The sequence below is a fragment of the Veillonella sp. genome (assembly GCF_018364065.1).
GTDB lineage: Bacteria > Bacillota > Negativicutes > Veillonellales > Veillonellaceae > Veillonella_A.
Map to the genome: position 1 here is coordinate 1 of NZ_JAGZMO010000009.1, position 57,671 is coordinate 57,671.

A 57,671-nucleotide genomic window follows, 5' to 3' on the forward strand; every position below is an offset into this window, starting at 1 on the left:
GGTCAATAAATTTCGCTGCACCTTGTGAAACAGGCATCAAACGGGAGCGTACTAATGCCACTTTGCGAGGCGGTACAGTAATGTCCGTTTTGATTTCTACGAGACGGCCTTCTTTGATCTTCTGTTTTACCAATACATCAGGTACCAGGGAAATACCCATATTGATTTCAATCAGATCCAGCAACACATCAAGGCTGCCTAATTCAAAGGACGGTTTCTTGCATGCATTGTGAGTAAGCTCGTCGAAAAAGCTGCGGCTCGCCGCTCCGTGCGTAAGGAGCAACAACGGTTCCTGCATGAGGCGGTTCAGGTCGATAACGCCCATGCCTTTATAGAAGGAGCCGCCTACAAAGATGTCCTGTACTGTTTCCAGTTCAATGACTTCCAACTGCGGATTGGATTCCAGCCCCTTATAGGTATTTACAATAGCGATCTGCGCTTCCCGATTCTCTACCATTTCCACACATTGCGGCGACGCTGCATTCGTAATTTGCAGGCCCGTCTCATGTTCCTGATCCTGCCATTTCTTAAAGTACGGGAGCAGGTAGTGACGGCAAATGGAATCGGTGGCCGCCAATTTAAGACTTTCCTGTTCATGTGCCATACGTTCTTTCAATTGCATAACCCCATTATCCAAAATAGAGAACGCTTTAGCTACCATTTCAAACAGTTCTTTACCTTCGGTTGTAAACGATACCGATTTGGTTGTCCGTTCAAAGAGTGTAATATTTAATTCCTTCTCAAGTTGCTTGATGCTCTGGCTGATCGCGGACTGTGATACGCCCAGATCTTTGGCAGCCTTAGAGAAAGATAAATGCAGGCCAACCCCCAGAAACGTGCGATATAAATCTGTTGAAATACTCATACTGCAATAACTCCTTTGTTAACAACTAACCCTCTTTTTAAACAGATAACCCTTATCGATTATTACAAGCAATTTTGTAATAACCGTCCCTTATTAATCATTAGAAATAGTTAACTACATCTAATAAATTTTACCTTTACTAATAAGTTTAAAACGTATATACTAGAATTGTCAATAAGGGCAAACCCACTAGATATATTTATATTATAAATTATACTAGATAATATTACTATTATTATCTAACCTTATATTGTAAATTTATAGTATTTTTTGGGGATTTATATGATTTGAACATTCATCTTGAGAGATGAAGTAAGAGGAGGCGCATTATGTCTATTTACCGTATTTTTGTTCGCAAGCGTACCGCTTTTGCCCAAGAAGCGCAAGCCATGTTGCACACGATTCGTACGGAATTGGGTATTCCGGCCGATGACGTAACAATCTACGAGCGCTATGATATTGAAGGCGTGTCCGCTGCTGATTTTGAGCAGGCCAAGTCCCTCATTTTCTCCGAACCTCCGGTAGATGAGCTTTTTGAAACCTTACCTGTAGGTGAAAACACCCATGTTATCGCCACTGAATACGTGCCGGGTCAATACGACCAACGTGCCGATTCCGCCGAACAATGTTTAGCCATGCTTACATTGAAAACCGGTGCCACCGTGCGCAGTGCCCGCGTATTCTGCATTGACGGCAACTTGTCCGAAGCAGATGTACAGACTATAAAACATTATTATATTAATCCCGTTGACTCCCGTGAAGCATCCTTGGAACTTCCAACGAGCTTACAACTTGAAGTGGAACCGGCTAAACCGGTAGCCATTCTCGACGGCTTCATTGAAAAGTCCGAAGACGAATTGGCTGACGTGCGTCGCGATTTAGGCCTCGCCATGAGTCAGGAAGATATTAAACTGATTCAGAACTACTTCAGCACGGAAGAGCATCGCAACCCTACCCTTACAGAAATCCGCGTACTCGATACGTACTGGTCCGATCATTGCCGCCATACAACCTTTATGACGGAATTGACCGACATTACCATTGAAAATACAGAAAAAACAACGCCGATTCAAAAAGCGTTGGATGAATATATGGCCGGCCGTGCTCAGCTTTACACGGCAAAAACAAAGTTCCGTACCCTCATGGATATGGCGACCTTGGCCGTTAAAGAGTTAAAAGCGCAGGGCAAGTTACAAGAAATTGACGAGTCCGACGAAATCAATGCGTGCACCATCATCGTTCCTGTTGACGTAGACGGTGTTACCGAAGAATGGCTCTTGCTCTTCAAAAACGAAACTCACAATCACCCTACTGAAATTGAACCTTACGGCGGCGCTGCCACCTGTCTTGGCGGATGTATCCGCGACCCATTGAGCGGCCGCGCTTACGTATACCAGGCAATGCGCGTTACCGGTTCCGGCAATCCGCTCACTCCGCTTAGTGAAACATTGGAAGGCAAATTGCCACAATCTCAAATTACGACCGGTGCCGCACGCGGTTACAGTTCCTACGGTAACCAGATCGGTCTCGCTACCGGCGAAGTTCGTGAATACTACCATCCGGGCTATGTGGCAAAACGCATGGAAATCGGTGCCGTTGTCGGTGCCGCTCCTCGCAGCTATGTACGCCGCGAAGAACCGCTACCTGGCGACATCGTTGTCCTCTTGGGCGGTAAAACCGGCCGTGACGGCTGTGGCGGTGCCACCGGTTCTTCCAAGGAGCACGACTTGAGCTCCCTCGCCTCTTGCGGTGCGGAAGTGCAAAAGGGGAATCCCCTTACTGAACGCAAGATTCAGCGTTTATTCCGTCGTCCGGAAGTAACGAAGCTCATTAAACGTTGTAACGACTTCGGTGCCGGCGGTGTATCCGTGGCCATCGGCGAATTGACCGACGGCCTGCTCATCAACTTAGATAAGGTACCTAAGAAATACGAAGGTCTTGACGGCACTGAATTGGCAATTTCCGAATCTCAGGAACGTATGGCCTGCGTAATCGACGCCGCTGACTGGGATCGCTTCAACGCTTACTGCGGCGAAGAAAACTTGGAAGCCACTGTAGTTGCTGACGTAACCGACACCAATCGCCTCACCATGACATGGCAGGGAACCAACATCGTTGATATTTCCCGCGACTTCTTAAATACAAACGGTGCTAAACAGAGCCAGACAGCTCGCGTAACCGCACCGGCTGATACATACTTCGAAACACCGGAAGTAAACGATGTAAAATCCTTCTGGCTCGACACAATGGCCGATTTGAACGTAACATCTCAACAAGGTCTGGTAGAACGCTTTGACAGCACTATCGGCGCCGGCACAGTGCTCATGCCGTTCAGCGGTCTTTATCAGAAGACACCGGTACAGGGCATGGCCGCTAAATTGCCTGTTCTTTACGGCGAAACAAAAACAGCCAGCCTCATGACACACGGCTTTGATCCATATGTATCCGAATGGAGTCCGTTCCACGGTGCTCAGTTAGCCGTACTCATGTCCGTAGCTAAGATTGTAGCCCTCGGCGGCAATCGCGAAACCACCTACCTCACCTTACAGGAATACTTCGAACGCTTGAATCAGGTTCCTGAAGCTTGGGGCAAACCGGTGGCAGCACTTCTCGGCGCCTACACAGCTCAAAAACAATTGGGCGTTGGCGCCATCGGCGGTAAAGACTCCATGTCCGGTACGTTCATGGACCTCACCGTTCCTCCAACATTAGTATCCTTCGCAGTAACTACTGCGTCCGTTGACGATATTATTTCCCCTGACTTGAAAGAAGCGGGCCACGTATTACTTCATGTAAGCGTGCCACGTTTAGCTGACGACACCCCTGATTGGGATGCATTCAAAGCACAGGCCGATACACTTCACGGCTACAGCAAAGCAGGCCGCATCAGCGCCGCTTATGTTGTAGAAGCAGGCGGTATTGCGCCGGCTGTTGCTAAGATGGCCTTGGGCAATCGCTTAGGCGTTGCCTTGGACGCTTCTGTGGAATCTGAATTATTCGCGCCACATATGGGCTCCTGGGTTGTAGAAACCGACGAAGCCACCGCTGCTGAATGGACAGCTAAGACCGACCTTACAACAATTATCGGTAAAGTCGTAAGTGAACCGGCTATTACTATCAACGGCACTACCATTACCCTTGATGAATTGCAAACTGCTTACGAAGCTACATTAGCTCCGATTTTCCCACTACATGCTCCATCCGGTACGGGCGAAGCAGTAGCCTACATCCACGATCAGAAAGCGCCTGCCCGCAAAGCATCCTTAGGTGCTAAACCGAAAATCGTTATTCCTGCCTTCCCTGGCACAAACTGCGAATACGATTCCGCACGTGCCTTCTTACGTGCCGGCGGCGAACCTGAAATCGTATTGATCCGCAACCGCACCGTAGCTGAATTGGAAGATTCCATCCAGGATATGAAACGCGCATTGGACGAAGCACAAATCGTCTTCTTCCCTGGCGGTTTCAGTGCCGGTGACGAACCGGACGGCAGCGGCAAATTCATGGCTACCTTGTTCCGCAATCCGTACTTAACGGAAGCATTGAACAATCTCTTGTACAAACGCGACGGCTTGGCCCTCGGTATTTGTAACGGCTTCCAGGCTCTCATTAAATTAGGTCTCCTTCCATCCGGACAGGTATCCCCTATGAACGAGTCCAGCCCAACCTTGACCTACAATACAATCGGCCGCCACATTTCCGGCATGCTTCGCACCAAAGTTATTTCCACGAAATCACCTTGGATGAGCCTTGCCAAAGCAGGCGAAATTTACACCATTCCGATTTCTCATGGCGAAGGCCGCTTCATTGCCACACCGGAACAAATTGTAGAGTTCAACCGCAACGGTCAAATCGCTACACAATACGTAGACATGGACGGCGTAGCTACTTACGACGCACTTTACAACCCTAACCAATCCGTTGCCGCTGTAGAAGGTCTCTTCAGTCCTGACGGCCGCGTATTCGGTAAAATGGGCCACATCGAACGTGTAGGTTATGGCATCGCTAAAAATATTCCTGGAGAAAAAGTAATGCCTGTATTTGCATCGGGCGTTGAGTACTTTAAATAAAAGGCGTTAAAATCATCCCGAATTTACGCATAATTTCATTAATTGCATAGTAAATCATGAAAAACGGCATCTTCCATGCCGTTTTTTATGTAAAATCAGTTGCACCTGACAGTGATAATTAGTATTATAGTAAGTGGTGAATAAGTTTAGAGACATAACCAGCTCTTGTTATTCTTAGACTGAAAGGACGTAAATATATGCATTGCGCACAAAAAATGACAGATAATATTTATTGGATAGGCAGCAACGACTGGGATACGGAACGTTTTGAAAACCTCTTCCCGATTCCATTGGGCGTTAGTTATAACTCATATTTTATTGACGATGAAAAGACCTGTATCGTAGACTCCGTAGACGACAGCATTCGTCAGGAATTCTTCGATAATGTGGAATATTTGCTTAACGGCCGTCAATTAGACTACGTAATTGTAAACCACATGGAACCGGATCACTGCTCCACTTTGGTAGAGTTGGTAGATCGTTACCCTAACGTTAAAATGGTAGGTAACCGCACTACATTCCGCCTGTTCGAACAATTCTACGGTCGTCCATGCCCTGACAACTACTATGAAGTTAAGGAAGGGGACACCATCAGTCTTGGCAAACACACATTGCATTCCTACACTATGCCGATGGTACACTGGCCTGAAGTAACTTGTACATTCGAATCCACTACAGGCATTCTCTTCTCCGCCGACGCTTTCGGCACTTTCGGTACTATTAACGGTAACATCTTCGCGGATCAGCTCGACTTCGAACGCGTTTACGAAGATGAAGCCCGTCGTTACTACACTAACATCGTAGGTAAATATGGTGTACAGGTTCAGAACGCCATTAAAAAAGCGCTTCCTTTGGGCATTAAAATGTTGGCTCCACTTCATGGTCCAATCTGGCGTACGCCTGAAAGCATCAAATACCTTATCGAAAAATATATGCACTGGAGCACTTACTCTGCTGAAAAGAAAGGCGTTGTTATCGCTTTCGGTTCCATGTACGGCAACACTGCCGAAATGGCACAGCAATTGGCAAAACTTCTCTCCTTGCGCGGCATTACGGATATTAAAATCTATGACGTTTCGAAGACTAACCCTTCCTACATCATCGCCGACGCTTGGAAATACAGCCACCTCGTATGTATGGCTCCAACCTACAACTTGGCCTTGTACTTGACTATGGAAAACCTTCTTTACGAATTGAAGGCATTGAACTTCCACAACCACAAGGTATCCATCGTAGGTAACCACTCCTGGGCATCCGCAGCGATGAAACGCATGGTGGAATACTTCAAAAACGAATTCAAAGACATGGAAATCGTTGGTACTCCGCTCGACATTCGCGGCGCCTTACATCCACAACAATTGCCATTGTTCGAAAAATTGGCTGACGATATCGTAGCTTCCATTGAAGCCACTGAAATCAAACACTTCAGCTTATAATCTAAGAATTATAAAAAGCTACTGCCGATTATATGGCCGCAGCCGTTAAAACGACAAGTAAATACTTACATAAAAAAGAACCACCTCGGTCTTACGACTGAGGTGGTTTTTTATATATCTAGACTTTATCAATAATCTCATCCAGGCTATACCGTGGTCTGGCAAAGGGATGCTCGCCGGGAACGCCGATAGCTACAGCTGCGGCAATATCATGGTCCAAATTAAGCAATGCTTTTGCTTCTTTCTGAATAAAGTAAACATCATTGATCCACAAAGAGCCTAAGCCGTACTGTGTGGCCATTAGTAAAATCGTATTAATAAATCCGCCCAAGGCCTGCAAATCGCTTTTAGCCCAAATGCGTTCATAGTCGTCCGCATCATCGTAGGGATTATATACAATAAGCACAGCACCTGCCGTTTTCATGGCGTGCAAACTGATTTCCAAACTGCCATACTTTCGACCCGCTTCTTTTAACGCCTGTAAACAAATCTCTCCCATCTCTACAAAAGAAGCCTTTGCCGCCCCTTCCAGAATACGAACACGCCATGCCTGTCGATTCTTAGGCGAAGGCGACAGCTTTGCCATTTCAATCATGTGCTCTAACTGAGCCCGTTCAACCGGTGCCGCTTCATAGTGGCGAATGCTCCGTCTTGCCCCAATAGCCGCTTCCAAAGTCATAAAACGAGATAGTTTACTCGGCTCAATAGAGGACGATTCGTTTGCTGTCCTCGCTCCACGTTCTTCCTGCTTTAATTTATCCATCCCATCCATCAGTCCTTCCCGGCATGTTAAAACTTGTATGCTCTGAATGCGCTTTAGTAGATATATAATCTAACAATTTTATTTAACAAGTCTTACTGGTAATAAAATTCCGAGCAACCTGATTCGGTTACTCGGAACTAAGCATTTAATTATTGTATTGGTTCTTACAGCAAATTACTGTATTTGTTGTTACAGCAGATTACCGTATTTGTTTTTGCAGTAGATTACTGCATTTGTTTTTGCAGCAGATTACTGTTGTCGTTCTTACAATTTCTTCACAAATTCGGACTTCAAGGCCATAGCGCCGAAGCCGTCGATTTTGCAGTCAATATTGTGATCACCGTCAACGAGGCGAATATTTTTTACGCGCGTGCCCTGTTTCAATACGGACGCACCTTTCACTTTTAAGTCTTTAATAATGGTAACAGAATCGCCATCCTGCAGTAAGTTCCCATTCGCATCGCGTACGACTAAGCCTTCACCTTCGCCGGCTGCCGCATCAGCTTCCGTCCACTCATGAGCGCACATCGGACAAATATACATATGGCCGTCTTCGTACGTATATCCTTCACCACATTTTGGACAATTAGGTAATGTTGCCATTTAGTTCCTCCTTTATCGGTACATACAGTATACATCGCAAAATATCCTGCAATACGCAGTTTATTTTCACATACACTCTATTTTATCAGAAATTCGCCTTTTTATAAACTGTAGTTCTCTTATTTTATATATTTCCTTACTTAAATCAAAATATATGTACGCTAACAAAATGTCACACCGGCAATTAATTCTAGTTCAAATTCAAAATATAAGACCTTAATTTTGTATACCATATTTCATAGTCAATAGTGCAACACATAATTCAAATTTCCATCTCGGCAATTTTTGCACCCTATGGGACTAGTTAAATCCCAGTATCATTGTTAATAATAAATCCCCTCTATTTTATAACTCATATACGCCAACATCCCTTGCTACAACTGCATTTATACATTAATTTACAAATTAATTAAACTTTTAAATAAATATTTAAAATATGTTTTAAATTAAATGGTTTTAGTGTATACTAATATAATGCAAACGATAGGTACAAGGAGGTTACTATGAACAATATAGTAGTTATCGGCAGTTGTAATATAGATATTACAGTCTTGGCAAAAAAACGCCCTGTTGCAGGCGAAACTATTTTGGGCGATGGACTTAATGTGTCCCCCGGCGGAAAAGGGGCCAACCAAGCTGTTGCCGCCGCTAAGCTGGGCGCTCATGTTACTATGGTCGGATGTATCGGTGACGATCTTTACGGCAAAATGATTTTAGATAATTTACAATTTCATCACATCAATACAGACTACATAACAACCTTACCTGACGAAACGAGCGGTACCGCTCATATTACATTGGCGGAGGGAGATAACAGCATCATCGTTATCCAAGGTGCCAATGCAAAGGTGAATGAAGAAGTAGTAGATAACGCATGGCCGGCGATTGAAAAGGCGGACCTCGTTATGGTACAAAACGAAATTCCTCTTACCACTATCAGTTATATTACGAAAAAATGTCATGACGCAGGCATTAAGGTCCTTTTAAATCCTGCCCCGGCAGCCGCACTTGATTCGGCCTGCCTGGCGGAAGCAACTTATATTACACCGAACGAGCACGAACTGGCATCCCTCTATCCGGGCCAATCAGCGGAAGAGACTATGTTAGCCCATGAAGGTAAAATCATCGTTACCTTGGGCAGCGCCGGCGTAGCTTATGGCGAAGATGGCGAAATCAGACGCGTGCCAAGCTTTAAAGTGGAACCGGTTGATACAACCGGCGCAGGCGATACCTTTAACGGTGCGTTCGCTACAGCCATTGTAAATAATAAATCTATTGAAGAGGCCATTCATTACGGCAATGCGGCCGCTGCACTTTCCATTCTGAAATTAGGCGCCCAAGAAGGCATGCCTACAGACGATGAAGTGGCAGCCTTTCTTGAAGAGAGGAGATAATCATGCAAAAAGGTGGTATTTTAAACAGTCATATTGCTAAAGTATTGGCCGACTTAGGTCACACCGATACCATTTGTATCGGCGACTGCGGCTTGCCAATTCCTCAGGGCGTTCAGAAAATCGACCTGGCTCTTGAATTCGGCACACCTTCCTTTGAACAAGTTGTCCGTTTATTACGTAAGCACATGCAGGTGGAAAGCATTCATATCGCCTCCCCTATGGAGGAAATGAATCCACATAATTACGCTGTGCTGAGCGAACTCTATCCGGAATCGCGCTACGCTTGGACCCGCACGAGTCACGAAGAGTTCAAACAGGCTTCCGCCCACTGTAAATGCATTATCCGCACCGGTGAAACTACGCCATATGCAAATGTAATTTTACAGGCGGACTGCATCTTCAACGAAGAAAAGTAATACTAGATTAGGAGTTTTTTATGGAAATCATTATGACCGGCATTGCCAAGGCCTTCGGCACGAACCAGGTGCTCAAGGATGTAAACCTGACGCTGAAAGCCGGTGAAGTTCATGCATTAATGGGAGAAAACGGCGCCGGGAAATCAACGCTTATGAATATCCTCACCGGACTTCATAAGGCCGACGGCGGCACGATTACGATCGATGGCCAGCTTACGACCTACGCCAACCCTCGTGATGCGGAAAAACACGGTATCGCCTTTATTCACCAGGAGTTAAACATCTGGCCTAATTTGAGCTTGTTAGAAAATTTATATTTAATGCAGCCGAAACGAACCGGCCTTGGATTGTTGGATAAAAAATCCATGTTGGCGGAAGCAGAAGCGAAATGTAAGGAATTACAAATTGAACTGCCCCTCACTAAAACGGCGGGAGAATGCTCCGTCGGCCAACAGCAGATGACCGAGATTTTGCGTGTACTTATGCTGAACGCTCAGGTAGTTATTATGGACGAACCGTCCGCCGCCCTTACAGAGCGCGAAACGGCTACCCTTTTCAAAATGATGCGCCAGTTAAAAGCGCAGGGCGTAGCGATTGTGTATATTTCTCACCGCATGGAAGAAGTATTCAGTGAATGTGATGTTATCACGGTTATGCGTGACGGCCACACAATCAGCACGAAACCGGTACAGGAAACGTCCGTAGATGAAGTGGTACGCCACATGGTTGGCCGCTCCATCGATGAGTTCTATCCGGACCGCACCACTACACCGGGCGATGTAGTGCTCACCGTAAAAGACTTAAAACCGAAACAGTTCAATCAGACGATTTCCTTTGATTTGCGCAAAGGGGAAATCCTCGGCGTGGCCGGCCTCATGGGCGCAGGCCGTACGGAAATCATGCGCGCGATCTTCGGCGTAGACTCGCATGACGGCGGCGAAGTCACCTTCAACGGCGAACGACTTCACCTGAAGAGCCCGGAAGATGCCATCAAAGCGGGCATCGCCTTTATTACGGAAGACCGCAAAGGGGAAGGTCTTATTCTGGACTTCTCTATCGGTTCCAATATTACTCTGCCAAACTTAAAGCAGATTTGCTCATCTCATGTACTTAATAAAAATAAACTTGTGGACTTTGCAGATACATTGTCGAAAAAACTCGGCGTAAAAACACAGTCTGTTCATTTACCGGCCTCATCCTTATCGGGCGGTAATCAGCAGAAGGTGGTTATTGCCAAGTGGATTGGGCTCTCCCCGTCCGTCATCATCATGGATGAACCGACACGAGGTATCGATATCGGCGCGAAACGCGATATTTACGACTTGATGAACGAACTGACCGACCAGGGCGTATCCATCATTATGGTATCGTCGGAATTGCCTGAAGTATTGGGCATGAGCGACCGCGTAATGGTTATTCACGAAGGTGCCGTAGCAGGCATTCTGGATCGCCAAGCGGCCACTCCGGAAACAATCATGACGCTGGCCACAGGAGGAGAATAAATGAACAGCAGCATTACCAATTTATTAAAAAAATTAGGACCGCTCATCGGCCTGATTGTCTTATTTATCATTATTGCAAGTCTGAATGACAGCTTCCTGGAATTCTCGAACTTGCGCAACCTGTTACGACAGGTATCCATTAACGCGATTATCGCCTTCGGTATGACCTTCGTTATTTTAACGAGCGGTATCGACTTGTCCGTAGGCTCCATCTTAGCGTTATCCAGTGCGATGATGGCTAACTTCATCGTAAACGGTATGAATCCGGAAGTGGCTATTCTCGTAGCCGCCGTTATCGGTATTATTCTTGGTTCCATCAACGGCCTCATCGTGGCGTACGGCAAAGTGGCTCCATTCATTGCCACCTTGGCGACCATGACGGTCTATCGCGGTGCCACCCTCGTATTTACAAACGGCAACCCGATCAGCGGTCTTACCGATGATCCTTTATTCCATGCCTTCGGTCAAGGTGACGTAATGGGACTTCCTGTTCCGGCCATCACCATGTTCCTCTCCTTCTTCATTCTCTGGTTCGTCCTTCAGAAAACCTCTTTGGGCCGTCAGACTTATGCCGTAGGGGGCAGTGAAAAAGTAAGTTTCATTGCAGGTATTAAAATTAACCGTGTAAAAATCTTCGCTTATGCCTTAACCGGTATGCTCAGTGCCATTGCAGGCGCCATCATTACATCCCGCCTCAACTCCGCACAGCCTACGGCCGGTATGGGCTATGAACTCGATGCTATCGCCGCTGTTGTATTAGGCGGCACCAGTTTAGCCGGCGGCCGCGGTCACATTGTGGGCACCTTAATCGGTGCACTCATCATCGGTACACTGAACAACGGCCTCAACATTCTCGATGTTTCCAGTTTCTATCAACAAATTGTCAAAGGTATTGTTATTCTGCTTGCAGTCCTCGGGGACCGCAAAAAAGCGTAGGAGGTTAGTATGAAAAAATTATTAACAGTCATCGCCATCGTAGTTCTTGCAATCGGCGTTCTGGCCGGCTGCGGTTCTTCCGGCAGCACCGGCGGTGACAGCAAACAAGGAACTATCGGTTTCTCCGTTTCTACATTGAACAACCCATTCTTCGTATCCTTAAAAGATGGCGTAGAAAAACAAGCCAAAGCATTAGGCTTAAAAGTTAAGATCGTAGATGCTCAAAACGACCCTGCTAAGCAGGCCAATGATATTGCCGACTTATTGGAAAGCGGCGTATCCGTTTTAATCGTTAACCCGGTAGATTCCGCTGCTATCGGCACATCCGTGCAGGCAGCCAATGCGAAAAACATTCCGGTAATCACAGTTGACCGCTCCTCTGACAGTGGCAAAGTAGCGGCTCATATTGCTTCCGACAACGTTAAAGGCGGCGAAATGGCTGCTCAATTAATCGTTGATAAACTCGGCAACGGCACTCAAGTAGCTGAAATCGAAGGTATTCCAGGCGCTTCCGCTACTCGTGAACGCGGCCAGGGCTTCCACAACGTAGCCGACAAATCCTTAGTTGTTGTAGCTAAACAAAGTGCTGATTTCGACCGCACTAAAGGCTTAAACGTAGCAACTAACATGTTACAGGCTAATCCTGATGTGAAAGCAATCTTCGCTCACAATGACGAAATGGCTCTCGGCGCTATCCAAGCTGCTAAATCTGCAGGCAAATCTATTTTCATCGTAGGTTTTGACGGTACAGAAGATGCGCAAAAAGCTGTTCAGGACGGCACATTAGCTGCCACTATCGCTCAGCAACCTGAATTAATGGGTACTATTGCGGTAGATACTGCCAGCAAAATCATCAAAGGCGAAACAGTTGACACCAAAATCCCTGTGGACCTTAAAGTCATTACAAAATAATAAAACAGCCTGACAAGACTGATAGAAACTCATATAGAAACTAAGCCTCCCTGCGGTAAACGCATGGGAGGCTTTTATACGAGCAGCACCTTTATATAAAACTCTCTTGTATATAATCCGCTCTTGTATATATTCTCTCTTGTATATGAATGACTTCTTGTCTATATGGCCTTAATTTTCCCCTTACTTATATCATATTTGTATTATTCATATTTCTCCTACAGTGATACAATAATACGTATAGCGTAGGCTATTATTACGATACTAAAAACGGGACCATACCCGCCTTATGCGAAAGGAGTTTTTCTTATGAGTAATGCCAATTTAACAATCACTGACAAAAAACTGCTCGATTTACTCGCGGCAGACGCGAAACTGACACACAGCCAACTGGCGGCCATGCTTAACATCGAGGAAGATGAAGTGGCGGAACGCATTGCTTATTTAGAAGAAGAAGGCATAATCAAAGGCTATCAGGCAGTTATCGACTGGGAAGGCGTGGACGGCAATAAATCCACCGCCCTCATTCAGCTGCAGGTAACTCCGGAACCTGATCAAGGCTTTGATAAGCTGGCTCACCGCATCATGCAATACGAAGAAGTAGAAGGTGTATACCTCATGTCCGGCGGTTATGATCTGACTGTTATCGTTCACGGTGAAAGCATGCGCGACATTGCCCTCTTTGTGGCCCGTCGTCTGGCAACCCTCGAAGGCGTTCGCGGTACCGGTACTCATTTCATTTTAACCCGTTACAAAGACCGCGACATTATTTATCAGGACGATGTGATTAAAGAGATAAGGAGCAATGTATTCTATGATTAATTACGACGAGCTTTTAAACCATGATGTAACCAATTTAAAACCATCCGGGATTCGCCGTTTTTTCGACATTGCCAGTGAAATGGACGAAGTTATTTCTCTCAGCATCGGCGAACCTGACTTTCAAACGCCATGGCATGTGCGCGAAACCGGGATTGATGTATTGAAAAAAGGAAAAACCTGGTACTCCCCTAACCGCGGTTTCTCTGAACTGCGCGAAGAGATTCAGCGCTGGATTAAACGAAAATATGATTTATCCTATGAGGCAAATACGGATATTTTAGTCACCGTCGGCGGATCGGAAGCCATTGACTTGGCGCTCCGCGTATTGATTAACCCGGGCGATGAAGTGCTCATTCCGGTACCAAGCTTCGTTTGCTATCTGCCGCTTACCGAAGTGTCCAAAGGTGTACCGATTCCTGTTCAAACCAGTGCGGAGAATAACTTCAGACTGACAGCCGACGATATTCGGGCTCATATTACAGATAAAACGAAAGCCATCGTTTTACCATTCCCTAACAATCCGACCGGTGCCGTTATGCGCCGCGAACATTTAGAAGAAATTGCGGAAGTCATTATTGAACATAACCTGCTCGTTGTGTCTGATGAAATTTACAGCGAGCTCACTTATGGCGATACACCACATGTGTCTATTGCCGCCATTCCGGGCATGAAGGAACGCACCGTTGTTATTAACGGTTTCTCGAAAACATATGCCATGACCGGCTGGCGCCTCGGTATGGCCTTAGGACCTAAGGAAATTATCGGCCAAATGACGAAGCTTCATCAGTACGGCATTATGAGTGCCCCTACTATCGCTCAATACTCCGCTATCGAAGCGTTGCGCAATGGCGATAAAGACATTGTGTACATGCGCGATCAATACGATATGCGCCGCCGCTTCCTGGTGGATGCATTTAATAAAATGGGACTCACCTGTTTCGAACCGGAAGGTGCGTTCTACGTATTCCCGAATATTACAGCGTCCGGTCTCGATTCGGAAACATTCTGTGAAAAGCTGCTCTACGCTAAACACGTAGCCGTTGTGCCGGGCAATGCCTTCGGCGACTGTGGCGAAGGCTTCGTACGCGTTGCTTACGCGAACTCCTTAGCTAACATTAAAGAAGCGGTCAAACGTATTGGCGAATTCTTGAATGAATTGAAACAGGAAAAACAGTAACGCAAAAGAACATACAAAAAGCCCTCGTGCATGATGCACGAGGGCTTTTATTTTATTCACGCTTGATTTTATTGGTAAGTCTTAGCTTCTTATGGTTTAGATATATTTACCGGCTCATGGCTTAGATATATTTACCGGCTAATGCTTTGAAGTCTTCTTCGTGTGTTTGAATCCAAGTTGTAAACGGAGTTTGAGCTTCGTTTAACACGCCTGCCAATTCAGCGATGAAGGTAGGAATGTCTACTACTGTAATCGCACCTAGGATTTCACCGAATTTAATGTTGCCTAACACTTCACTGCCGCCTACGAACAAGTTGAAGGCAGGTTGAGGTTTTTTGTCTACTAATTTAGCAGTACCGTGGAAACCGATTTCACCGACCTGATGTGTACCGCAGGAAGATGGGCATCCGGAAATATGCATCTTAGGAAGGTATGCCGTATCAATGCCTTGTTCAGCTAAATGGTTAACGATGGATTCCAATAGTCCCTGAGAGTTCTGGAAACCAACTTGGCAACGGCTGTTACCGATACAGCTTACAGACTGTAAGAACTGATCCTTCATGTGATCCCCGGTCATTTCAAGAACCTTTTTAGCTTCTTCAGCAGTAAGGTTGATGAAATAGATTGCTTCATCATTCGTCAAACGACCTTCGCCGGCTTCCAAGGAGCCTACATAGCTGCAAACATCACGGAATGTCTTGTAGTCAGGGTTACCGCCCAATGGATGGTAATGTACAGCGTATAAGCCCTTTTGGGATTGCGCCATTACACGTGTACCATACGCAGCCAATTCATCGGCACTCAATTCTGTAGTGCCCTGTTTTTTAACAGTCATATCAGGTGCTTCGAAGGTTAAGTCTTCTACGCGGCGTGTAAATGTGAGGAACTTTTGGAAAAGTTCGCGGTATTTATCTTCGCCCAAGTTTTCCACTACAAAACGCATACGGTTTTTGCTGCGTGTATGGAAGTCGCTGTTTTCCATAAATAGACGCACCATAGCTTTTACATAGTAAAGCATATCCTGAGGGTCTACGCCTTCAGCCAACAAGAGGCTTGGACGAGAACCATTGCCCATACCGCCGCCTGCATATACAGTAAATGTACCGTCTGCCTGAGCTACAAAGCCCAAGTCTTTACAAGTTGCATGGGTATCATTTTCAAGACCGTTCGTCATGGAAATTTTAAGCTTACGCGGCATTTTAAAATCAGGAATCAAAGTCAACACGAATTCGCTGAGAACCTGTTCGTACGGAGTAATGTCGAATGGTTCGCCCGTTGTTACACCGCGAAGCGGGCTGGCCGCCACATTGCGCACATGGTCCCCGCCACCACCGCGGGAGTAAATGCCGTGTGCATGACAGGCTTTAAATAAATCAGGCACGATGCTGCCTTCCAAACCGTGTAACTGGATGGATTGACCTGTAGTAAAATGAACTGCAGGAATTTCATACTTGTCGAGCATATCTGCAATGAAGTTCAGCTGATCGCCGGTAATACGTCCGCCGGATAAACGCATACGAAACATAGCCGTTTTGGCTCCGCGTTCTGCATACGTGCCGAAAGGACCGGAAATACCTTTGTAATCACCTACAGAAATTTCTTTGTTAAAAAATGCTGCACTTGTTTGAGCAAATACATCAATGTCTTTGAGTAGGCGAGCTTTCACCTCTTCAGTTAAAAATCCCATACTTAATACCTCTCATTCTTTTTAAAACTTATTGGCCACTCCATCCCTTTATTTATTACCCTTTGGATACACCAATCTATATACTACTTTATCGTAACATGGCCATATATGACCGTCAATGACCGTATTCTTCTACAAAATATGATTAAAAGACATACCTTTTTGATAGGAAAATAAAAACGTCATAACCAATGGCCGAGAATCAGCTTCCCGTGCCACATGATTATGACGCTTTTGATTTATGCTGTATATTCCATATTCAATAACGTATGCCAAATGCTCTATCGTCAGTGTTTGCACTAAGTGAGCTACACTGAATAATCTACACGAATCTCTTAGCGGATTCTAAGCCCTCCGTTGCAATGCTTTCGGCCGCTCTAAAATCATAGACCACATAACGCCGGCTTTCAAGCCGCCCGGTGGTAACTTTCCTTTGCGGTGTTTCCCCGGAATATGCAGATATCTGCTATGCTCTCTGCGCTGTCTATACGCCGGATCCGCCGCAGACTGTCTATATTGTCTACTATCCACAACAGCGGCTTGTTCCGCCGCAGTGCGCCAGGATTGACTTTGACCGCCCTGCCCTGCAGAATATTGACCGGTCGGTTGCTGACTTGTCGGATATTGTGCAGTTGGATATGGCGTTCTTGGTACTTGCCGTGTTGGTGCTTGACGCTCCGGCATTTGCCCGGTCGGTGTTTGCCTTGGTGGCATTTGTCCGGTTTGCGTTTGTCGCGGTGGCATTTGCCCCGTTGGTCGCTGCGGCTGTTGTGTTGGCATTGGCTGCCGTGGAATTTGTGGCTGTGGCCGTTGTTCCATCGGTGGTTGTTGCCAACCGGTGCCGGGTTGACCATATGGTCCTTGGCCCGTGTTCGCAGTCTGCCCCTGATTTACTGTTTGTGGCATCTGCAGTGTAGACGGTTTATCCTTGCGTTCTATGCGAATTCCATAATGGCGTTCCATATCCTCCCAGGAACCGGCTTGATTTCCCTTTCCTACTTGGCCGGTGACGCGCCCCTGCGGTTGCGGAGCATTCTGTCCATTATTCGGTGGCATCTGCATTGGACGGCCCATACTATCCCTTGGCTGCATGCCCCCTTGTTGCCCCGGTCGCTGTTGATTCATCGGAACTTGGCGGTTTTGACCTTGTGGGTACTGTCTTTGCGGAGCTTGACCTTGAGGGTATTGACCTTGGCCGTATTGTCCTTGTTGATATTGACCTTGGCCATATTGCCCCTGTTGATACGGTCCTTGGCCATATTGTCCTTGTGAACCACCTTGAGGATTTTGTGGATTTTGCTGATTTGGAGGATAATTTACATTATCCGGATAATTCGGATCTTCCGGATAATTTGTATCATCACGACGGTTGTTGCGACGTCCACGAGAGTTAATAAAGAAGCTGACCAGCATAATTAATATGACATAAAGACCCAGATCCATTATCCAGACCTCCTTCCTTATTTATGCTCGTTGTTGTCAGCAGTTGTTAAATCACTCAACTCGTCACCTGCGATAGTTTCACGCATTTTCGTATCCGCCATAATATTGTTCATATTGTAATAGTCCATAACGCCCATATGTCCGTCACGCAAAGCCTGGGATAAAGCTTGAGGCACTTCTGCCTGCGCTTCCACAACTTTCGCCTGCATTTCCTGCGTATAGGCGCGCATTTCCTGTTCCTTGGCCACTGCCATGGCACGGCGTTCTTCCGCCTTCGCCTGCGCGATCTTCTTATCCGCTTCCGCCTGATCAGTCATGAGCTGAGCACCAATGTTACGTCCTACGTCAACATCGGCAATATCGATGGACAAGATTTCAAAGGCCGAACCGGCATCCAAGCCTTTATTCAATACAGTACGGGAAATGTGATCCGGATTTTCCAATACATCTGTATGCTGCTCCGAAGAACCTACGGTGGTTACGATACCTTCACCAACACGGGCGATAATTGTTGCTTCGCCGGCACCACCTACGAGGCGGTCAATATTGGCACGCACAGTAACACGGGCACGAACCTTAAGTTCGATACCATTCTGTGCCACCGCGGAAATAACCGGTGTTTCAATAACTTTCGGATTAACACTCATTTGTACCGCTTCCAGTACATCACGGCCGGCCAAGTCGATGGCGGCAGCTCGTTCAAATGTCAATGGAATGGACGCACGTTCCGCTGCGATCAATGCATCAACTACGCGGTTAACGTCACCACCGGCTAAGTAGTGAGCTTCCAGCTGGTTAACATTAACTCGTAAGCCCGCTTTATTGGCTTTTACCAATGGGAGCACGATCTGAGCCGGTGCCACACGACGAAGGCGCATACCTACCAAGGTGAAAATGCCCACATTAACACCGGCTGCCAATGCGGAAATCCAGAGTCCTAACGGCACAAAATGTAAGAATATTGCCACGATGATTACTATGGCAACGAAAAGAAAAACAAAACTATAATTCATCAAATCAATCAATGCTGACATAAGTCTCTCCTTTTACTTAATAACTATACTGCACTGCGGGAAACTTGCTTAGGAAACTTTGCGCACCACAACACGTCCGCCGGTAGCATCAACTACGACCACTTTAGTGCCGGGCTCCAAAAATTCCCCATCAGTTACTACATCCACCGGATTATCATCAATATTGATTTTACCGGACGGACGCAATACTGTTACTACAACACCTTCCTTGCCGATTAAATCGACTCGTTCGTCATTCCCCGAATAACCACGCTCCTTTGTAGACTCTAATGTAAGTGTAAGCTTTTGCCCGATACGGCTGTTCGGCAATTGCTTAATGACTAATATGGTGATTGCCAGTATAACAAATGCGGCAACCGTAACAACGATAGCGGCGAACAAGCCGCCTCCCAGTGCATAATATAAAGCCCCTAACAGGGACATCATGCCCAGCAGGCCAAATACGCCAAAGCCGGGAATTGCAAATTCAATACCAAGAAAGACTATGCCGGCTACAAAAAGAACTGTTATCATATGCCCTTCCTTTCTGTGTACTTATTGAGGTAATAGTAAATACATAGTATAAAACAGTACTACATACTATAAAAAGTAACACTATATACAAACCTCTTACTGTTACTTATTCTATAAAGTCCGTTTAAATACCTTTTTATTCCCAAGATATATTCGTATATATTTTGTAAATAAAAAACCCCCTCATTTGAGGGGGTGAAATATTTTTGATTATTAGCCTGATTTTTTCTAAAAATAGGCAAAAAAAATGGCGGAGAGAGAGGGATTTGAACCCTCGGTACGGTATAACCGCACACATGATTTCCAATCATGCTCCTTCAGCCGCTCGGACACCTCTCCATACGTACAAAGTACTTTACTAGTATATCTAAAACCCATATATTTGTCAACAATCTTTTTACGTATTTTTTACTAATTTATAAAGCCCCTTTTTTACCCCTGTTGACAAGTATATTCTTTCATTTTAGTATACAGGTAGTAAGTGATTTAAAAGAGTAAAGGAGGCGAACTGCATGGCGGAAGTCTTTGATTTTGCCAAAGGCAAAGCAGCTTATGAGGCAAAAAAGGCACAACAACAGAATACCGAAGCTGATGCACACGTTCTGTCGTCCGAAGACATTGCAGATCTGTTCGCCCTCACCGAGGAAGAAGCGGCTCGCCTTCTCGAAGAGAATTTAACAGCCGTTTTTAATAAAATTATGGAACGATCTAAAACAGTAGAAAATTTCACCGAAGAAGAGGCCAAGGAAATTTTAAATAAGCACTTCGAAGACCTGTTCGCGCAAGTAATTATGGCCTCCCTACAGGAAGACATTTCGCAGGAAGATGCCATGCAGAAGTTAGATCAACTCTTAAGTCGTCGTGCGCCGCTGTCGTTACGTCTTATAAAAAACAATCCTGACTCGGAAAAATAACAGCACCTCTTCTAACTGTTAACTTATACTAACCATAAAATCTATACAAAAGATAAACCCACATACAAACAGATTTGTATAAAAACAGATTCATATAAAATCAAATCTATATAAAAAAGAGTGTTTCCTTTATCACAGCCCCACTACAAATGGCCGGTAGATAAGTGAAAACACTCTTTTATTTTGCTCTTTTATTTTGCCCGATTATCTGCTTTCCCTATTAAATAAGCCCTTCAATCAGATCTAATCCTGTTGGTACAGGTGCTACTAAAAGCAAACAAACAGCCGCCAAGATAGCCATGGCCATCGCTGCATAGGAGAATGTGCCCTGTTTGCTGTATTCGTAAACGCCAAAAGCCCGTGTGCCCAAAGCTGCACCAACAGCAGCGATTAAGGATGGCATGGAGAACATATTGTACATAGCAAACACCATGAGGGCCCCGCCCAATGCGGCGATTACGGTAACTAAAGGCAACAAGGTGTCAAAGCTTGTACCGCGGTTACGGCGCAGACCTTTAATATAAGTACTGAACTCCAATCCGAAGGCGCCCAGGAATATTGTCATGAAGCCCCAAACTTGTGCCCAACTTGTACGGAACGCATCACGATTTTTACCGGCGTACCAGGTAAATGCAGTAATCACCAGCATCACTAAGCCTACAACGCCGTAGAAGTAATTGGCCGGAATCCAAGGTAAGATAGCAACGCCGACTACACACCATAAAAGCGAAATAATCGTAATAAGGCCAAGCTGTCCCATGGTTGGACGGTGTCTAGGCTCAATCTTGCGATATACATTGGCCCCTAATTCCATAATAAAACAGATAATAAAGAATGCTACCGAAAGAGGCGGTGCCACGAAAGCCAAAATCAATGCCACCACTAACGGTAACGCAATACGCCATCCTCTAAAGAAGGCAAGGTTTTTCATTTCCAGGCGCATATCCTGTGTTTCCAATGTAAAGTTGTTATACACTACAAAGGTCAGCATAAAGGCTACCACTTCCAAAGGTGTGGCGCCCCAATACAACAAGGTAGGCACTAACAAAAACGACATAGCTACACCGGTAAACCGTGCGAGGACGGCAACGATAAAGCCAAGGCCGAAATACGGCAAAGAGGCAAGTAAAATATCCATAAAACTCTCCGTTCCACATATATAAGCACGCTAGTTATTCAGCTTCAACTTTAATTTTATCCGGCTCATATATGTAATTAAATTTGTATACACCTAAGTATACAAAATTTCGGGAGTCCTGGGAAGTAATGCCGTAAACGTATAAAGAGATTTATAATACGTAAGTATGGCTATAAGTATAGCTAGATGGGATTATCTTACTTGATTTATCTTACAGGATTTAACTTACCACCCGTTTATACCGTTTCCACTTCTCCAGACGGCGCCTCACGGCTGTATAAGAGCATCCGAAGTGTTCCGCAATCTGCAAGGGACTTTGCCCTTGGTCATAGCGATAGCAGACTTCATAGGCATTGAGGTCCAAATTGTGGCCCCGTAATTTTACGCCCCGTTCTTTTAAACGTTCACCAATAGTCCCGGCTTTCACATTATAAATGCTTTCCAGATCTGTAGTGGAGTAGCCGTGAACTTTATATAAATACATGAGTTCGTCCACATTCACCGCTATGCGCTTATTGCTGTGGCGAATCCGAATGCCTAACCGACGCAAGGCTGCCAGCACGAGCCAGCGGGATACGCGGAGGTCCTTGGCAATCTGATTGGCGCTTTGTCCACTCTTGTAGAGCCGGGCAATACGACGCTCCATAGCAGGAGAAAATTTAGTATTCTTCGGCGATTTTACATAGCGCAAAACACCGGCTTTTCTCAGTCGGTTCGCAAGTGTAGTATGTGAGCATTGATACCGCTGAGCCAATTGCTTGACTCCAATTCCCTTTCTGTAAAGTGTGACCACTTCATCCATGGGTAATTCCAGTTTTCGCGTTCGAATAGGAATGCGATATTCATGGAGTCGTCTTACAATCGTGTCCTGACTGCAATGCAATTTTTTCGCAATCATCCATGATGACTGCTTCTCCTCCACGTACAACTGAAATAGTAACTGTTCCGGTATGACGATACGTTGTGATGGTCTTGGTTCCATATGATCCTCCCTTATAAAAGATTTGGATTATAAAAAACGTCCCCCTCAGAAATTCGTCGCTGCTCTTTTCTTCAGTCAATCTTTTTCAATTATAACGAAGCCGCTCTGTCAAAAACAACCCATCCACTCGTCCTAATAGGGCGAATCGTATACGGAATTAGCAAAAAGACCTTGATTTTTACCTTCATCTTGATTGTTTCTCATTATTAACCAAATGACAATTACACGTAATGTTAAACTTCACTAAACAGACATCTTTCGACTCAAATTTTTTAATATCACACTACCTTCCACGTATTAAAAATTTATATATGCCTTATTTTGCTTATATCGAAAATTTGCGGTATACTATAAAAGCAAATAATAACTATTTATTTCTATATTTATATATAAGGAGTCTTTATGGACAATTACTATATTATGTCGATGATTGCCGCCTTGCCGGCCATTGTCGTTGCCATGTCAGTTCACGAATACGCCCATGCCCAGGTTGCCACCTGGCTTGGTGATGATACACCAGCCCGTTACGGCCGCCTTACCTTAAACCCATTCGCCCATGTAAGCTGGCTCGGGTTCCTCATGATTTTGCTCTTACAGTTCGGCTGGGCAAAACCGGTTATTATTAATCCGGCCAATTTTAAAAATAAAAAACTGGGCGATGTGCTCGTTTCGGTGGCCGGCCCTATTGCCAACCTGATCATTGCCTTTATTGCGGCAATCACTCTCGTTTTAACCATGTATTATAATGTGGAAATGTCTGACGGCCTCGTACGCGTACTGCGTGCCATGCTGATTCTCAACATTAACTTTGCCATCTTTAACTTATTGCCAATCCCTCCATTGGACGGCGCACATATCGTTTCGTCGTTCCTGTCTCCAGACTTACAGATGAAATATTGGCAGTGGCAACGTTTCAGCTTCATCATCCTCATTATCTTAATCTACTCTCCATTGTTGAGTATGATTTTGATCCCTATGAGTAACTTGATTTTAAAATCATTTACAGGCATAGCCGGGCTTATCCTTTATTTCTTATAAGTCCTATAAGTCTTAAGTTTTCAAATTAAGGGCCTGAAAGCTAAAACGAACCAAGCTCTGAATACTTAATACCAAATACTAAAAGTTAAACCACTGCCCCGCCGCTCCCTCAGAATTGTAATTATATACTTAGCGTGCTACACTCTAAGTATACTGATATTTAGCGAGACACGATGGGGGAGGTGCTGCGCCATGTTATTCCAACAGGCTACAGTCGATGAGTTTGCACGTATAAAAACTTTTTATTGGGATTTGATTGATGATATGGCCGATCAGAATGACCGTATCGGCTGGAAAAAAGGCATTTATCCTACTGATGAATTTCTGAAAGAGAGCTTGGCTAAAGGCGAATTGTACACGCTGAAAGAAAATGACGACCTTTACGCATGCGTCATCGTTAATAGCGATTATAATGAAGGGTATGAAAATACGCCTTGGACCTTGGAGTGCAAACCGGAGGAAGTGTTAATTCCTCACGCCTTGGGTGTTCGCCCTAACTTACAGGGCCGCGGTATCGGCCGTCGCGTTGTAGAGGAAGTACTTAACCTGGCCCATAAAATGAATAAAAAGGCTGTACGCCTCGATATTCTGGGTACCAACATTGCTGCGGAAACCTTGTACACAAAATGCGGCTTTGTCTTTGTGGAAGCAAAAACCATGTTCTACGAAGACACCGGCTGGACGGAGTATAAATTATACGAATACAATTTATAAAACTTGTCCTACAGCCCTAACCTTTAATAAAAACAAGAACATAATAACAGAGCAGAAAATAAAAGAATATAATAAAAGAGCAGAAAATAAAAAATCTGTATCGCACTACTTCACTACTGCGATACAGATTTTTTTATTATTTATAGGCATTATCTGCCCTATATTCAGTTGTTGGCTCTTTCGTTATTGCCATTTATTATCAGCACGGGCCGGTGTGTAATTATTATCTATACTAACTGAAATTATTATTGGTTTTCTAAATCGAACTTCCAAGTGCGGACCATTTTTACCCATTTAGGATCAAAATGGTTAACGATTTCACTGTGGCCGATGTCTAATTTCTTAATTTCATCCATGTCTTCTTGAGACAATGTGAAGTCAAATACATCGAAGTTCTGTTGCATGCGTTCTTCGCGTACAGATTTAGGGATAACTACAACGCCGCGCTGAATATTCCAACGAAGTGCTACCTGCGCAGCGGATTTGCCATATTTATTGCCAATGCCTGTCAATACAGGATGGGTAAAGAAATTATGCAAACCTTCATTAAATGGGCCCCATGCTTCCGGCACTACATTGTATTCTTTCATAGTTTCCAAGTTAACTTCCTGTTGGAAGAACGGATGCATTTCTACCTGATTAATCATAGGTTTGATTTCAAAGGTTTCGCAAAGATCAACTAATACTTGAGGGTAGCAGTTGGCCATGCCGATAGCTTTGAAACGGCCCTCTTTGTATAATTTTTCCAAGCCGCGCCATGCACCGATGTAATCGCCCATTGGTTGGTGAAGCAACATTAAATCAATATAGTCTACGTCTAAACGCTCAAAAGATCCTTCTGCCGCTTTAAGAGCACCTTCGTAAGAGAAATCTTGTACCCAAAGTTTGGTGGTAATGAAGATTTCTTCGCGTGGAATGCCGCTTTCTTTAATCGCATCCCCCACTGCACGTTCGTTCAAATACGCTTGTGCCGTATCGATTAAACGATAACCGGTTTTCAATGCAGTTAATACTGCTTTTTTACAATCTTCGTATTCGGGAATCTGGTAAACACCGAATCCGAGCATCGGGATTTTTACCCCGTTATAAAACTCTCTATATTCCATGGGAATCTCCTCTTTCAGTAATCGATTATATAGAGAGTGCATGTGTCACATACACCCTCTATAGGTCTAACCATTTTTACTATTTTAACTATCTCATATACAACAATCAGCTGTTATATTATTTTTCATCGGCGTGAATGTCATAGTTTGCCAACAAGAACTCCGCTACACCCGGAGCGTCAGGATTATGACGGCCTTTGCCGGTATCAAGAGCACGCATAGCGTTCATTTCGTCTTCAGTTAATTCGAAGTCGAAAATTTCCATATTGCTCTTCATACGTTTAGGGTTTGTAGTTTTAGGGAAAATAATGATACCTTCCTGTACTTCGAAACGTAGGATAATTTGGCCGTTCTCCTTGCCATGAGCTTCCGCAATTTTGCTGATTACAGGATTATTTAATAGATCAGGATTGCCTTGACCCAATGGAGCCCACGCTTCAAGACGAACATTGGCCGCGTCTAAAATTTCACGCAATTCTTTCTGCTGATAGAATGGGTGGAATTCTACCTGGTTAACGGATGGAACTGTGTTGAACTGAGGTACAAATTCGTTCCAGATTTTTGGTGTCATGTTACTTACACCGATGGAGCGGATTTTACCGGCTGCTTTTGCTTCTTCCATGGCTTTCCATGCGCCCGGAACATCGCCGTATGGCTGATGAATAAGATATAAGTCCATGTAGTCCAAGCCTAATTTACGAAGAGACGTTTCAATCCCTTTTTTAGCTGCTTCATAGCCATAGTCCTGTAACCAAAGTTTGCTGGTTACGAAAATTTCTTTACGATCAATACCGCTATCGTTGATAGCCTGACCTACTTCGCTTTCGTTGAAGTACGCAGCAGCCGTATCGATATGACGAATACCTAAATCTAATGCTTCACGCACAGCTTTGTATGTGCTGCCGTCTGCAGGAATTTGGAATGTACCGAAACCATATACAGGAATTTGAACGCCATCGTTTAATGTTACAGTGTTAATTTTCATACTCTTGTCCATCCTTTCTACGTTGATTAAAATCAAATAGAATTTATAAAATACAATAAAAATACGTTACTTCTAAAAACACTACTTTTTAAAAATCACATTATTCTTACTAAATACATTACGTTAAAACTAAATACAATCTGGTTTACTAAAACACATTACTTCAAAATTAAATACGGTGTTACCAAGCTTGGCAGGAAATGCTCGCAAAACTCACGAGTTCGCGCTTCAAAGCTGTAGGCGCCGCCGGACATATCCCAGCAGAGCATTTGCCCGTACAGAATGTCGATAATTGTATGGGCTAATATTTCTACAGGCGTATCGTCCTTCAGCTCGCCTCGTGCGATACCGTCATTAAAAAACTGTCGCATGGATTTTATATCCAGATACAGTTTCGTGTCCTCAACCGGTACATCCAGTAAATCAGGATCCACCGTGTTGCGCACCCATTCCTGACAAAGCTTTAGACTGCTCTTTTCAATATATCCTGAAAAGTTGCCCATAAAAAATGTGAGGCGCGTTATAAAGTCACCTTCATGTGCGAGAGCCTGTTTCGTAATCTCTTCGTACATTTCGTAACTCAGTTCAAAGATAACATCTTCCTTACGCTTAAAGTGCGTGTAGAATGTGCCTGTTGAAACGCCGCTGGCTTTGGCAATCTCCTCAATGGATGTATTAACCAGTCCTTTTTCAGTGACAAGCTTTTTCGCCGAATCCAGTAACTTTCTCTTAGTTTCTAACGCTGCAAGCTGTCGGTTCGTTAATTTTGTTGTCATCGACTCACCTCCCAAATCTTCTTGGTGAGTTCATTATAGCACATTCACTGAATTGAATTCAATGAATTTAATTCAGTATTTTTAACTTTTTGAATATAAGGAATATGTTATCAATGATAAAAGCGCTCTCAAAAAGACCTTAAATCCTGTATCTGCCGATATTCCGCCCTATCTTCCATAAAACACTTTGAGAAACGAATTTTTTATAGCTTTATGAAAAATATCATCTCTAATTCTTATAATAAGATGTATTTTTCAATTATTTAGAGTACAATATCTATATAGAAAATTTTAAATATGTCGTTGACAGGGAATAAAATAAAACATATAATAGCCTCAGATATATATTTATATCGCGAATTATAGATTTAATAATTAGAGAGCACTCTTCGGGAATGAACGAGTATAAGGAGAGATATATAATGGAAATAAATAAACAGGATACACAAGCACCGCTAAAGGTATCTATATTGAATTTGGTGCCCTTGCGCGCCGGCCAGACCTATTCGGAGGCCTATAATGATATGATTGCCTTGGCGCAAGCGGTTGAAAGTTACGGCTACGAACGTTATTGGATTGCTGAGCATCACAATATGCGCTCCTTGGGGAGCAGCGCTACCCAACTTTTGATTCAGCATACATTGGCTAACACCAAAACAATTCGCGTCGGTTCAGGCGGTGTCATGTTGCCGAATCAGAGTCCATACTTGGTGGCAGAACAGTATGGTACTTTAGAAACCTTATATCCTAATCGCTTGGATTTAGGTTTAGGCCGTGCTCCCGGTACAGATCAGGTGACAGCGCGAGCCCTTCGCCGCACGCATAATCTATATACTGATTTTGCCGCCGAGTTAAGCGAACTAAAAGGCTATTTTGATGATACAAACGGTGTTCATGCCTACCCTGCTGCGGGACTTCAGGTACCATTTTATATACTGGGTTCCAGCACTGACAGCGCCTATTTGGCAGCTGATTTAGGCTTACCATATTCCTTTGCGTCTCATTTTGCACCGGCTATGATGGAAGAAGCGGTAGCAATCTATCGGGATCGTTTTAAACCATCCGATGTATTATCAAAACCTTACGTTATCTTGGGCGTTAACGCCGTATTAGCAGATACAGATGAAGAAGCAAAACGCTTAGCTACCACTCACACACAGCGTTTTATTGATATTGTTACCGGCAATAACCAAGGATTACAGCCACCGGTAGAATCTGAAGATGAACTTTGGGATAATTATGTGGCAGCTAAAGCGGCACCGCATTTTGGTCCAATTTCCTTTAGAGCGGAAGATATTGCGTTCCGCGAGCAAGCAGTAGTTAGACAGATGACGGCCGTTTCTTTGGTTGGCAGCCCTGCTACGGCGGCTAAACAGTTACAGGAACTGCAAAAACGCGTAACATTTGATGAAATTATGGCGCAAAGCTTAATTTACGATCAAAAAGCACAAGCCTATTCATATAAATTATTGGCTGATGCGGTAAAATTGGTATAATCACATCATATGTAATAAAAAAATAAGGTCATTAAGCCTATCTATTTCATATTTGAAGTAGATAGGCTTTTTTATATTTCAAACAGATATAACAAAACCCCGGCGTCACCGGGGTTTTAAATTAATATTTATTATTTTATTATTTAGTGGAACCGCTGCTCCGATACTCAGACCGCTAATCACAATCAGCCCAATCAGTCTAACCGGACTAATCGCTTATGACTTCGCTTCTGTAGTCGCTTATGGATTCTCTTCTGTAATCGCTAATTACTTTTGCCCTGCCAAGTCATGTTTCTTAATATATTCTAACAAAGCATCACAAGCCACACTGACATCATCGTAGGTTTCATCAAAGTTGCCGGTATACCAAGGATCCCGTACATCGCGATTTTCATTCACAAAATCCAGCATTTTATACACTTTATTCTCAGTGTCAGGACCTAAGAGTCGAACTAAATTGCGTCGGTTATTTTCGTCCATAATAATAATGTAATCAAAATGAGCATAGTCCTGCTTCGTGATTTGACGGGCCTGGCGCGGACCGAATGGAATATGCATTTCCTTCAGCTTTTTCTTCGTGCCGTGATGCGTATCGTTACCTATCTCCTCACGACTCGTAGCTACGGACGCAATTTCAAACTGATCAGACAAGCCGGCCTGCTTCACAATGTGCTTAAAATAAAACTCCGCCATAGTGGAACGACAAATATTACCGTGGCATACAAAAAGCACACCTATTTTCATATGATCTCCTTTCAAGTTACACTACATTATTCGTACAAAAATTATTTTGATTTTTTAACTTATCTGTAAGCAAACGATTTACTACTTCTTACTATAAGAGTCCGCATCAGGATCAGCAACCATTTGCATCTGTTCCCAATCTTCCCATTGATGAACTGCCTCTTTTTCTTCCGGTTCAGTAAAACTGGATGTGCCACCAATACCAAAGTATTTCTCAAAAAACGCCTTAAACTTATCAATAATACCTTGCTTCTTTTCAGCACGATTGTTACCACCGCCGAAGCGGGAAATTGCAGGCATAAGTTTATCAATTTCAGTACCTACAGTCTTAATCTCACCGTCACGGAACGCATTTTCCATAAATTTACGCGTATCCTCCGGTTTTAGTTTTTCCTCAGTAATAATCTCTGTAAGGTCGGCGTTTCTTCGTTCCACTACATAGGTCTGCCACTCAGCCATTACATCGTCCACATCATTAATACGAGCAATAAACGATTCTATCAAATCCTTTTTGCTACGTAGTTCCGGACTACTATAAATAGCCTTATCGATTGTGATAAGCACTTCCTTATCTTCACAGTTTGTATCATGATACTTCTTAACTAACATCAGAATATAATCAATGTTTATCTCTATCTGACGAATCAATTCTATCTCGAATACTACATCATCGTTAATATCTTTACTAGGTACGCGGTCCACCTTCATTTGATCCCATATATCTTGATAGCGTCCCTGATAGTCCTGAAAATCTCGTTCTGAAATTAATTCTTTACCTTTAAATTCATCAAATGACCATAGCAAGTTACGCATCCGAAGAATAGCTCCAAACAGCGCAACAAACTCTTTCTGTTGCTTTTCTCCAATGATTCTTGGCTCAGACAACGGGAATTTATTTAATAGATCATTTATCATATCTACATAGCCAGGTATATATGTACTATCATCAGCTTTATAACCGTTGTAATAATCGCTAAATTTTCGAATCAGTACAACACCGCCTGCCTCTTTATCTCCGAAAAGAGAAATAGCAGCGTCTACACGTTTTTGCAGATTTCTAAAGCAGACAATATTGCCGAATTTCTTAATAGAGTTCAAAATTCGATTCGTACGAGAGAATGCCTGAATAAGTCCATGCATTTTTAAATTCTTATCTACCCATAAGGTATTTAAAGTTGTAGCATCGAAACCTGTAAGGAACATATTCACTACAATAAGAAGATCCAATTCCTTATTCTTCATACGAAGTGATACGTCTTTATAATAATTTTGGAACTTATCAGATGAAGTATCATAATTGGTTTTAAACATACGATTATAGTCTTGAATAGCTGCTTCCAGAAAATCTCGAGATGACTGATCGAGGTTAATGGTATTCTCCGAATTTTCCTCATCCAAAATACCATCTACTTCAGCCTCATTAGCACCATAGCTAAAAATAGTAGCAATTCTCAATCTTTTTCTTGGACTTTCCAGCATTTGCTTCTTAAACTCATTATAATACAGCTTCGCCATCGGTACGCTGGCTACAGCAAAAATTGAGTTAAATCCATTTACCCATTGTCTACTCTTAATCTCTTCAACGATTTTACGTTTATTAGTTGCACTAGTATCATTAGATGTGCTTCTCTTAGAACCTGCCACATCCGCAATATTTATCAATTTATTAAACTCATACGATTTATCACCGCGATACGTTTTTTGGTCAAAATGATCCAATATATATTTTGTAACCAGACTGATTCGCTCCGGTGCCATCATTACCTTTTCACGGTTAATATCATATACCATTTCGTCTGTGACTTCTTCATCCATTTCCATGGTCTTAATATAATCTATACGAAATGGTAGCACATTAGCGTCATTAATAGCGTCTACAATTGTATACGTATGGAGTTGGTCCCCAAAGAGTTGCGCCGTAGTAAACAAATGCGGATCCTTAACTCGTCCGGAATTAACCGGAAAAATAGGCGTGCCTGTAAATCCAAATAAATGATATTTTTTAAAGCTTCTCACAATATCAGTGTGCATACTGCCAAATTGGCTTCGGTGACATTCATCAAAAATAATAACGACATGCTTATCATATACATTATGTCCACTATTGCTTTTTATAAAGGTAGACAACTTTTGAATCGTTGTAATAATAATTCTTGCATCCTCATCCTCAAGTTGTTTCTTTAAAATAGATGTAGACGTATTCGAGTTGGCCGCTCCCTTTTCAAAGCGGTCGTACTCTCTCATTGTTTGATAATCCAAATCCTTCCGATCCACAACAAAGAGTACTTTATCTATATAAGGAAGTCTTGAAGCCAATCGAGCTGTTTTAAATGAAGTCAACGTCTTACCGGAGCCTGTTGTGTGCCAAATATAGCCGCCACCCATAACACTGCCGTATTTCTTATAATTATTAGCGACCTCAATGCGGTTAAGGATTCGTTCCGTAGCCGTAATTTGATATGGGCGCATGACCATTAATAAGCCTTCAGATGTAAAGATACAATACTTCGTAATGATGTTCAGCAATGTATGTTTTGCCAAAAAGGTCTTAGTAAAGTCTATTAAGTCAGGAATAATACGGTTATTAGCATCGGCCCAAAAACTAGTAAACTCAAAGCTGTTACTTGTTTTGGTCTTACTGCCTCCACGTTTTCCTTGTTCTTTTTCAGCATTCCGCCTCGTACTGTTTGAATAATACTTTGTATTTGTACCATTGGAAATGACAAAAATCTGAATATACTCAAATAAACCTGAACCCGCCCAAAAAGAATCACGCTGATAACGGTTAATCTGATTAAAGGCCTCACGAATCGCAACACCTCTACGTTTCAACTCAACATGTACCAGTGGCAACCCATTCACCAATATAGTAACATCATAGCGGTTATCATGCTTTGCACCATCCATTTTCCCAACGGCATATTGGTTAATAACCTGCAAGCGATTATTGTGAATATTCTTCTTATCAATGAGCGTAATATTCTTGGTTTCACCGCTTTCACGTTTTAGGATTTTAACATTATCTTCCTGAATCGTGCGTGTTTTTTCTACAGCTGATTCATTGGCATTAGCAATGGAGTTCTTAAAAAAAGTATCCCATTCAGAGTCTGTGAACTTGCAACTATTTAATTCTTCCAAACGTTCACGCAAATTACAGATTAAATCCTTTTCAGTGTGAATCGGCAAATAGGTATATCCCTGCTCGCCAAGTAGCTTAATGAACTCATTCTCCAGCTCCGCTTCACTTTGATACGCATCAGAGCGCTTTTTGACTGGTTCATATTCCGTTACAACTGTATTTTCTGATGTTTCTGCCACAATATTAAAGTACGGCATAACATCCCCCCCTTAATTTGGTAATTCTTTAAAAGTTAACAACTTATCCCTATAGTATTCATATTGCTTTTTACGTGCTTCAATCTCAGCAGGCAGACCGGTGGACAGATCATTGCAGAGAGTGTCAAAACGGTCGAGGATAGAAACGATTCGTTCTTGTTCTTCTATTGTTGGAATGGATATACTAAACTTTCGAATTTTTTCCATTGGTATATTTTTCATAGACGATGATTGAAGCAAACGACTTATTTGTGTCATCCAAAATTGATTCGTTTGGAACAAATAACGTAAATAATCTGAGATTACAATATTTTGATTTGCTCTTATTAAAGCAACATTCGGTGCAAGATAAAATCTATTATCCTCACGAATTACAGCTACTTCTCCAATAGTGCCAACATAAGTAAACAACATATCTCCGTTAATGAGCTTACTTCTAGACAACTTTGACAAGTCACTTTTATCTATATATTTTACATCACTCAAATCCAGTTTTCCCGATTTAACATTTAAACCACGAAGAGCAATAATTTCGCCTTCATCGGAATAGACGACATACTTAGTAAATTCATAGCCTGCTAGTTTTGTTACAGTCGAGATGTATCCAAGCTCAACTGTAACAAAACCAAACACATATTGAATAAGCTTAATAGCATTCAGAACTGTCTGTCTGTCTGTCTGTCTGTCTGTCTGTCTGTCTGTCTGTCTGTCTGTCTGTCAAGCATGTTTCCGCTCTCAGCGAATGTCAAGAGCACATCGCGATAATACTCGTATTGCTTCTGACGGGCTTCAATTTCGGCCGGTAATCCTATATTTAAGTCATTGCAGATAGACTCAAAATTATCGAGAACATTGACAATTTTTTGCTGAGTTTCCAGTTTAGGGACAGGAATCTTTGTGCTTAATATCAACGAAGAGTTTAAATCTCCCCTAGCACCTTGCTTCTTAGCGATTAATTCATCTTGTTTACTACAAAGACAGTAATATATATATTTATAAAGAGCCTTTCCATCATCAATCTGCATATTAAGGCAATGTTGATTAGTTGTTGCTTTTATCTTATTAATAGCGCATCTCCCTGCAGTCGCTCCTGATATAGCTACAATAACACAGTTTTCGGGTATCCATTTCGCTGCAGTCTCTTCCAAGGCCTTTTCTGTAATAAACGAGTCAACTTCTGTTATTTCATTAAAACGTACATCTTGCGTCCTAATCCAAGGTATACTTCCATTTTCGTAATATTCACTCTTTCCTTTTGCTGGAGTTGCTCCAGAGTAACTCTTTTGGACTACCTCTTTCAAGGCCAAAACTGGAGTATCGTTATCAAACAAAAGTAACTTATCTCTATAAAACTCATACTGCTGCTTCCGAGCTGTAAGCTCGGCTGTAAGTAACGTGAAAGAGTCCAAAATACGGACTATTTCACGTTGTACCTCCAGCGGAGGTACAGGAAGTTTAATCGCCTTAATTGCTGGTATATTAGAGTGAACCACTTTACTTTTTACTCTTCCCGCACTTTTTTGTTTTTGTGCCTCTACAGTAGATAAAGCATAACTTATATATTTTGGGTCTTCTTTATGCTTCAAAACCACAATATCTCCACCAGCCAAGCATTTCTCATGACCAATATATGCACAACTCTTTGCTATCTCCTCTATATTTTCACCGGTAATAGCAAATAAAATATCTCCATGTTCGAAATACTTAGGCGAAGATACATATTCTATTTGTGTATGAGATTTACAGGCTTCAAACCAAATATTGTATGTAGTATAAATTTCTCCATAACGAACACAAGGCACACCATCTTCAGTTATTTGGTCTCGCTTTATTCCTGATCCTCTAAACATGTCAGTAGCTATCTCACCAATTGTTTTATACTCAACCCCATCAGGACAAAGTTCTTTTATCAACTCATCCAACTTACTCATGCCCCCACCTCGATTTCTGCAATGATTTTATCGATTTCATCACGGAGCATTTGTTCACGAGCAACGATTTCTTTAATTTCTGCATTCAGTTTTACAATATCATTTTTTTCACGTGTGTCTTCGGCCTCCACATAAGTGGATACAGAGAGATTATAGTCATTGCCTGCAATTTCTTCGTAACTTGCTAGATGTGCAAAATGTTTAATCTCTTCACGTTTTGTAAATATTTCCACAATTCGTTCGATATTCTTTGGTGTCAATTTGTTATTATTCGTAACTTTGACACATTCACTGGTAGCATCAATAAATAAGGTTCTATTATCAGTCTTATTTTTTTTCATTACCATGATACACGTGGCAATAGAAGTACCAAAGAACAGATTGCTTGGTAATTGAATAATACAATCTACATAGTTATTGTCTACCAAATATTTTCGTATTTTCTGTTCCGCACCGCCACGATACATGATTCCCGGAAAACATACGATAGCCGCTGTACCGTTAGAAGCCAGCCAAGATAAACTGTGCATAATAAATGCCATATCTGCCTTACCCTTTGGTGCCAATACACCGGCTGGAGCAAAACGCTGATCATTAATAAGCAACGGATTATCAGTTCCTGCCCATTTAATAGAGTATGGTGGATTAGATACGATCAATTCAAACGGTTCATCATCCCAATGCTGTGGACTAATTAACGTATCTTCGCAGGCAATATTGAATTTATCAAAACCTACATCATGTAAAAACATATTAATGCGACAAAGATTGTATGTTGTAACAACTTTTTCTTGTCCATAGAATCCGTTACGAATTGCATCTTTACCAAGAATTTTCGTAGCTTTTAAAAGAAGCGACCCGGAACCACAAGCCGGATCGTAAACTTTGTTAAGTTCCGTTTTACCAACAATGCCAAGGCGCGTGAGCAACTCTGAAACATCTGAAGGTGTAAAATATTCTCCTCCGGATTTACCGGCCTTAGAAGCATACATAGACATTAGATATTCATATGCATCACCAAATGCGTCAATATCGTGATCCTTTACATTTCCAAGCTTCATATCTCTAATACCATGTAAAAGCTTTACCAGTCTTTCATTACGTCTTATAACGGTGGAGCCCAACTTATTACTATTTACATCATAGTCATCAAAAAGCCCTGCAAAATCGTTTTCTGCTGCACTGCCTTTTGCAGATTCCTCAATATGTCGTAATACTCTCTCCAAAGTTTCATTTAAGTTTTCATCATTAACTGCATTTTCACAAACACTACAAAATAGCTCACTCGGCAGAATAAAAAAGCCTTTTTCATTTACTAAGCTTTCACGAGCTTGTTCAGCTTCTTCATCAGACATTTTCGCATAGTCAAAATCCATGTTACCGGCTGCTTGCTCACCTTGATTAATATAGTTACAGATATTTTCTGAAATATAACGATAAAACATTGTACCTAGTACATAGTTTTTAAAATCCCATCCGTCCACAGCACCACGCAGTTCATCTGCTATAGCCCATATGGCTCTATGTAATTCATCACGTTCCTGTTCCTTCTTGGTATCAACCATTTCCTTATCCTTCCCAAACCCACTAATTTATATACATAAATAAAGCATATCATGAAAGCATGATTTTTTTCAATTGTAAGAAGAACGTCTAAGAGTGACATAAGGCTTCATAACTATTTGATTCTATACGTGCTCATCTACAATTTTATGCAAGTTAAATTTTATTTCCCCCTTAAACTTAAAAGACGAGCAATCATGATGATTGCTCGTCTATATTTCTATATCAACTATCTTATTAATCTACACGTCTTACATAAATTACAAACTAATCCTGTTACATCAACACATCTCTATACTCAGGATGCTTTTCAAACTGTCCTTTTGCATATGGGCACAGTGGTAAGATTTTTACGTTGGCTGCACGAGCCTGGTTAACGACTTCAGCAACCAGTTTGCTGGCAATGCCCTGACCTTCGTAGCCATCTTCTACCAAGGTATGGTCGATAATCCAGAATTTTTCAGATTTCGAATAGGTGCTTTCGCCAATGTTCTTAGCGTCATCATAAGCAGCGGCACGTTTATTTTCCGGTTCATGTACAATTTTAATCATTTTACTTTGCCTCCTCTTTCACTGTATATGTAAGGGCACCGGAAGGGCATTGATCAATGACCTTCATAATATGTGCCGCATCACCGTTTTCAGGCATAATCCATGGACGGCGGCTCACGTCGAATACTTCAGGAGCTCCGTTCACGCACTTTGCCGCATGTTGGCATAACTCCGCGTTCCAATGAATTATTAATTCGTCAGTTTCATAATTATTTACACTCATCTGTGTCCCCTTATCATTACAACTTTGCAATCTATCAACTATTTTGTAAGGTACTTTATAGCTACCCTATTTCGAGAATTACGCGTAAGGACTTACTACATTTGATCTTAAATCTTAACAGTTTCTCTTAGTAATCTACCTGATCTTTAATAAACGTGCCGTTTCTTAAATCATCAAAGGCCTGTTTCAATTCTTCATCTGTATTCATTACGATTGGACCGGCCCATGCGATTGGTTCGTTCAGCGCCTTGGATCCCATAAAGAGCACTTGGCCGTCTTGGTCACCCATTTTAATGGTTACGCTGTCCCCTTCGGTCAATTTTACAGCTGTCTTTTCTTCAATGTGCTGGCCCGCTACGTATGCATCACCGAGCAAGGTGAAGAGCATTGTAGATGCGTCCGATGCCGTTGGAATTGTGATTTCCGCACCTTTTTCCAAGTGAATGTCGTAGTAATCTAATGGCAAGTAATCGCCTTTGAAGCCTTCGTGGTCCTTATATGTACCGGCTAATAAGCGAAGTTTACCGCCTTCGATTGGAATTTCTTCAATTTGGTCTCTGCGAACGCTGTGGTACGTAGGTTTTACCATTTTATCTTTCTGCGGCAAGTTCAGCCAGAGCTGTACGCCTAATAGACGATCGGCGGCCGGCACCTGTTCTTCATGTAAAATACCGGAGCCGGAGTTCATCCATTGTACTTCGCCGTCTGTAATCATATCTTCATGACCCAAGCTATCCTTGTGGTTCATTTTACCGCGCCATACATAGCTTACTGTTTCAATGCCGCGATGCGGATGCATTGGGAACCCTGCTGTATAATCTGCCGGATTTGTGCTGTCAAAAGAGTCCAGCATCAAGATTGGATCAAATTCTCTCGTTGTGGCATTGCCTAATACACGTACTAAATGTACACCTGCTCCATCAATGGCTGGGGATCCTTTTACTAATGTTTTAACTTTCCGTTCCATGTTCATTACCTCCTAATTTTTTCAGTAACTTTACCATTTCTTCTTTTTCTGACTTGCTCAATATGGCTAATTCATTTCTTAACATCGCTGCATTCTCAGGGGCCAACTTACTGATTACGTCGTACCCTTCCGGCGTCAAATGCAATATACAAACGCGGCGGTCATGTTCATCCCCCAGTCGTTCAATGTATTTCATTTTTACCAGATTATTCACAATGATGGAGATCGTCCCCACACTGCTGAGAATGGATTCGCGCACCTGGCCGACGGTCAAGTCGCCTTTACTATACAAACATTCAAGGACGGCAAACTGACTGAAGGTCAAATTGTGCTTCGCCGCCAACGCGGCCGTCTTTCGGTCTATATCATTTACAATGCGATGTAGGCCGATAATCACCTTTGCCTCTGTACTGTGCAAGTTGTCACCCCTTCACGAATATACGGGACTAATAGAGCCGTATCTTCTAATAATTTAAAAAACTGAAATCTTTGAAATCTTTGAAATCTTTGAAATCTCTGAAATCTCTGAAATCTCTGAAATCTTTAAATTCTCTAAAAATTTCTGCTAACTAATCTAATTTCATTTTTTCATTTTTTCATTTTGAAAAACTCTCAGAAATATCTAATTAGATATTTCTTACAAACTCATTATATATCTAATTAGATATATTGTAAAGCGATAATATTCGATATGGATTTCTCAGACCATCAAATAATCCCCTTAGCAAGGCTGAAGATATAGACCTAACGAAATACAACCTAACGAAATACAACCTAACGATATACAGCTTTAGCCGGCGCAAAGGGCTGTATATCGAACAGGCATATTAAGTTACCGATTCCATGGCCGATAAAAACAAAAAAGCCCGCCGCTCATAAGAGCCGACGGGCTTCTAACCTACAATATGATATATACTATGTAATATATTATAACAATATGCCACTGCATAAAGCATTAAGTATAAGCATTAAGTATAAGCATTAAGTATAAGCATTAAGTATAAACAGTAAGCATAAACATCAAGACTAAGCATTAAACAGAAAACATGAGCTTAATCATAAACATAAGGCTACGCTTAAGCAAATACGGTTTGTACCAGTATCATGTAGAACACGGTACTGACTAAGATAGACACCAGGAAGTTTCGTTTGTAAAGATGGACTCCTACGAGGAGTAGCATAGCCAAAACTTCAGGAATTCCATTCGGTGCTACTACGAAGGATATGTTTTTCAAAGAATACACTACCAGGAGGCCCATAACGGCGCCGGGCAGCACTTTGCCCAAGTAGTTTACAATGGCCGGCGGTTTACCTGTTTTAGCAAACAAAGCAAAGGAGATAAATCGCGTTACCATAGTGCCTAACACGACGCTGCCGATAGTTATAGCAATTTCCCATGCACTCACGATTCATCCACCGCCTTCCCCTTATAGAAATACATGCCGATAAATACAACCAGCATCATCAACATAGCCGGAACCATGAAATAGTTTGGTCCAAAATACAGCAAGGATCCCGCTGAAATCACCAGTCCGATAATACCATACTGTTTCTTGTCCGATTTTAAAAGATAATCGAGGAACAGCACGCCAAATAAGGCTGCCAACACAAATTCGATGCCTTTCAAGTTAAAAGTAATAAACTGACTGCCAACGGCACCTATGAACGCCCCCACTACCCAATACAGGAAATTGAGCCATGTAACATGGAGATAAAACCATCCCCGGTCAATCTCAGGCGGCAAGGAGCAGGTCGCATTAATGGCAAATGTTTCATCACACATGCCAAAAATGACAGGCCAGCGCTTCCATCCCAGCGGCATATATTTAGTTATCATGGTCAATCCGTAAAAGATATGACGCGCATTCACCATCAGTGCCAGTGCAAAGGCTCCCACCGGATCAAATGGCGATACTAATAAAGCGACGGTAACGAACTCCATAGAGCCCGCGTAGATTAATGCAGCCATCAATACCGGTAAATACCATGGCAATCCCTGATCGGTTGCATACAAACCATAGGATATGCCGAGAAACAGGAATCCTGCGCAGATTGGCACAGTAAGTGGGAAGGCGTAACGAAACGCCTCCCATCCTTTATTACTTTTATCAATCTTCATAAGTCCCCCACGCCTTTTCCGCCACGCGTTTGATAAGCGCCAACTTAGCGAACTGTTCCGCTTCAGTCAAATTATTACCTTCTTCTGTTGAGGCAAAACCACATTGCGGGCTCAAGGCTAATTGTTCTTTCGGTACATACAAACTTGCTTCTTCAATACGTGCTAATAAATCGTCTTCGTTTTCTAATTCCGGGAATTTAGATGTAACAAGACCTAATACCACTTTCTGATTTTTAATAAAACGAAGTGGCGTAAAGCCGCCGGCTCGATCAGAATCGTATTCTAAAAAGAACCCGTCAATGTTGCAATGGCCGAACAATGTTTCCGCAACCGGTTCATATCCCCCCGAAGAGAACCAGGTCGAACGGAAATTGCCGCGGCAAATATGCATGGTCACAGCTAAATCATCAGGTTTGCCTTCCAAGGCATAATTAATAACTTCCACATATTTTTCTGCAATGTACTGCAAATCTAAGCCGCGAAGGGCGTACTCTTTGCGTTTCGTTTCATCGCAGAATTCACCCCAGGACGTATCATCTAATTGTAAATAGCGACAACCGGCATCATAAAAAGCCTGAATTGCTTTGCGATAGGCTTTAGCAATGGTTTTAAATAAATCTTCTTGATTTTCATACTGCGGAATCGGTTCGTAATTTTCTTCACGAACACAGCAGATTAGATGCAGCATGGATGGTGAAGGGATAGTAAACTTCGCCACCGCTCTATCTCCGGCCGCCTCTTTTACAAATTTAAAATCTTCCAAGAACGGATGATTATCAGGGAAGTCGATGTCCCCTACAATTTTCAACGTAGCCGCTTTCGGCTGATGGCCTTTAAACGCTACAGACCAGTGATCCGCTTTAATGCGTTCAACGCCTGCCAATTGTTCTAAAAAGTCTAAATGCCAGTAAGCACGACGGAATTCACCGTCCGTTACAGCCTTCAAACCTACTTCAATTTCTTTATCAATCACATCACGGATGGCTTCGTCTTCTACCTTGCGAAGCTCCGCTTTACTGATTGTCCCCTCTTCCGCCGCCTGACGCGCCTTCTTCACGGAATCAGGACGTAAAAAACTGCCTACTACATCGTAGCGAAACGGACCTTTCCCAATTGTCTGTTTTTCATTACTCATGTTCTCAATCTCCTCTCGTTTTCGACAGATAATAAAAAATGCCGTCAACAAATGACGACACACTGTCTTATCATCTGTCGGTTTCCCGTTGGACTTAGCACCTTGCGTTACAATGAGAGTTGTAAGGCAGGTTGCCGCAGCATCACAGGGCCAATTCCCTCAGCTGCTCTAGATGATACTATAAAATTATAGTTCCCAATTGGCATAAAATATAACCTATTATTGCTATAAAATATAACCTATTAGATGTATATTATATTACTTCAAACAAGATAGGCCTGTCAACTACAGGAATACAAAAAGAGCACCGAGAGCTGTGCCATGCACAGCCTTCGATGCTCTAATATCCTTCTATACGGTCTCTAATTCAAAAAAGCGATTATTCAGCTTTTTTGAATTTAGGAGATGTTGGGCAGGTTTCAGGAGTTACGTCCTTACGTTCACCAAGGTCGCTGCTGCGATTAGTGAAATGAGTGTGTAACAACTGTTCGGACAATTCGCCCAATGGTTTATCAAAGAATTCAGTGTAAATTGCTTTGATTTCAGGGTTTTCATAGCTGGAACGAAGTTTCATGTTAGCGTCCATATCGTAGATACCTTTGATACGAGCTTCTCTAACTTTGTTAGCTACAGGCATTTTCACGCGTGGCTGTCCGCCGCCGCCGATACAACCGCCTGGGCAAGCCATCATTTCAACGAAATCATATTTCTTGCCGTTTGCTTTCATATCGTCAAGGAATGTACGGATATTTTTACCGCCATGAACAACGGCCAATTTCAATGTTTTGTCGCCGATTTGAACTTCAGCTTCACGAACGCCTTCCATGCCGCGTACTTCCTGTAAGTTAGTGTAACGATCTGGAGTTGGTTCATCACCTGTGATGAATTTGTAAGCACTGCGAACAGCTGCTTCCATAACACCGCCGGTATTACAGAAAATTACGCTGCCGCCGGTTTCAGCACCGATGTATTTGTCCATCTGGGATTCTTCAACTTGAGTGAAGTCGATACCGGATTCACGGATCCATTTACCGAATTCGCGAGTTGTGATGCAGTAATCAGTATCGCGAAGTTCTTCTTTATCCCAGTAAGCAGCACTCTTGTTCTGTTCTGGACGACGAATTTCGAATTTCTTAGCTGTACAAGGAGCTACGCTGACAGACACGATTTTTTCAGGATCGATGTTCATCTTCTTAGCGAAGTATGTTTTAATAACAGCCGCTTCCATAGCGATACAGCTGCGAGTTGTGGAAATGTTTGGTAAATATTCAGGGTAATAAGTTTCAGCAAATTTTACCCATGCAGGGCAGCAGCTTGTAAACTGTGGCAATTCGCCATGGCCGTTTACAACGCGTTCGATTAATTCGCTGGCTTCTTCCATGATAGTTAAGTCTGCACCGAAGTTAGTATCAACTACATAGTCGGCACCAAGGGCACGCAATGCGCCAATCATTTTGCCTTCTAAAACGGAACCCGGTTCATAACCGAATTCTTCACCGATACCTACGCGTACAGCAGGTGCTGTCTGGATAACAACGATTTTTTCAGGATCTGCAATAGCTGCTTTTACTTCGTCCAATTCGGAACGTTCGTTCATGGAATCGAATGGGCAGGCTGCTGCGCACTGACCGCAATGGATACAGATTGGTTCATCACCGGTAGACTCTAAATCATAGTAGTCCAAAACGCTCATAACGTCAGCACAGGCACGACGACATAATGTACAGTTTTTACATTTGTCCAAGTCATGCACGATAGCAGGGTTGTTCTCAGAAATAGGAACACGACGATCAATGTGTTGGAATCGACTTTCGAAACTCATATTTTGCACCTCACATAAAAAATACTAGTTATGTATTCAAAATTGCGGATACTTTCCGCATCGTCAAGGCATCCTTAATGCGCCCTCACTTGCTCTGTTGAGGCGTGCGCACTCAACAATTGTCTTATCATAAGTATATCATCTGAAAAAGCCACTTTTCAAATAGGAATTTACATTGATAATGGACATATGTTCATATTTCAGAGTATTTCTTTACATTTTCTATACATAATTTATATACTTGGTATGAATTGAATTCAATGTTTTAAAATTTAATATGACAAGATGAAAAATAGCGCTACCATAGGATGAAAAACAGTATTATGACGAAATCTCATTTCAAAAAGATAAAATAGTTTTACTTTATTAAAAGTTGGCGTATAATAAGCGTATAAATATTCTTGTCGTCCACGGTCGGCGGACAGTTCCAAAGCCGTACGAACGGGGACCTGTTTCTTTTTTACCCACAAATGATGAGGTGTACCATGAAAATTATTGTAATGGAACCATTAGGTGTAAGACTGCAGAAAATTGAAGAGTTAGCGGCACCGCTTAAAGCGCAAGGTCATGATTTCGTATATTACGAAACCAAGGAAACTGACCAGGCCGCCCTCTTAGAACGTGTAAAAGATGCAGACATTATTATGTTGGCCAATCAGCCATTGTCCGGCGACATCATCCGCCAATGCCCTAATTTGAAGTTTATTTCCATCGCTTTCACCGGCGTTGACCATGTAGACTTGGCCGCTTGCCGCGAACGTGAAATCGTTGTTTCCAATGCGGCCGGCTACTCCACTAACGCCGTAGCGGAACTTGCATTCGGTCTCGCCATTTCAACAATCCGCAACATCGTGCCATGTGACGAACGTTGCCGCACCAACGGAACTAAAGACGGCCTTGTAGGCTTCGAATTGTTTGGCAAAACATTCGGTGTTGTAGGTACCGGTGCTATCGGCCGCCGCGTAGCTGAAATCGCTTTGGCCTTCGGCTGCAAAGTTATCGCTTACAACCGCAGTGTAAAACCTGAGTTGGAAGCTAAAGGCGTAACATTCGTAGACAAAGACACTCTTTTCAAAGAAGCGGACTTCGTATCCTTACATACTCCATTGACTGCTGAAACTAAAGGTCTTGTAAATGATGCAGCCATCCGTCTTATGAAACCAACCGCAGTTCTTATCAACACGGCTCGCGGCGGCGTAGTCGACAGCGAAGCCTTGGCAAACGCTCTTAATGAAGGCCGTTTAGCCGCAGCAGGCATTGACGTTTTCGAAATGGAACCTCCAATTCCTACAGATCACCCTCTTTGCCATGCTAAAAACTGCGTACTTACTCCGCATGTAGCCTTCGCCAGCAAAGAAGCCCTTGAAACACGTGCTGATATCGTGTTCAAAAACATCGACTGCTACTTGGAAGGGGCTCCTCAAAACTTAGTGAAATAATCTTTTGACCTGGTCAAAATTTCATTGCTTAATCAAAATTTTATTTTATAATCACCCCTCAACTTGCGTCGTACACTAGAAATATTATATATTGTATATATAAACGTTTTCTATAACCGCGAGGAGGTGAAATACCAATGAAATACGTTTCCACTACTATAAAAACCGGGATTTCCTTTGGCTCTGCATTGGCCATGGTCGTTAGTTATACTAATTGGCATTCGATTCCATGGGCCATATTTCACGGCATTCTCGGTTGGGTCTATGTAATTTATTACGCGATTTTCCACTAATCAAACAGTAGCCAATGATAGGCATCGCATAACAGCTAAAAGGCAGTGAATATCGCATAACATGCTAAAAGGCAGTGAATACTGAATTATCTCAGTGTTCACTGCCTCTTTTTTTCTATTTTGTCCTAACCGCTTTTCCGTTTTTGTCCGAACAGAACGGCTTATCAGGGCGTATCAAGGATTATCAGGGTTCATTATAATATAGAATCCTATTTACTGTTTTTAATCTCATAGGATTCTATTTGCTGTTTTTAATTTCATCGTAATTGAACAACAAGTTCAATACTACGGCGGTCAGCGCGCCCACTACGATGCCGCTTTCCAAGAGAATGCGCACAGACGCAGGGAATTGAGCGAACAGTCCCGGTGTTACGGTCACACCAAGGCCCAATGCAATGGAGCAAGCCGCTACAAGCATGGTATTGGAGTTTGTAAAGTCAGCTTTACCCAACATGCGGATACCGGCCGCACAAACCATACCGAACATGGCGATCATGGCTCCGCCCAATACGCTGGTAGGAATAATCGTCGCCAGAGCGGCAAACTTAGGTGCCAGGCCCAACAAAATCAGCATAAAGCCACAAACGGATACTACCACTGTGGAACGTACTTTTGAAAGTTCCACCAGGCCTACGTTTTGAGAAAAGGTAGTATATGGGAAGGAGTTAAAAATACCGCCAATAATGGAGGCCAAACCTTCCGCACGATAGCCGCGCGCCAAATCATCAGATGTAATCTTGCGCTCGCAAATTTCACCAAGCGCTAGGAATACACCGGTGGACTCTACCATGCTCACAATGGCCACGATAGTCATCGTCAGGATGGCGCTGCCGTGGAAGGTCGGCAATCCAAAATAGAACGGCTGCGGAATATGAGCCCAGGACGCTTCCACCACCGGCGTCATATCCACGAGGCCCATCATGAAGGCCACCACGGTGCCGAATACGAGGCCCAATAACACGGAAATGGCCTGAATATATCCTTTGAATAAGCGATTTAAGATTAAAATAAATGCCAACACAGCCAATCCTAAGATAATATGTACAGGGGATCCGAAGTCGGGGCTGCCTAATCCGCCGGCCAAGTTATTCATGGCTACCGGAACTAAGGTGACGCCGATAACGGTCACAATAGAGCCCGTTACTACAGGTGGGAAGAACCGCACCAACCGGCCGAACCAGTGAGAAATCAAAAAGACGATTAAGCCGGATACAATAATGGCACCGTAAATCGCCCCCAAGCCAAACTCTTTGCCGATGGATATCATAGGGAATACGGCCGTAAACGTACAGCCTAATACAACCGGCAAGCCGATGCCGAACACTTTATTACGCCACACCTGCAACAACGTAGCAATACCGGACGTCAATAAGTCGGCGCCGATCAAATACGCCACGTGCAGTGTATCCAAGCCTAAACTGCTGCCCACGATGAGCGGTACAATTACAGCGCCGGCATACATAGCCAGCACATGCTGCAAGCCCAGGAAAAAGACCTGGCTTTTTTTGTAGCCATCCATTAATATAATGCCTCCTAACTAAATGCTAAACCATAGTATTATTTCATCTATCAGAAAATTAAATGCACAAATTTATATTCACAATATACATTATTCAAGTATGTATATTGAATTTCTTTATTATATACACAGTTATACGTTTTTCAAATTTATACAGTATATTAAATTTAATTATATCATTATTCGGCATAAAAAAGTAAAAGCGGCTTGATCTTTTCAGAATCAAGCCGTTTATTTACATATAAACCCTTAGGAATTACAAATTACTGGTTAAGATTAATCTTCCTTCAATTCCTGAGCAATGTAATCCATAAATGTCTTCATGGTTTCCCACTTAGAGTTATTATTGCGATATACAAAGCATACTTGTAAATACAATGGTTTAGCTAAGGTATATACACCTTCTTCAATGCCCAATGCTTCTAACAAGTGACGAGAAATCAAAGCGCCGGACTCATTGCGTTTGCAATAGTCGATCATGGCGTAAGGATTGGAAAGTCTTACCAACTGTGGTAAAGACTGGCGTCCTTCTTCAGAGAAGTAAGATTTCAAACGATGGCTCATGAAGTATTTTGGTGGATACATAACCATCGGATAATCCAAGATTTCTTCACATGTTACAGGATGTGCGTCCATCTTGCGGTTCGGTGCATAATATACAACCGAGTCTTCACGGAGCGCAATACTTTCGTATGCACTCATATCCTTGTTGTTAGGTAAATAGCAAGTACCGATATCAATGCGATTTTCACGCAAATCCAACAACATTTCTTCTTCTTCCATATCATACACGGAAATAGCGAAGTTTGGATTAGTTTGTTGGAAATACGCTACATGCGCATTCATACGTACATCGCCGATACTGCGTAGAATACCTACGTTCAACATTGGACGCTCTAATTTATTGGCTAAGCGAATGCTATGAATAGCTCGTTCTAACGTTTCAATGATATGCTCAGCTTCAGGCAAAAACTTTTCGCCTTCCGGTGTCAAGCGGCTGCCTCTGGTCGAGCGTGCAATTAACTTCACCCCTACCAATCTTTCAAGCTTTTTCATCTGCGCACTAAAAGCAGATTGAGTAATATTAGCCGCCTGCGCCGCTAATGTAAAGTTTCCCATTTTGCTGTACGTTATAAAGCTTTGCAACTCTTGCAGGGTAGGTAGTTCTTCCATCCAGTTCATCTCCTTTTATGCGAATACTTAACAAAACACCTGTCACTACGTATAGTGGTCACCACCAGGTAACGTCGTCTTCTATAAAAATCAGTAATCTATTTGTAACTTATATTAAAGGTTACCTCATTATAGCATGTTTACAATTTTTAAGAAAACGTTTATAAAATTTTTTAATAGTCATAATTAAAATCATACAAGATTTATATAATTTAACTATCACTTATATTTTTTATTTAGGAAGCTCTTACTATTCCCTAATTATAAGAAAATTGCTAAACAAAATCGCTCTTGTAAAAAGTTTGTAAACCCTCAAAATTTTATACAGAGATTAAAATTTTATATATACGTTATTATTAGATAGTTTTATGAACATTCTTTTATTTATTAACAAAAAAGTCCAACCATATAAGTAGAGTTTTAAAATTTACCATGTACTTTGAAAATTGTCTAGATAGGATAGACTTTAAAGGTTGACAATAAAATCCTTCAGCCTGTTAGATTACTAAAACGCATATATTTAGATATGCCGATTTTACGCTATACTCCCTATAGGTATTCACAATTGTGCATAAATTTTCTATATTAATAACAAAAATGCATGCATAATAATTCTTTCATTTTTTCCATTCATTCATGAAGAACATTCGCTGTATGCGCACAAAAGTCTCTTTAAAATACTATCTAATTGTACCATGTATACGTACCTTAGTGCACTGTCGCTAATCATCACTTTTTTTATTCCATTTTTTGACAGTTATAATTCATTTTTCAATCCGTTTAAATTTGATTTCCGATGTACTAAATTGAAAAAGTTTTTAATAATTCATATCAAAATAGGGATAAGAAAAAGTGTTTTTTTGCCAAAATCTGTGTCATAATTAATAAAAGGATAAAGTGATAAAGCCCTAAAATATAGGCTTTTCCCTGCATAAAGAATGCTTATATATATTGACACGGCTCCCCCTTCGTGATAGAATATTTGAGTACCTAAATTTGGTACATGTTATTTTTCATTATGAGGTGATAAACACATGGCAACGAGAAGAGAAGCACGCTTTAAGTTATGTCGTCGCTTCGGTGTGAACGTTTTCGGTCACTCCAAAGCTTTAAAGCGCGTAAAGAAAGACCAACGTCAGAAAAAATTATCTGAATACGGTTTACAATTATTAGAAAAACAAAAAGTTAAAGCATATTACAACTTGCTAGAACGCCAGTTCGTACGCTATTACGATAAAGCGAAAAAAATGCAGGGTGTTACCGGCGAAAACATGTTAGTATTGTTAGAATGCCGTCTTGACAATCTTGTATATCGCATCGGCTTCGGCAACTCCATCCGTCAAGCACGTCAGATGGTAAACCATGGCCACATTCTTGTTAACGGCCGCCGCGTTGATATTCCATCCTACCAGTGTAAAGCTGGCGATGTTATCGAACTTCGCGAAGCATCCCGTGACAACGAAATGTTCAAAACAAACTTCCAGGAACTTCGTTCTTTCGAACTTCCTTACATTACTAAAGAATTAGAAGGCTTCAAAGCTACTTTGACTCGTCTTCCTGAACGTTCCGAACTTCCAATCGAAGTTAACGAAACACTTATCGTCGAATTGTACTCCAAATAATCGACATTACAAAAGACCGTCACCCTTTTGGGTTGGCGGTCTTTTTTTATCTGTAAAACACCTAAACCAAACAAGCTAAACACTAAAAGCACTAAAAGTAGCGAAAGCAACAAAAGCAATAAAAAGAAGGCTTCCTTGCGGAGGCCTTCTTATATATTGCTGATTAACTATTTTAATAGTCGGCTTTTCTATTTAACTTCAACCAATGTATATTCTCTGGATCCCAAGCCCAATTCTTCCGCATGGTTAAGCGCCGCTTCCCAGTCAACATCATGGAACATGGCTGTAAAATAATCACCCTGTGTATGTTTATGACCGTCCAGCACGCTGCCCGGCATAATCGGCTGTGCGTTTACTTTGTCTGCGCAAGCCTGATCAAGCGCTACCAAGTCGCTGGATGCGAACATACCTACATCCGGTACGATTGGAATATCGTTTTCACCATGGCAGTCGCAATATGGCGATACATCAACCGCCAAGCTGATATGGAAAGTAGGACGATTGCGAACAACAGCCGCTGTATATTCCGCCATTTTTTCGCTCAATGCCGTATTAGCCGCATCCCACATTGGAGAGATGGCATCAACCGGACATACGCCTACGCATCGGCCGCAGCCTACGCACTTTTCTTCCGTAATAAAGGATTTTCTATTAGTTACATGCACCGCATCATGAGCGCAATACTGTTCACATTTACCGCAACCTACGCAGATTTCCTGTTGAACGAACGGTTTGCCTGCACTGTGTTGTTCCATTTTACCGGCGCGGGAGCCACCGCCCATGCCAAGATTTTTAATGGCACCACCGAAGCCGGCCGATTCATGACCTTTAAAATGTGTTAAGGAAATTACAATATCCGCATCCATCAAGGCCTGACCGATCTTAGCTTCTTTTACATATTTTCCGTCAGGAACAGGAACCAATGTTTCATCCAAACCTTTCAAGCCATCGGCAATGATGACATGAGCGCCTGTATTATAAGGGTTAAATCCGTTCTGATAGGCCGATTCAATGTGATCAAGGGCATTCTTACGGCCACCTACATATAAGGTGTTGCAGTCAGTCAAGAATGGCTTACCGCCCAAATCTTTGATAACTTCCACTAAGCGCGCTACATATTGAGGGCGCAAGAACGCCAAGTTGCCCGGTTCGCCGAAATGCAATTTAATGGCTACGAACTTGTTAGTGAAATCGATATTTTCAATACCTGCCTTTGTGATGAGGCGCTCGAACTTATCTGTTAAACTTTCCCCGATGCGTGTGTGCATGGATGTAAAATAAACTTTTGACGACATACCTATGTCACTCCTTTACCTATACCAATCGCATTCATTGCTCGCCCTTCCCGGCTAACAACTATGTATGCTACCCTTATTATATCAAATATTTCTCAATTAGATAGACATTTATTAGCATTTATCGTTTGAAAATCATTCCCACTTATTAATCAAGGCAACTGCAAATGCTCCATCAGCGCAGCGACGCAACATCCTACAATTGCACTCGGCCACGGCCTACAACTGTTTCTATACTAGCTAGTTTCTTTTCAATAAAAAAGGTCTGCCCATACTACAGGTTCTGTAATATGAGCAGACTTTTTTGCCGGCAATCGTTATTGCCCTTGTTATTTATTTTTTGACTCCAATTGTGAGCCTTATCTGTACGCCACTCGCTCAGGCTGCATGTCATGGAAATGCAGTCTTTCTTTAGCTACTTTTTCCCATTCAGTACCGGCTTTGCCGTAGTTAGCGAATGGATCGATAGCCAAGCCGCCGCGTGGTGTAAACTTGCCCCACACTTCAATATATTTCGGATCCATCAGTTTAATGAGGTCCTTCATAATGATATTGACGCAATCTTCGTGGAAGTCCCCGTGATTGCGGAAACTGAACAAGTATAATTTTAAAGATTTACTTTCTACCAAACGTTCATCCGGAACGTAAGAGATGTAAATTGTTGCAAAGTCAGGTTGTCCTGTCATTGGACATAAACTGGTAAATTCAGGACAGTTGAATTTTACGAAGTAATCATTGCCCGGATGTTTGTTCACAAATGATTCAAGCACTTCCGGTGCATAATCGGTAGGATAATTGGTTTTAGCACTGCCTAAACCGTGTACGCCCTGTAGTTCATCGCTTGTTCTGCCGCTTCCCATATGGCTGACCTCCTTAATAACTTTAATTGTAAGCCTAATTTCATAACCTCTTAAAATTGCTCACTCAGCAATTATATAAGAATGTATATTTATTTCTGTGTATTTTATACCTGTGCGGACTGATTATCCGGCAAACGTTCTGCTGATGTTTCTGCTACATCTGCTTCTGTTGCTTTTGATACGCCTGAAGTTTCAACTGTTTTCAAGCCCATCACTCGTTCCAGCGCATTCACAAGGAAATAACTGAATACGGCGGAAATACTCTGCCCCACTAATAACGAGGTCACCAACAACGCGTATGGCAAATCAAGTAGCGGCGCCAACCAAAGTGGCACTACTAAGGACGGTACCAACGCAATGAACGGAATTACAATCCAGTTGCCGAAGCCTAAACGCTTACCGATTACGATACCGCCGGTTGTAACTAAACCTACGATACAGCCGCCAATGGCGTCAATTGGTCCCAGGCCGCCCATGATAAAATTACTGATCAAGTTGGCCAAGCCGAATACGATGACAGTAAACGGGAACAGCGATGCCAAGCCATACAACGCCGTAGCAATACGCACCTGGTATTGGCCGAAGGCAAAGCCCTGGGTAATCAACATAACAACAATGTAAAGAGCCAGACAAAGACCGCTGACGGTCAGTTTTTTGGTCGTACTCCATGTACGCACCGAGTTCATACGATTCATATTAAATTCTCCTTAGTTTTATTTAAAGACAGGATGGTTACGAACTGTCTTGCACCTGTAAGCAGGCACAATAATAACAGGCGATACATAGTATCGCCTGTTATTTCAGTAATTTAATATTACCATTAAGTATGTGATTCGTCAAACACTCTTATTTAAACTCTTCGTAAAGTTGTTTAAACAAGTCTTCCGAAGGTTTTACCACATCGTGAATCAATGCACGTTCGTGTGGACCGCCATTGGCAGCAGCCATAGCTTTTTCGAAAGAAGGTCTTTCAGTGTTCTGGTAGATCAAGCCGGTAACGAGACCGTCATGTTCAACCAATGCTTTAAGTGCAGCCGCACGGTCATGGATGTCATAACCTTCGATTGTACTTAAAGAAGTCAAATTGTCTTTGAAATAATCGTAACCGTTACGTTTGTTGTAAGTTACGCAAGGGCTGAATACGTTGATGAAGGAGAATCCGTCATGTTTCATACCTTGTTTAATCAATTCCACAAGTTCTGCACGATTTGTCATGTAGCCTTGTGCTACGAATGTAGCACCTGCCGCGATTGCTGTTTCGCAGATTGGCAATGGAGATTCGAAAGAACCATGTGGAGATGTTTTAGTAACGAAGCCGATGTCGGAACGAGGGGATGTTTGACCCTTTGTTAAGCCGTATACATGGTTATCCATTACGATGTATGTAATATTTACATTACGTTTAAACGCGTGGATTGTATGGCCCATACCGATAGCGAACGCGTCGCCGTCACCGCCGCACACTACTACGTTTAAATCTTCGTTAGCTAATTTTACGCCCTGTGCATATGGAAGCGCACGACCATGAGTTGTATGCGCACCGTATGTATAGAAGTAACCGCCAATACGGCTGGAGCAACCGATACCGGAGATAACAGCCAGGTTTTCAGGACTAATGTCTTGAGCAGCTACAGCGTCGGCAATAGCGGCCTGTACCCCATAGTGGCCACAGCCGGGGCACCAGTTAGGGCGAATATCATTTCTATAATCCATTGGTGTTGCCATATTATAAAACCTCCTTAATTGCTTTTTTCACATACGTTGCTGTAAATGGATTACCATCATATTTTAAGCAACTATGGAGTTTTGTCTTATCAGGCATATGAATGCGGAATAAATCAGTTAACTGTTCAGTCGCATTTTGTTCACAAATAACAACTTTTTTAGCCTTTTCAAAGAATGGCAATAATTGTTCAGTTGGGAAAGGTTTAATCAAGCGAAGTTGTAAGTGGTTAACTTTTACGCCTTCTGCTTCAAGTTCTGCAGCAGCTTCTTCGATAGCGCCGCGGCTGGATGTAATACCGATTACCAATACATCACATTCATCATGCTTAGCATTGTTCAAGAATGGATCGTATACAGCAGCTACGCCTTTAAGTTTGCGTAAACGTTTGTCAGTCTGGCTTACGTGCATGCTAGGTGCTTCAGCCGGTTTACCTTCTTCATTATGTTCCAAACCGGTGGATAAGAACAAGCCGTTCTTAGTACCAGGAATTGTACGAGGGGAAATGCCGTCTTCTACAAGTTCGAAACGTTTGAAGTAATGAGGACGTTCTAATTCAGGAAGGTCTTCTTCTTTCATCAATTTACCGCGTTTAATAGGTACACGGTTCATATCGAATGTAGGTACGGACTGTTTATTCAAGCCTTGTTGTAAGTCAGGCATGAAGATTACAGGGCATTGGAATTCTTCCGCCAAGTTGAATGCATGTTGAATTTCATAGAAGCATTCTTCAATACTTGTAGGAGCAATTACGATATTGGCATAGTCGCCGTGCGCATTATGGCAGGCAGCGTTAATATCGGATGTTTCAACTTTAGTCGCCATGCCTGTAGATGGACCGGAACGTTGAACGTCTATAACTACCATTGGCAATTCAGCCATGGATGCCATGGATAAGGATTCAGCCATCAAGCTGAGACCAGGGCCGGACGTACAAGTGAAGCCGCGAACGCCTGCGTATACACCACCCATAGCAGTCATACAAGCAGCGATTTCGTCTTCTGTCTGTACTACAGTAGCGCCGATTTTATCCATTCTCTTAATCATATATTCCATAACTTCGGAAGCCGGAGTGATTGGATAGGATGCCATGAAACGGGAACCCGCTGCAATAGCGCCCAAAGCAATCGCTTCGTTGCCCAAGAGGAACATTTGATCTTTCTTTTCAGGAATCGGTAATGTGTCGATTTCCGCATCACCGCGTTTGGATACGATAAAATCATGGCCTTCTTCGAAAGCTTGTAAGTTTTTATCGATAACATCTTGAGATTTCTTAGCAAAGCGTACTTCAATAGCTGTCTTGAATGGAGCCTTATCAAATCCTAAGAGAGCAACAGACATACCCAAGGCAACGATGTTTCTCATCATCAAGGAGCCTTGTTTCATAGCTGTTTCAGTGATAGGTACTGCCAAGCAGGTAACATTATGACCTTCGTAAGCAGAGAAATCAGGTTCTACCTTGCTATCACAGATGATGTAACCGCCGTCACGAACTTCAGTGCCGTGTTTGTCCACAGTTTCCTGGTCCAATGCGACTAAGAAGTCGATTTGTTCGCCTACAGTCATGATAGGTTCTAAAGCGATACGCAAAGCGAATGTGGTATGACCACCTTTAATACGCGATGCAAATAAGCGTTGACTATACAACGAGTAGCCTTCTTTGGCTAAAATTGTGGCCATAATTTCGCCGCAGCTCTCGATACCTTCGCCCTGCTGGCCACCCATTTTCCAGATAAAATCTTTACGTTGTTGCAAAAGATTCACCCTCCTTAGGATTGTAATACAATACGCTCTTAAAATTTTACTATCTCTTAACTTGTTCTTATTCTATCATCTTTATGCAAAATTCGCAAACAAATATGCCAGTTTGAAATGCATATTATTCATACTTGAAAATCTAATTTTTTCAATGAATATATAAGTATATTCTTTTCTATAGTGTATATAATGACAGTAATAAATCGAGTAAATGAGAAAAATAAAAAGTGTATTAATATTCTTGTTTTTAGAATATTAATACACTTGAAGATTAGTTTTATTTATTATTTTTTACAATTTTTTCAGAAGAAGTTCTAACTACTATTCAGACAAGCTCTCTTCCAATGCCTGTCGCCTTGCAGTAATTACGTCCTTCATTCGCTCATCGGTAAAGAATATTTCTTCCAGGAACAGCCCCTGCGGCGGTGCGGTCTTCCCGATAGCGCGACGATCACGCTGTTCCAACAGTGCACCAATATGTGCAGGATCTACTTTCCCACGTCCTGCATCCACTAAGAGGCCTGCAATATTGCGCACCATATGGTACAGGAATCCATCACCGATAACGTGAAGACGAATCATAGGCCCATCCAAAATCGGGGTAATGGCATAAATCGTTTTCACCGGATTGGCCGGTGTGGAATTGGTCCCTTGCAGCGTTGTGAAATCATGAGTTCCTTCCAGGGCTTTTGCCGCCTCAATCATTTCCAACAAAGATAACGGCTTTTTCACATGCCAGTGATACCGCATATGAATCGGATCCTCAATGGGATGATTGCGGATTTCATATACATATTCTTTACCCACAATATTCCAGCGCGGCTTCCAGTCGAGAGGAATTTCCTCTGCCTGCGTCACTACAATGTACGGTGGTAGATGAGCAATCAATGCTCGCAGCAAATTTTCCACAGGAATACGCCCCTCAGTGAGGAACGTTACTACCTGGAATCGGGCATGAACACCTGCATCCGTTCGGGAGGCACCATAAATCGAAATGGGCTCATTACACACTTTACTGAGGGCGGTTTCCAGGCATTCCTGCACAGTAATACTGTTGGCCTGACGTTGATAGCCGCTCAACAAGGTGCCGTCATAAGCTACGATTAATCGTATATTCCGTTTCAACCAAGTTCTCCTTTCCTGCGATTCTAATTATAATTCAAACTAAAACTAACACTCATATCCAAATTCAAGCTCAAGCTCAAGTCCAAGTCCAAGTCCAAGTCCAAGTCCAAGTCCAAGTCCAAGTCCAAGTCCAAGTCCAAGTCCAAGTCCAAGTCCAAGTCCAAGTCCAAAGCGATCTTACCAAAGAACGCCTCTAAAACGCAATGCCAACAGCACGGCCGTCACAAGTAAGACCGCTCCTAAGCCGATATAATCGACCGACGTAATAACCAGCTCTTTCATGCGCGTTCTGTTTTCACCGCCCCGATAGCAGCGAGCTTCCATGGCGATGGCCAACTCATCGGCACGTCGAAATGCACTGATAAAGAGTGGCACCAACAGTGGAATCATATTCTTGGCGCGCTTTACAATACTGCCCGTAGTAAAGTCTGCACCACGCGCTTCCTGCGCCTTCATAATGCGGTCCGTTTCTTCCAACAGGGTTGGGATGAATCGCAACGCAATAGTCATCATCATAGCTAACTCATGAGCCGGTACACCGATACGCTTAAACGGGTTTAATAAATATTCAATCCCGTCCGTAAGACGGATTGGTGAAGTCGTATAGGTCAGCAAAGAGGAGAAAAGAATGAGGAATACCAAACGAGCCCCCATAAAGCTCCCCATGCGCAACCCTTCCTCCGTAATAGATAGGAAGCCATATTGCCACACAACTGTCCCCGGTGTGGTGAACACATGGATTAATAAGGTGAATGCAATGATAATCCACAAAGGCTTAATGGACGTCCAAATAAGTCGCAAAGGCAAGCGGGACATGCCCATAGCCAAGAACGTAAACGCCCCCACCAGCAAGTATGCTTCTACGGAGTCCGCCAAGAAGATGGCAATCATGAAAATAAGCGTGCTCATAATCTTGGCGCGAGGATCCATGCGATGCAAGAAGGAATCACCTGGGAAATATTGTCCAATTGTAATATTAGTCAGCATGGGACACCTTCCCTTCTTTCCGATTCTTACTACGTTTCATACGTTTTCCCGTTTTAGTCCGGCTCTCTGTTTTATTCTGATTCTCTGTTTTATTCTGAATCTCTGTTTTTACCGGGTTTTCTTCTTTTGCCAAATTTTCTGTTTCTACAGTTTTTTCAGATTCTGTGCTTTTTACTGTATCGGAGTTCTTATTAATTAACCCTTCAATCTGGTCAACAGCCTCATCAATGGACGATACGCCCACATTGACATTGAGGTTACGAGACTTCAAGTAGTACATAAGATCTACCACAGGCGGCACGTCTACACCGGTTGCCTGTAAGGCTTCGCGGTTATTGGAGAAAATATCAACCGGCTTACCGTCCAGTTTAATCTGGCCGTCATCGATTACGATGAGGCGGTTCGCCATGCGGGAAATATCTTCCATATTGTGAGACACTAAAATAACCGTTACACCTTTTTTACGGTGCAAGTCGATGATTCTATTGAAAATCTCATCACGACCGAACGGATCAAGGCCCGCAGACGGTTCGTCCAAGATTAAATAATTTGGATTTAACGCCACTACGCCTGCAATGGCTACACGGCGCATTTGGCCGCCGGACAATTGGAACGGTGAACGCGTTGCATACGTATCATAATCAAGGCCAACGAACTCCATAGCCTCGCGTACACGGGCGTCTATTTCCTCTTCCGGCACACCTAAGTTGCGCGGTCCGAACGCAATATCCTGAGCGATTGTCTCTTCGAAGAGCTGGTGCTC

At 42.7% G+C, this 57,671-nt stretch carries 51 protein-coding genes, 1 tRNA gene, 1 pseudogene and 1 riboswitch (1 of these 54 running past the window's edge); of the genes and pseudogenes, 16 read left to right on the plus strand and 37 right to left on the minus strand.

Annotation, left to right across the window (positions count from 1 at the left end):
• Window positions 1-865: LysR family transcriptional regulator (locus tag KHZ77_RS08415; RefSeq protein WP_295197850.1), on the minus strand; the 865-nt coding region annotated here is incomplete at its 3' end.
• A 329-nt stretch (window positions 866-1,194) separates the two neighbouring features.
• Here KHZ77_RS08415 and KHZ77_RS08420 point away from each other — a divergent pair.
• Window positions 1,195-4,935 carry a phosphoribosylformylglycinamidine synthase gene (locus KHZ77_RS08420; protein WP_295197853.1) on the plus strand — a complete coding sequence of 1,247 codons (3,741 nt, stop codon included), beginning with the start codon at window positions 1,195-1,197 and terminating at the stop codon, window positions 4,933-4,935.
• 197 nt (window positions 4,936-5,132) lie between these two features.
• Complete coding sequence (locus KHZ77_RS08425; RefSeq protein ID WP_295197855.1) at window positions 5,133-6,371, plus strand: FprA family A-type flavoprotein; 1,239 nt, start codon at window positions 5,133-5,135, stop codon at window positions 6,369-6,371.
• A gap of 118 nt (window positions 6,372-6,489) precedes the next feature.
• Here KHZ77_RS08425 and KHZ77_RS08430 read toward each other — a convergent pair whose 3' ends face one another.
• Together KHZ77_RS08430 and KHZ77_RS08435 are read right to left on the minus strand one after the other, a co-directional pair.
• Entirely contained in the window at window positions 6,490-7,143 is a 654-nt protein-coding gene (locus KHZ77_RS08430) for a nitroreductase family protein (protein ID WP_295197858.1), read from the minus strand.
• A 255-nt stretch (window positions 7,144-7,398) separates the two neighbouring features.
• Window positions 7,399-7,737, minus strand: a complete 339-nt coding sequence (locus tag KHZ77_RS08435; protein WP_295197861.1) for a zinc ribbon domain-containing protein YjdM — start codon at window positions 7,735-7,737, stop codon at window positions 7,399-7,401.
• Window positions 7,738-8,240: 503 nt separating this feature from the next.
• On the opposite strand from KHZ77_RS08435, the gene rbsK reads away from it, so the two are divergent.
• The 7 genes from rbsK to KHZ77_RS08470 all read left to right on the plus strand — a co-directional run bounded on the left by rbsK (window position 8,241) and on the right by KHZ77_RS08470 (window position 14,896).
• Window positions 8,241-9,131, plus strand: a complete 891-nt coding sequence (gene rbsK, locus KHZ77_RS08440) for a ribokinase (protein ID WP_295197864.1) — start codon at window positions 8,241-8,243, stop codon at window positions 9,129-9,131.
• Window positions 9,132-9,133: 2 nt separating this feature from the next.
• Entirely contained in the window at window positions 9,134-9,547 is a 414-nt protein-coding gene (gene rbsD, locus KHZ77_RS08445) for a D-ribose pyranase (RefSeq protein WP_295197866.1), read from the plus strand.
• 20 nt (window positions 9,548-9,567) lie between these two features.
• Window positions 9,568-11,049, plus strand: coding sequence for a sugar ABC transporter ATP-binding protein (locus KHZ77_RS08450; RefSeq protein WP_295197868.1), 1,482 nt, complete (start codon window positions 9,568-9,570; stop codon window positions 11,047-11,049).
• Complete coding sequence (gene rbsC, locus KHZ77_RS08455; RefSeq protein WP_295197871.1) at window positions 11,050-11,985, plus strand: ribose ABC transporter permease; 936 nt, start codon at window positions 11,050-11,052, stop codon at window positions 11,983-11,985. It begins immediately after the preceding gene.
• Window positions 11,986-11,994: 9 nt separating this feature from the next.
• Window positions 11,995-12,897 carry a ribose ABC transporter substrate-binding protein RbsB gene (rbsB, locus tag KHZ77_RS08460; RefSeq protein ID WP_295197873.1) on the plus strand — a complete coding sequence of 301 codons (903 nt, stop codon included), beginning with the start codon at window positions 11,995-11,997 and terminating at the stop codon, window positions 12,895-12,897.
• 309 nt (window positions 12,898-13,206) lie between these two features.
• Entirely contained in the window at window positions 13,207-13,719 is a 513-nt protein-coding gene (locus tag KHZ77_RS08465; RefSeq protein WP_295197875.1) for an Lrp/AsnC family transcriptional regulator, read from the plus strand.
• Window positions 13,712-14,896, plus strand: coding sequence for an aminotransferase class I/II-fold pyridoxal phosphate-dependent enzyme (locus tag KHZ77_RS08470; RefSeq protein ID WP_295197876.1), 1,185 nt, complete (start codon window positions 13,712-13,714; stop codon window positions 14,894-14,896). Before KHZ77_RS08465 ends, KHZ77_RS08470 begins: the two co-directional genes overlap by 8 nt.
• Window positions 14,897-15,017: 121 nt before the next feature.
• Here KHZ77_RS08470 and KHZ77_RS08475 read toward each other — a convergent pair whose 3' ends face one another.
• The 5 genes from KHZ77_RS08475 to KHZ77_RS08495 form a co-directional block, all read right to left on the minus strand.
• Window positions 15,018-16,583 carry a nitrite/sulfite reductase gene (locus tag KHZ77_RS08475; RefSeq protein ID WP_295197880.1) on the minus strand — a complete coding sequence of 522 codons (1,566 nt, stop codon included), beginning with the start codon at window positions 16,581-16,583 and terminating at the stop codon, window positions 15,018-15,020.
• 345 nt (window positions 16,584-16,928) lie between these two features.
• Window positions 16,929-18,026, minus strand: coding sequence for a hypothetical protein (locus KHZ77_RS08480; RefSeq protein ID WP_295197883.1), 1,098 nt, complete (start codon window positions 18,024-18,026; stop codon window positions 16,929-16,931).
• 17 nt (window positions 18,027-18,043) lie between these two features.
• Complete coding sequence (gene floA, locus KHZ77_RS08485) at window positions 18,044-19,060, minus strand: flotillin-like protein FloA (protein WP_295197886.1); 1,017 nt, start codon at window positions 19,058-19,060, stop codon at window positions 18,044-18,046.
• 48 nt (window positions 19,061-19,108) lie between these two features.
• A complete protein-coding gene (locus tag KHZ77_RS08490) occupies window positions 19,109-19,573 on the minus strand; it encodes an NfeD family protein (RefSeq protein ID WP_295197889.1) in 465 nt (154 codons plus the stop codon).
• Between the two features lie 248 nt (window positions 19,574-19,821).
• Window positions 19,822-19,912: transfer RNA gene (locus KHZ77_RS08495), tRNA-Ser, on the minus strand.
• A gap of 173 nt (window positions 19,913-20,085) precedes the next feature.
• Here KHZ77_RS08495 and KHZ77_RS08500 point away from each other — a divergent pair.
• Window positions 20,086-20,487 (plus strand): hypothetical protein, encoded by a 402-nt coding sequence (locus tag KHZ77_RS08500; protein ID WP_295197892.1) that lies wholly within the window; start codon window positions 20,086-20,088, stop codon window positions 20,485-20,487.
• A 220-nt stretch (window positions 20,488-20,707) separates the two neighbouring features.
• Here the strand turns inward: KHZ77_RS08500 and KHZ77_RS08505 are convergent, their stop codons facing one another.
• Together KHZ77_RS08505 and KHZ77_RS08510 are read right to left on the minus strand one after the other, a co-directional pair.
• On the minus strand, window positions 20,708-21,625 hold the full coding sequence (locus tag KHZ77_RS08505) for a hypothetical protein (RefSeq protein ID WP_295197893.1): 918 nt from the start codon (window positions 21,623-21,625) through the stop codon (window positions 20,708-20,710).
• 220 nt (window positions 21,626-21,845) lie between these two features.
• Window positions 21,846-22,607, minus strand: a complete 762-nt coding sequence (locus KHZ77_RS08510; RefSeq protein WP_295197896.1) for a helix-turn-helix domain-containing protein — start codon at window positions 22,605-22,607, stop codon at window positions 21,846-21,848.
• Between the two features lie 402 nt (window positions 22,608-23,009).
• Between KHZ77_RS08510 and KHZ77_RS08515 the strand changes: the two genes are divergently transcribed.
• Together KHZ77_RS08515 and KHZ77_RS08520 are read left to right on the plus strand one after the other, a co-directional pair.
• Window positions 23,010-23,645: a site-2 protease family protein gene (locus tag KHZ77_RS08515; protein ID WP_295197899.1), complete on the plus strand. Its 636-nt coding sequence runs from the start codon at window positions 23,010-23,012 to the stop codon at window positions 23,643-23,645.
• A gap of 192 nt (window positions 23,646-23,837) precedes the next feature.
• On the plus strand, window positions 23,838-24,359 hold the full coding sequence (locus tag KHZ77_RS08520) for a GNAT family N-acetyltransferase (protein WP_295197901.1): 522 nt from the start codon (window positions 23,838-23,840) through the stop codon (window positions 24,357-24,359).
• Window positions 24,360-24,604: 245 nt separating this feature from the next.
• Here KHZ77_RS08520 and KHZ77_RS08525 read toward each other — a convergent pair whose 3' ends face one another.
• From KHZ77_RS08525 to KHZ77_RS08535, 3 genes are all read right to left on the minus strand, one after another.
• Window positions 24,605-25,465 (minus strand): aldo/keto reductase, encoded by an 861-nt coding sequence (locus KHZ77_RS08525; protein ID WP_295197904.1) that lies wholly within the window; start codon window positions 25,463-25,465, stop codon window positions 24,605-24,607.
• 118 nt (window positions 25,466-25,583) lie between these two features.
• Window positions 25,584-26,450: an aldo/keto reductase gene (locus KHZ77_RS08530; protein WP_295197908.1), complete on the minus strand. Its 867-nt coding sequence runs from the start codon at window positions 26,448-26,450 to the stop codon at window positions 25,584-25,586.
• 158 nt (window positions 26,451-26,608) lie between these two features.
• A complete protein-coding gene (locus tag KHZ77_RS08535; RefSeq protein ID WP_295197911.1) occupies window positions 26,609-27,226 on the minus strand; it encodes a TetR/AcrR family transcriptional regulator in 618 nt (205 codons plus the stop codon).
• Between the two features lie 422 nt (window positions 27,227-27,648).
• Between KHZ77_RS08535 and KHZ77_RS08540 the strand changes: the two genes are divergently transcribed.
• Window positions 27,649-28,722 (plus strand): LLM class flavin-dependent oxidoreductase, encoded by a 1,074-nt coding sequence (locus KHZ77_RS08540; protein ID WP_295197914.1) that lies wholly within the window; start codon window positions 27,649-27,651, stop codon window positions 28,720-28,722.
• 267 nt (window positions 28,723-28,989) lie between these two features.
• Here the strand turns inward: KHZ77_RS08540 and KHZ77_RS08545 are convergent, their stop codons facing one another.
• The 13 genes from KHZ77_RS08545 to KHZ77_RS08605 all read right to left on the minus strand — a co-directional run bounded on the left by KHZ77_RS08545 (window position 28,990) and on the right by KHZ77_RS08605 (window position 43,114).
• Window positions 28,990-29,466 (minus strand): low molecular weight protein-tyrosine-phosphatase, encoded by a 477-nt coding sequence (locus KHZ77_RS08545; protein WP_295197916.1) that lies wholly within the window; start codon window positions 29,464-29,466, stop codon window positions 28,990-28,992.
• 81 nt (window positions 29,467-29,547) lie between these two features.
• Window positions 29,548-32,784, minus strand: coding sequence for a type I restriction endonuclease subunit R (locus KHZ77_RS08550; protein ID WP_295197920.1), 3,237 nt, complete (start codon window positions 32,782-32,784; stop codon window positions 29,548-29,550).
• A gap of 30 nt (window positions 32,785-32,814) precedes the next feature.
• Window positions 32,815-33,435 (minus strand): restriction endonuclease subunit S, encoded by a 621-nt coding sequence (locus tag KHZ77_RS08555; RefSeq protein WP_295197923.1) that lies wholly within the window; start codon window positions 33,433-33,435, stop codon window positions 32,815-32,817.
• 23 nt (window positions 33,436-33,458) lie between these two features.
• Window positions 33,459-34,733 (minus strand): restriction endonuclease subunit S, encoded by a 1,275-nt coding sequence (locus tag KHZ77_RS08560; protein ID WP_295197925.1) that lies wholly within the window; start codon window positions 34,731-34,733, stop codon window positions 33,459-33,461.
• The gene (locus tag KHZ77_RS08565; protein WP_295197928.1) at window positions 34,730-36,298 is read right to left on the minus strand and encodes a type I restriction-modification system subunit M; all 1,569 of its coding nucleotides are present in this window, start codon (window positions 36,296-36,298) and stop codon (window positions 34,730-34,732) included. The genes KHZ77_RS08560 and KHZ77_RS08565 overlap by 4 nt, the downstream gene beginning before the upstream one ends.
• A 274-nt stretch (window positions 36,299-36,572) precedes the next feature.
• A complete protein-coding gene (locus KHZ77_RS08570) occupies window positions 36,573-36,848 on the minus strand; it encodes a GNAT family N-acetyltransferase (protein ID WP_295197931.1) in 276 nt (91 codons plus the stop codon).
• 1 nt (window position 36,849) lies between these two features.
• Entirely contained in the window at window positions 36,850-37,071 is a 222-nt protein-coding gene (locus KHZ77_RS08575) for a (4Fe-4S)-binding protein (protein WP_295197934.1), read from the minus strand.
• A gap of 127 nt (window positions 37,072-37,198) precedes the next feature.
• Window positions 37,199-38,038: a pirin family protein gene (locus KHZ77_RS08580; RefSeq protein ID WP_295197937.1), complete on the minus strand. Its 840-nt coding sequence runs from the start codon at window positions 38,036-38,038 to the stop codon at window positions 37,199-37,201.
• Entirely contained in the window at window positions 38,022-38,456 is a 435-nt protein-coding gene (locus KHZ77_RS08585) for a MarR family winged helix-turn-helix transcriptional regulator (protein WP_295197939.1), read from the minus strand. The genes KHZ77_RS08580 and KHZ77_RS08585 overlap by 17 nt, the downstream gene beginning before the upstream one ends.
• Window positions 38,457-39,114: 658 nt before the next feature.
• Complete coding sequence (locus KHZ77_RS08590; protein WP_295197942.1) at window positions 39,115-39,444, minus strand: AzlD domain-containing protein; 330 nt, start codon at window positions 39,442-39,444, stop codon at window positions 39,115-39,117.
• On the minus strand, window positions 39,441-40,157 hold the full coding sequence (locus KHZ77_RS08595; RefSeq protein ID WP_295197944.1) for an AzlC family ABC transporter permease: 717 nt from the start codon (window positions 40,155-40,157) through the stop codon (window positions 39,441-39,443). Before KHZ77_RS08595 ends, KHZ77_RS08590 begins: the two co-directional genes overlap by 4 nt.
• Entirely contained in the window at window positions 40,147-41,292 is a 1,146-nt protein-coding gene (locus tag KHZ77_RS08600) for a 5-methyltetrahydropteroyltriglutamate--homocysteine S-methyltransferase (protein WP_295197945.1), read from the minus strand. Before KHZ77_RS08600 ends, KHZ77_RS08595 begins: the two co-directional genes overlap by 11 nt.
• Before the next feature lie 67 nt (window positions 41,293-41,359).
• A riboswitch (SAM riboswitch) is annotated at window positions 41,360-41,471 on the minus strand.
• A 200-nt stretch (window positions 41,472-41,671) separates the two neighbouring features.
• A complete protein-coding gene (locus tag KHZ77_RS08605) occupies window positions 41,672-43,114 on the minus strand; it encodes a [FeFe] hydrogenase, group A (protein ID WP_295197948.1) in 1,443 nt (480 codons plus the stop codon).
• A gap of 485 nt (window positions 43,115-43,599) precedes the next feature.
• Between KHZ77_RS08605 and KHZ77_RS08610 the strand changes: the two genes are divergently transcribed.
• Both KHZ77_RS08610 and KHZ77_RS08615 read left to right on the plus strand, forming a co-directional pair.
• Window positions 43,600-44,553 (plus strand): 2-hydroxyacid dehydrogenase, encoded by a 954-nt coding sequence (locus KHZ77_RS08610; RefSeq protein ID WP_295197950.1) that lies wholly within the window; start codon window positions 43,600-43,602, stop codon window positions 44,551-44,553.
• 137 nt (window positions 44,554-44,690) lie between these two features.
• Window positions 44,691-44,846 carry a hypothetical protein gene (locus KHZ77_RS08615; protein ID WP_295197951.1) on the plus strand — a complete coding sequence of 52 codons (156 nt, stop codon included), beginning with the start codon at window positions 44,691-44,693 and terminating at the stop codon, window positions 44,844-44,846.
• 238 nt (window positions 44,847-45,084) lie between these two features.
• Here KHZ77_RS08615 and KHZ77_RS08620 read toward each other — a convergent pair whose 3' ends face one another.
• Both KHZ77_RS08620 and KHZ77_RS08625 read right to left on the minus strand, forming a co-directional pair.
• A complete protein-coding gene (locus tag KHZ77_RS08620; RefSeq protein WP_295197953.1) occupies window positions 45,085-46,365 on the minus strand; it encodes a nucleobase:cation symporter-2 family protein in 1,281 nt (426 codons plus the stop codon).
• A 276-nt stretch (window positions 46,366-46,641) separates the two neighbouring features.
• Window positions 46,642-47,538 carry a LysR family transcriptional regulator gene (locus KHZ77_RS08625; protein ID WP_295197957.1) on the minus strand — a complete coding sequence of 299 codons (897 nt, stop codon included), beginning with the start codon at window positions 47,536-47,538 and terminating at the stop codon, window positions 46,642-46,644.
• 1,034 nt (window positions 47,539-48,572) lie between these two features.
• Here KHZ77_RS08625 and rpsD point away from each other — a divergent pair.
• Complete coding sequence (gene rpsD, locus KHZ77_RS08630; RefSeq protein ID WP_295197960.1) at window positions 48,573-49,160, plus strand: 30S ribosomal protein S4; 588 nt, start codon at window positions 48,573-48,575, stop codon at window positions 49,158-49,160.
• A gap of 188 nt (window positions 49,161-49,348) precedes the next feature.
• Here rpsD and KHZ77_RS08635 read toward each other — a convergent pair whose 3' ends face one another.
• The 9 genes and pseudogenes from KHZ77_RS08635 to KHZ77_RS08675 form a co-directional block, all read right to left on the minus strand.
• The gene (locus KHZ77_RS08635; protein ID WP_295197962.1) at window positions 49,349-50,455 is read right to left on the minus strand and encodes a DUF362 domain-containing protein; all 1,107 of its coding nucleotides are present in this window, start codon (window positions 50,453-50,455) and stop codon (window positions 49,349-49,351) included.
• A 359-nt stretch (window positions 50,456-50,814) separates the two neighbouring features.
• Window positions 50,815-51,315 carry a preQ(1) synthase gene (gene queF / locus KHZ77_RS08640; protein WP_295197964.1) on the minus strand — a complete coding sequence of 167 codons (501 nt, stop codon included), beginning with the start codon at window positions 51,313-51,315 and terminating at the stop codon, window positions 50,815-50,817.
• Window positions 51,316-51,419: 104 nt separating this feature from the next.
• On the minus strand, window positions 51,420-52,010 hold the full coding sequence (locus KHZ77_RS08645) for a QueT transporter family protein (RefSeq protein WP_295197966.1): 591 nt from the start codon (window positions 52,008-52,010) through the stop codon (window positions 51,420-51,422).
• 151 nt (window positions 52,011-52,161) lie between these two features.
• On the minus strand, window positions 52,162-53,040 hold the full coding sequence (locus tag KHZ77_RS08650) for a 2-oxoacid:ferredoxin oxidoreductase subunit beta (protein WP_295197968.1): 879 nt from the start codon (window positions 53,038-53,040) through the stop codon (window positions 52,162-52,164).
• A 1-nt stretch (window position 53,041) separates the two neighbouring features.
• The gene (locus KHZ77_RS08655) at window positions 53,042-54,793 is read right to left on the minus strand and encodes a 2-oxoacid:acceptor oxidoreductase subunit alpha (RefSeq protein ID WP_366664952.1); all 1,752 of its coding nucleotides are present in this window, start codon (window positions 54,791-54,793) and stop codon (window positions 53,042-53,044) included.
• A gap of 324 nt (window positions 54,794-55,117) precedes the next feature.
• Window positions 55,118-55,921: a tRNA pseudouridine(38-40) synthase TruA gene (gene truA, locus KHZ77_RS08660; RefSeq protein WP_295197972.1), complete on the minus strand. Its 804-nt coding sequence runs from the start codon at window positions 55,919-55,921 to the stop codon at window positions 55,118-55,120.
• A gap of 23 nt (window positions 55,922-55,944) precedes the next feature.
• The gene (locus KHZ77_RS08665; protein ID WP_295197975.1) at window positions 55,945-56,091 is read right to left on the minus strand and encodes a hypothetical protein; all 147 of its coding nucleotides are present in this window, start codon (window positions 56,089-56,091) and stop codon (window positions 55,945-55,947) included.
• Between the two features lie 7 nt (window positions 56,092-56,098).
• Complete coding sequence (locus KHZ77_RS08670) at window positions 56,099-56,908, minus strand: energy-coupling factor transporter transmembrane protein EcfT (protein ID WP_295197979.1); 810 nt, start codon at window positions 56,906-56,908, stop codon at window positions 56,099-56,101.
• A 199-nt stretch (window positions 56,909-57,107) separates the two neighbouring features.
• Window positions 57,108-57,671 (minus strand): annotated as a pseudogene (locus KHZ77_RS08675) (energy-coupling factor transporter ATPase) (its annotated part continues 276 nt past the right edge of the window); the annotation flags it as partial.

What these genes read in the sequence shown, in the direction of transcription:
- KHZ77_RS08420 (WP_295197853.1), top strand. Translation starts at nt 1,195, where the DNA reads ATGTCTATTTACCGTATTTTTGTTCGCAAGCGTACCGCTTTTGCCCAA.
- KHZ77_RS08425 (WP_295197855.1), top strand. Translation starts at nt 5,133, where the DNA reads ATGCATTGCGCACAAAAAATGACAGATAATATTTATTGGATAGGCAGC.
- KHZ77_RS08430 (WP_295197858.1), bottom strand. Translation starts at nt 7,143, where the DNA reads ATGGATGGGATGGATAAATTAAAGCAGGAAGAACGTGGAGCGAGGACA.
- KHZ77_RS08435 (WP_295197861.1), bottom strand. Translation starts at nt 7,737, where the DNA reads ATGGCAACATTACCTAATTGTCCAAAATGTGGTGAAGGATATACGTAC.
- rbsK (WP_295197864.1), top strand. Translation starts at nt 8,241, where the DNA reads ATGAACAATATAGTAGTTATCGGCAGTTGTAATATAGATATTACAGTC.
- rbsD (WP_295197866.1), top strand. Translation starts at nt 9,134, where the DNA reads ATGCAAAAAGGTGGTATTTTAAACAGTCATATTGCTAAAGTATTGGCC.
- KHZ77_RS08450 (WP_295197868.1), top strand. Translation starts at nt 9,568, where the DNA reads ATGGAAATCATTATGACCGGCATTGCCAAGGCCTTCGGCACGAACCAG.
- rbsC (WP_295197871.1), top strand. Translation starts at nt 11,050, where the DNA reads ATGAACAGCAGCATTACCAATTTATTAAAAAAATTAGGACCGCTCATC.
- rbsB (WP_295197873.1), top strand. Translation starts at nt 11,995, where the DNA reads ATGAAAAAATTATTAACAGTCATCGCCATCGTAGTTCTTGCAATCGGC.
- KHZ77_RS08465 (WP_295197875.1), top strand. Translation starts at nt 13,207, where the DNA reads ATGAGTAATGCCAATTTAACAATCACTGACAAAAAACTGCTCGATTTA.
- KHZ77_RS08470 (WP_295197876.1), top strand. Translation starts at nt 13,712, where the DNA reads ATGATTAATTACGACGAGCTTTTAAACCATGATGTAACCAATTTAAAA.
- KHZ77_RS08475 (WP_295197880.1), bottom strand. Translation starts at nt 16,583, where the DNA reads ATGGGATTTTTAACTGAAGAGGTGAAAGCTCGCCTACTCAAAGACATT.
- KHZ77_RS08480 (WP_295197883.1), bottom strand. Translation starts at nt 18,026, where the DNA reads ATGGATCTGGGTCTTTATGTCATATTAATTATGCTGGTCAGCTTCTTT.
- floA (WP_295197886.1), bottom strand. Translation starts at nt 19,060, where the DNA reads ATGTCAGCATTGATTGATTTGATGAATTATAGTTTTGTTTTTCTTTTC.
- KHZ77_RS08490 (WP_295197889.1), bottom strand. Translation starts at nt 19,573, where the DNA reads ATGATAACAGTTCTTTTTGTAGCCGGCATAGTCTTTCTTGGTATTGAA.
- KHZ77_RS08500 (WP_295197892.1), top strand. Translation starts at nt 20,086, where the DNA reads ATGGCGGAAGTCTTTGATTTTGCCAAAGGCAAAGCAGCTTATGAGGCA.
- KHZ77_RS08505 (WP_295197893.1), bottom strand. Translation starts at nt 21,625, where the DNA reads ATGGATATTTTACTTGCCTCTTTGCCGTATTTCGGCCTTGGCTTTATC.
- KHZ77_RS08510 (WP_295197896.1), bottom strand. Translation starts at nt 22,607, where the DNA reads ATGGAACCAAGACCATCACAACGTATCGTCATACCGGAACAGTTACTA.
- KHZ77_RS08515 (WP_295197899.1), top strand. Translation starts at nt 23,010, where the DNA reads ATGGACAATTACTATATTATGTCGATGATTGCCGCCTTGCCGGCCATT.
- KHZ77_RS08520 (WP_295197901.1), top strand. Translation starts at nt 23,838, where the DNA reads ATGTTATTCCAACAGGCTACAGTCGATGAGTTTGCACGTATAAAAACT.
- KHZ77_RS08525 (WP_295197904.1), bottom strand. Translation starts at nt 25,465, where the DNA reads ATGGAATATAGAGAGTTTTATAACGGGGTAAAAATCCCGATGCTCGGA.
- KHZ77_RS08530 (WP_295197908.1), bottom strand. Translation starts at nt 26,450, where the DNA reads ATGAAAATTAACACTGTAACATTAAACGATGGCGTTCAAATTCCTGTA.
- KHZ77_RS08535 (WP_295197911.1), bottom strand. Translation starts at nt 27,226, where the DNA reads ATGACAACAAAATTAACGAACCGACAGCTTGCAGCGTTAGAAACTAAG.
- KHZ77_RS08540 (WP_295197914.1), top strand. Translation starts at nt 27,649, where the DNA reads ATGGAAATAAATAAACAGGATACACAAGCACCGCTAAAGGTATCTATA.
- KHZ77_RS08545 (WP_295197916.1), bottom strand. Translation starts at nt 29,466, where the DNA reads ATGAAAATAGGTGTGCTTTTTGTATGCCACGGTAATATTTGTCGTTCC.
- KHZ77_RS08560 (WP_295197925.1), bottom strand. Translation starts at nt 34,733, where the DNA reads ATGAGTAAGTTGGATGAGTTGATAAAAGAACTTTGTCCTGATGGGGTT.
- KHZ77_RS08565 (WP_295197928.1), bottom strand. Translation starts at nt 36,298, where the DNA reads ATGGTTGATACCAAGAAGGAACAGGAACGTGATGAATTACATAGAGCC.
- KHZ77_RS08570 (WP_295197931.1), bottom strand. Translation starts at nt 36,848, where the DNA reads ATGATTAAAATTGTACATGAACCGGAAAATAAACGTGCCGCTGCTTAT.
- KHZ77_RS08575 (WP_295197934.1), bottom strand. Translation starts at nt 37,071, where the DNA reads ATGAGTGTAAATAATTATGAAACTGACGAATTAATAATTCATTGGAAC.
- KHZ77_RS08580 (WP_295197937.1), bottom strand. Translation starts at nt 38,038, where the DNA reads ATGGAACGGAAAGTTAAAACATTAGTAAAAGGATCCCCAGCCATTGAT.
- KHZ77_RS08595 (WP_295197944.1), bottom strand. Translation starts at nt 40,157, where the DNA reads ATGAAGATTGATAAAAGTAATAAAGGATGGGAGGCGTTTCGTTACGCC.
- KHZ77_RS08600 (WP_295197945.1), bottom strand. Translation starts at nt 41,292, where the DNA reads ATGAGTAATGAAAAACAGACAATTGGGAAAGGTCCGTTTCGCTACGAT.
- KHZ77_RS08605 (WP_295197948.1), bottom strand. Translation starts at nt 43,114, where the DNA reads ATGAGTTTCGAAAGTCGATTCCAACACATTGATCGTCGTGTTCCTATT.
- KHZ77_RS08610 (WP_295197950.1), top strand. Translation starts at nt 43,600, where the DNA reads ATGAAAATTATTGTAATGGAACCATTAGGTGTAAGACTGCAGAAAATT.
- KHZ77_RS08615 (WP_295197951.1), top strand. Translation starts at nt 44,691, where the DNA reads ATGAAATACGTTTCCACTACTATAAAAACCGGGATTTCCTTTGGCTCT.
- KHZ77_RS08620 (WP_295197953.1), bottom strand. Translation starts at nt 46,365, where the DNA reads ATGGATGGCTACAAAAAAAGCCAGGTCTTTTTCCTGGGCTTGCAGCAT.
- KHZ77_RS08625 (WP_295197957.1), bottom strand. Translation starts at nt 47,538, where the DNA reads ATGGAAGAACTACCTACCCTGCAAGAGTTGCAAAGCTTTATAACGTAC.
- rpsD (WP_295197960.1), top strand. Translation starts at nt 48,573, where the DNA reads ATGGCAACGAGAAGAGAAGCACGCTTTAAGTTATGTCGTCGCTTCGGT.
- KHZ77_RS08635 (WP_295197962.1), bottom strand. Translation starts at nt 50,455, where the DNA reads ATGTCGTCAAAAGTTTATTTTACATCCATGCACACACGCATCGGGGAA.
- queF (WP_295197964.1), bottom strand. Translation starts at nt 51,315, where the DNA reads ATGGGAAGCGGCAGAACAAGCGATGAACTACAGGGCGTACACGGTTTA.
- KHZ77_RS08645 (WP_295197966.1), bottom strand. Translation starts at nt 52,010, where the DNA reads ATGAATCGTATGAACTCGGTGCGTACATGGAGTACGACCAAAAAACTG.
- KHZ77_RS08650 (WP_295197968.1), bottom strand. Translation starts at nt 53,040, where the DNA reads ATGGCAACACCAATGGATTATAGAAATGATATTCGCCCTAACTGGTGC.
- KHZ77_RS08670 (WP_295197979.1), bottom strand. Translation starts at nt 56,908, where the DNA reads ATGCTGACTAATATTACAATTGGACAATATTTCCCAGGTGATTCCTTC.